The following is a 41,189-nucleotide window of genomic DNA, read 5'->3' as shown; positions in this document are numbered from 1 at the left end:
CGGTGTGCGCACCCGGCGGCCCGGCCCACGCCCCGCCGGGGCCCGGGCACGGCCCCGGCCGAGGGCTTCGGCGGCTCTCCGGACTCGGCGGTCACCCCCCGAGTAGCCGGACACGCATGTCCGGGGTGCCACGTACCGCGTACGCCGGCAGGCGGGCCTCCTTGAGGTAGACCGGAGGAAGTGAGAGTCCGAACCGCCGCTCGACGACGCCGAGGGTGCGCCGGTAGGTGACGGCGTAGTGCTCCCGTTCGGGTGCGACGCACGTCTTCCCGTCGGGCTGGAGCACGGACCCGCTCACGAGGTCGGCGAGCAGCAGGTCGGGCTCCCGTCCCCAGCGCCAGATCTCCTCGCCCAGCCCGAATCCACAGAGTTGCACGCCGTCCCGGGCGTAGTGGACCGTGGCCGGCGGGTGTTCCATCATCGGCACGTAGTGGACGGCTTCGGCGCCCTCACGGGAGATCTCGGCCAGCAGGTCCCCGCCCGTCGAGTCCCCGTACTCCAGGGCGAACGACCAGCCGCCATGCTCGCCGACCCGTACGACACCGTCGCCGTCCTCGCCCGGCCGGTACCACTCGCCGAGTTCCCAGGCTTCGGCGTCGGTGATCGGCTCCGTCCCGCCGTCCCGTTCGCCCCCCATCCGCACCGCCAGTTCCCGCGCCGATATCCCTCGCGCGAACACCACGCTGGACATCCAGTGCTCCAGATCGACCAGCCACCGAATCCCGTCGCCCACGCGTTCGCCCCTCACCCCTGAATGGATCGTCGGGTTCACCCTAAACAGCGGCACCGACAAGGCGATCCGTCGTCGCGCCGCTCGGTGACCACGTCCGGCGGCGATCCCGGTGGCCCCGCTCAGCCGCCCGCACCGGGCCCTGTCGCTTCGAGCGCCGCGGCGAGGGATCGCTGCCTGACGCCACCGAACAACTGGATCATGGTGGCGGCCAGGACGTCGTCCCTGCCGATGGTCCGTCCGTCTCCCGTACGGGTGGACGGGGCCGGGAGGGACTCCGGTACGGACGGGCGCGGCTCGGCCGGTTCGCCCGGCGGTATCAAGGTGACCGTGCCGAACCGTCTGAGCCCGCCCTCCCGGACGACCATGGCGGCGTCCCGCGCAAGGTCCGTCAGGAACACGCTCGCGAGCCCGTCCAGGTCACGGACCATCGCCGGAACGGCAGCGGTGCCCCGGTCGCGCAGCAGCCTCCTGATCGCGGCCTCGAACCTGTGGGCACCCACGACAGCGCTGTGCTTGCGCGACCTGCTGCGCCCGGAGGCGTTCACGACGGCACCCCTGGCATCGTGAACGACGCCGGTCAGCCCTTTGAACGTAGGACTGTGGTGGTACCAGGCACCTCCCACCTCCAGTTCGACGTCCCGGTCGATGGCTGTCACCAGGTCCTCGGGAAGCAGCTTCTTCCGGGCCTCCTCCCCCGCCGCTCGCAGCGCGCCGTCGACCAGGTCCGTCAGGACGGTCCGTGTCACCGCCGCGGCAGCGAGGGCGGCCGGCCGCGAGACGTGCAGCGGGGTGACGTCCCTGAACACCGCTTTGACGAGCGAGGACGTGAAAGGCGGCATGTTCGCGCCCACGGCGGACGCGGAGCCGGTGCGTTCGGAACGCAGGGTCCGTGCGGTCGGTACGGGCATCGGAAAGGTCTCTCCCTCGTCGGTATGCCTCAGGGCCCCGCTCGGCCGCGCGGCCCCGTCACTTGCGTGTCCACGGCCGGTTGCTCGACCGGGCTTCCTGGCCACGCGTCCGTCAGGCCGTCCGGGCCGGCTCCTTCGGGCCGTACACGGCCGAGGCCGCCCCCGTGATCAGTGCCCAGTACCGGTCGCCGAAGGACCAGTGCCACCACTTCCCTGATGATGAGATGTGTTCAAGCATCAAGGAGGGGGAGGTATGAGTGAGTGGCATGTGGTGTGGGTGCCCGCGGCGGTCGAGCGGATCGGTTTGATGCCGGGTAATCCTGTCTTCATCGCTCCAGATTTCACCATCGACTCCGACCTGTTGGAGTTCGTTCTCTCGAAGCACTTCCGCTTCCTTGCGCGGGAGACGAAGCGAAACTACGCCACGGACATTCGGATCCTCCTGACGTTGCTGTCGTCGCGCGGGATCGACTGGCGCCGGGCCTCCGAGCAGGACCTGCTGAACTACAGGACCTGGCGCTGTGATGCTCCGCAGAATCCGGAGCGAATGAGCGGGTCGAAATGGAACCGTGAGGCCGCCGCCTTAACCCGCCTGTCCAAGTGGGCAAGAGTGAGCCCGCGGCCAGTGGACGCGTCCCGGCGGGAGGACCGTGCGGCTGACTCGGTCAGTGCCCGGGTGTCGTGGCTGACACCGCGTACGTAGAGCTTGTGGTCGGACGTCGGCCTGCGCGGTCACGGCCGCGACGGGGTACCGACTTGGGGATGGGATGCGCGGACCGAGGCCCGCAACACCTCGTTCGTCCAGTTCACCTTGAGCTCGGGGCTCCGACGGCAGGAAGGCGGGTCGCTGTTGACGTTCGAGCTGCCCGCTCAGCGGTTGCAGCACGGGCGCTTCCAGCACGGCCAGCTCGCCGGGGCGGTGACCCGATCGAAGAACGGTCGTACCTTCTACACCTCGCTGGACGCCCTGGGGCAGGTCGAGACCTACGTGCAGTCGGAGCGCGCTTGGGCGGTGAAGCGCGCGCAGCAGATGGGCCGTTACGAGCGGGTCGCGCAGATGCGTCTGGTCACAAAGGTGACTCGCGGCCGAGCGCCACGGGTCTTCTGGGTCGATCGGGATGGTGTCGAGGGCCATCAGTACTTGACTCATCTGGGTTGGCGGGAGCGGCAGTTGCTGTTCATCGAGGGACCGGAGGGGCCGGAGCCTGCCTGGCTGTGGCTGACCGAGCAGGGCTTGCCGATGCTTCCGGACCGTTGGAACACGGTGTTCACCACGGCGAACCTGCGCTGTGAAGAGGCTCTGTTGACCCCCGCGGAGCGGGAAGTGGGCCGGAACCTGCGAGCCGCAGAAGTCCGGGGCCGGACCCCGTATGCGCCCCCGCATTCCACCCGACACTCCTTCGCGCTCTACATGCTCATCGTGCTGAACCAGCTGATGGAGGCCGCCCGCTTCGGATTGACCGCAGCGGATCGCCGGGATTTCGCGATGCTGTTCGGTGATCCTTGGTGGCTGGTCAAGACCCTCCTCGGGCACGCGGACGTCGAGACGACCAAGCGTCATTACCTGGCTCCGGTTGCACATCTACAGCTCGAATCGATCCTGGCGACGGCCGAGGCCGACGGGCCCGACCGCGAGGTCGAGAACATCGACGGCGTGTTCGCTCGGCTCGCGAAGGAGTCAGCCGGGATCCAGGACATTGACGTCATCGTCGACCGGCTGCCGGTGGCCGGCCGATGAGCCGCCGCGGGCGTCGGGCGGTCCTGCCGCCGACCGACTTCACGACGGAGCCACCGCTTGCCGCAAACGGCCTGGTGGTCGCCATCGTCAACAAAGCTGGCCACGGGAAGGACTTCGTCTTCTCCGGCCTGCCAGTCCCTGAGCCGATGAAGCGCTCCCTGGCAGTGGTATTCGCTGCCCAGCAGACGAAGTGGACCAGCCACTACAGCGCCACAGCCGCCTGGAACAGGCTAAAGGTGTTCGCCGATTTCATCTCCGGTGAGGCCCCGATCCTGATGCGGCACCTGTCCACCGCCGCGATGATCGTCTGCCTCTACCTGACCGGCATGCGGCCGCAGGAAGTACAAGGTCTGCGGTTCGGCTGCTGCCCCGACCCCGAAGACGGCGGCCGCCATCTCATCCGCAGTCACCACTACAAGAACGTCACCGACGCCGACGGCCGGCACGTCTCGGCCGGTGAAGAACGGGATGTCCCCTGGGTCGCCATCACCCCGGTCGTCCGTGCGATCCGAGTCCTTGAACGCACCGTCCCCGAGAGCGAGCTGCTCTTCAGTTCCGCCCATCACGACTTTGTCCGTGGCCGCCAGTTCAGCGGCGCCTTGAAGAACGCCGGTATGAACCAGCGGATCGAGAGCTTCGTCGCGTGGATCAACCGGGAAGCAGAATCCCAAGGGCTACCGGACCAGGGCGTTCCCGAAGATCCTCACGGCGCCATCGGGCTCGGGCGGTTCCGTCGGACCCTGGCATGGCACATCGCCCGCAGACCTGGCGGGCTCGTCGCGCTCGCGATCCAGTACGGCCACATGCGTACCGTCCTCGACGCCCGTACCTCCAGCGGCTATGGCAGCCGAAGCCGCCGCGGCATCCACAGCGTCCTCGACGTCGAGACCGCCCTGGCTGCCGCTGACACCGCCGCGCGGCTGCGGGACCGCCTCGCCGCCGGCGAGAAGATCTCCGGACCCGCCGCCCGACGGGCGCTCACCGCCGCCGTCCAGGCGCCACGGTTCGAGGGCCGTACCGTCACTCAGAAGTTCGCCAGACAGGCCGCCGACTACCTGGCCCGCGACGGCCTGGTCCTCTTCGACAACCCCGACGCTTCCCTGATCTGCGTCTTCAAGCGCGACAACGCGCTTTGCGAACCAGGCCCCGACGCAACCGCCCCGAACCAGTTCGACTGCCGCCCCGGCTGCGGCAACGCCGTCCGCCTCGACAGTCACGCGAACGAACTCGTGGAAGAGACCAACCGCCTCAACCAACTCGCGGCGCACGCCCCTCAGCCGCTGGCCGGGCGCCTCCGCGCCGCCGCGGAACAGCATCGCGATACCGCCGACACTCACCACGCCACCGCTCACCCCGCCGAGGCTCTGACATGACCGAGCAATCCACTGACGTGCGCGCACGTATTCGCGCTGCCATCAACCGGCTCCTCACTGGCCGGCCTACAGTCTCCGACGGCGCAATGACCGTCGTCGCTCTCGCGGCCGAGGCCGGTGTTCACCGCATGGCCATCCAAAAGCGCCATGCGGACCTGAAGCACGAGTTCTACGAACGCGTCCGCATTGAGACGAAGCAACCCCCGGAATCGGAAAAGCGGCTCCGCAAGACGGTGTCCGACCTGAAGGAAACCGTTGCCGCACAGAAGCCGAAATCACGGCGCTCCGGCACCAAGTCACTCAGCTCGCACTCGCCAACGCCGTCCTCACTCGCCAGGGCCACAATCTGATCGAGAGCTCGGCGGAGGCACCAGCCAATGTCGTACCCCTCCGTCCGAAGGGAGAATGACCAGACGGGCACCGCCGACCGCAGGTCCGGGCCACTTCTCTACCGGTAGCACCTGGGCATCGAAATCCAGGAGCCATTCGCTGGCGTTCCAGGCAGGATGCCTCTGTGAACCATGTTCTGTGCGGGCTTGCCGCCAACGTAAGCCTGCCGTCCGAGCTGGTCGACCGGCTGATCGCGGTCGCGGATGCCGAGATCGCTGCAGACCTCGCTCATCGGGCCGACCTCAGCCACGCGCAGGCGGTGGTGCTGGCCTCTCGTGTCGAGGAAAGTGCTGTGTCGCTTGCGTACGCAGGTCTGCTGACCGCCGCAGACGTTGATCCCGCGACGCAACCGGACGTCGCGCTCGCCCTGCTTGCCGAGTGTGCCGGACGCCCGGAGTGGGCGCGCCGCCTCGCAAAAGATCCAGTCGTCGAGCGCCGGGAGAAGCTGGCCGCCTGCTCCGGCCTTCCGCTCGATGTGGTGGAGATGCTGGCCACCGACTCGGACGTACAGGTCGTCGCGGAGCTCGCGTTGTGGGCGGCACCGGAGACGGCCACCAGACTTGCGGCGCATCCCCATGCCGAGGTCCGTCGCGCGGTGGCAGCCAACGAGGCGACGCCACCCGCCGTACTGGCGGCGCTACTCACCGGCGAGGGGTTGCCACCCGCACAGCGGTGCCTGGTCTGCGACCGTGAAGAGACGCCGTTCGTGCACGATCCTCAATGCTCGCGACTCGACTGCGATCTGCCGTCCGGCACCTCCTGCAACGGCTCCCACGAGTCCACCAGGCACGAGACGCAGCAGATGGCGATTCGGAATCCGGTCACACCTGTCGAAGCCGTTGTCGGCTTCGTCGGCCACCCTTCGCTGCTGTTGCGCCGGGCACTCGCCGGCCGCCCCGATCTGCCATCGGAGGTCTGCGCTCGGCTCGCCGTGGATTCGAATCCCGGAGTTCGAGCCGATCTCGCCGAGAATCCGGCGATCGACGACGCCCTGATCCGCGCGCTGGCAGCCGATCGTGACCACGAAGTGCGGCGTAGGCTCGCCCACAACCCACTCGTACCACTCGACGTGCTGACCTACCTGGCCAGCGCTACCAGGATCGGCGCCACTCTACTGCCGCGGATCGCCTCGGCATCCCCCGACGAGGTCGAGAAGCTGGCCGAATCACCGAACCCTGCCGCGCGGATGCTCATAGCCCAGCGCCGCGATCTGCCACTCGCTGTACGCGACGCGCTGGCCGCCGACGCCGACGCAAAAGTGGTCAAGTCCATCGCTCCACACCCGGGCCTCTCGGAAGGCCAACTGCGCACCATGCTCGACCGGCACGGAGTCCGGGTTGTCGCTAAGGTGGCCGCCAATCCGGACGCGACTCCGGCACTTCTGGAGGACCTTGCCCGGCGCGAACCATCGGTGCAGAAGGCGTTCCGCGAGATCGCCCGGCACCGCGATGCGTCGGCACCGGCCCTGCTCGCCTGCCTGGCAGACGCACAGGCGAGGCCTATAGCCGCCAGCCATGCGGCACTTCCGCCGCCGATCATCGAAGAACTACTCACCGACGCCGACTGGCGGGTGGTGGAGGCGGCGGCCGCCAATCCTTCGCTGCCGCTCGCTGTCATGTTGGATCTGATACCCCGGCTGTAAGCTCTGGCCGCCGATTGAACTCTCTGCTCCGCCAGTCACATCCTGGGGGCCCTTCGAAGGACCTCCTATTCTTGAACACAAGAACTTGACTGGGAACACCACTCGGTGGGGTAGTTCACCAGCCCGGCGGCGGTGAGCGCGGAACCCAGCAGGTCCCTGTGGGCGCGGGCCTCCGCGCCGATGCCGGGGGCATGGGTGTAGCAGGCGCCGTCGCTCTCCTCGGGGTCCGCGTTCATCCGGGTGCCCATGTCCAGTTCCCGGCCGTCGGCGTCGACCAGGGTCAGGTCGACGGCCGCGCCGGCGCTGTGCGGGGCGATGTCGGGCGGGGACACGTACCTGCTGGCGGCCGAATGGATCCGGTCGGCGCACCAGTCGGTGTGGACGGCCCTCAGCCTGTCGGCGTACCCCTCGAAGTACGCGCGCTGGAGGGCGGGTGGCCGGTATCCCTCGACGAACAGCAGCCGCAGGCCCCGCGGGAGCAGCGCCTGCGCCTCCGTCAGCCGCCGGAGCACCCCTGCGCGCAGGTGGGCGAAGGCGTCCGCCGGGTCCTGCTTGCGGGTGTCGACCAGCAGTCGGCCGTCCTCACGGACGTCCACGAGGGGCTCCCCGCACTCCGCGACGGGTATCGCGGTGACGGTCGGATCCGACATCAAGACGATCTCGCTCATGGGCCGATCATCCCGCACGGCGCGATCGGTGAAGGACCGCCGGGGGTGACACCGACATGAACCGGCTCACGGCCGGTGGCGTTCCAAGGGCTCGCCCGCAGAGCGCCACCGGTGTACGGAAGAAGGTCAGGCGCCTTGCTGGACCGGTCCGACGAGGGTGCCGTCGGCCACCGTGAACGCCCCTTCCGCGAAGGACGCGCCGGGGATCTCGCCGCCCGGAGCCTGGAGCGTGAACGACGCCTCGTCCACGGACGTGACCGGACCGGTGTTCGGGACCTGGAGGTCGAAGTGCACCGGGTGCCCGGGCCCGAAGGTCACCGCACCGGCCTGGTCGCCGTAGGTGCCCGCCGTGATGCCGCTGTCCGAACCGTGGTCCAGGAACCGCACGTCGGTGGGCGAACCGGCCAGCTCGCACGGCTCGTACCCGCGCGGCGCGGTCAGGGTGACGCGGTAGTGGCGGTGACCTGCGGAGCTGTCCGACGGGGCGATCGTCGCCGTGTGGTTGGCCGGGCGGCAGGCCGAGGGAGCGGCGGCGCGGCCCGTCGCCGCTGAGGCCTGCACGACTCCCGCGCCCACTGCCCCGCCCGTCAGCACGGTGACGGCGAGGACGACGCCGATCCTCTGGTCGGTACGCATCAAAGAACGCTCCTTGCCTTGTTCGATGGCCTGCGGCTGATCGCCGCCGGAACCATGGTCGACGTCATGCCTGCCCGCATTCGCCCGTGGTGGATGTCCCGGAATCGCCACAACTGGTTTCCCGTACACGGATTCGTCGGCGCCCCGCCCCGTGCGGGCATTCCCGAGTCCGCGGCGCGCCCCGGCGGACAGCCGCACCGGGGTCTGCCGCACCGGGGTCCGCAGCGCGGGCTTGGAGCGTCAGGTTCAGGAGGAGCCGTTCGAGCCGGCCGCGACCGTCTTGTCCACGGCCCCTTTCCGGGCGACACCGTCGACGGCCACACAGATGCCGAAGACGCGCGCGTAGCCGGTCCAGCCGTTGACGCGGCCCCGGTTGTTGCTGATCTGCACCCGCCTCTTCGCGGGGTCCACGGACGACACCACGTGCAGGTGGACCGTCCCGGCGACACGGGCGAGGACGATGTCCCCGGTCTCCAGTGCCGACGGGTCGACCGGAGCGACGATCACCTGCTGCCGGTGGCGTATCAGCGGCACCATGGAGGTGCCGCTGGGCCGGAACGTCACGGTGGCCCCGGCAGCGACCCGGTCCGCCACTGCGTCCAATGCGCCCATTCGGTGATCGTGGCAGATTCCCCCGCAGCGGCCCACCGATTTACCTCGCCGTGGTCCGCACCCGAGGGCGAACACGTCAGCAGGCCTTCCGCCACACCCCCAGTTCGAGCTTCTTCTCCATGGACGACAGGCCCAGTCGGCGGGAGTCCGCGCAGAAGTCGGAGGCGGGCACCTCGTACTCGACGTGGAAGACCGCCTTGCCCGCCTCGACGAACGGCGTCAGCTCGCCGCACTCGTCGTACTCGGCGCACTCCTCGTTGACCGCGAAGTCGAAGTCCTTCAGCAGCGCGGGGATCTGCGGCAGGTCGTTCTTCAGGCCCACGGCCATGCCACGCTCGTGGGCGAGTTTCGCGATCATCCTGTTGTACGCGAGCTGGTCGGCGGCGGTGATGTCGAAACCGCTGTCGTTGTTGTACGCCTCGACGAGGTCCGGTTCCACCGCGTCGAACCCCTTGGCACGGCACATGTCGAACCGCTTGGCCATGATCGGCCTCAGCACCTCGATCTGCCGGACGTCCAGCCAGCGTTCGCCGTCCCAGTCGTCGCCGGAGCCCAGGACCGAGGCGGGGAAGGCGGCCTTGTCGGGCCGGAAGTCCTCCCAGGCGCCGACGTTGATGTAGCAGATCGCCTTGCGGCCGCTCCGGTGCAGGCGGGCCACGTCGGCGGCGGAGTTCTCGAAACCGTCGATGTCGTAGACGGGCACGTCCACCGACTGGTCGGCCCGGCCGTCGAGCTGCCACTGCCAGTCCAGTCCCGGCTCGGGACGCCACCAGCCGGTGGAGCGGGTGGAGCCGCCCTTCGCTGACGCGGACGGGGTGGCCGGTCCGGTCGTCGGGGAGGCGGAGGACGCGGGCGCGGGTGACGGACGGTGGGTCGCGGAGGTCGTGGGCGTCCGCGAGGCGTGCGGGGCCCGCGTGTCCGCGCCCGGCGAGACGGACCGGTCGCCCTCCCCTCCCGCCCTGTCCTCGTCCGCCGCACCGGCGCACGCCGTGAGCGCCGCCGCAGTCAGCAGCGCCACGAGGGCCGCCCGCCAAGTCGTCATGGGGTTCCTCATCGTTCCTTCCCGGTGAGTGCGGGCGACAACGCGGCCCAGGGGTTGGGCAGTTCGCCCGTCACCGGCCCGCACACCGCCGCCCCCCGCTCGGCCGCGGTGCGCACCGCGAGGGGTACGAGCGCCTCCGGCACCCCGTAGACCAGGTGGCAGAGCCGGTCGGCCGGTTCCTTCCCCGGCTTCCCCGCCTTGGGCGGCCGGGTGAAGGCCGAGACGTACGTCGACCAAGGGCCCTCGAAGGTCACGGTGAGATCGGCCAGCCGGGTGTAGCCGGGGGCCGGCTGGACCCCCGGGTTCAGCACCACCGCCCGCGCCCCCGCCCGCCTGACCCGGCGCACCAGGCGGCGGCATGCCGGCAGGTCCACCGAGGTGGAGGTCACCTGGTCCAGGAAGCAGCCGTCCACTCCGTACCACTCGCGATGGAGCCTGAACTCGGCGAGGACCAGGTCCGGGTCGCGGGTGCCGTAGTCGGTGTCGACGTACCCGAGCAGCAGCGCGCCCGCCGCGCGCAGCGCCTCGGCGGCGGCCGCGAACGCGGGGTCCGGCGCGGTCCCGGGCCCGCTCGCCGGATTGAGCACCACGCCGTAGGTCAGGTCTGCGGCGGTGATCAGCCGGTGCCAGGCACCCGGGTCCTCGGCGGGGTGCACGTACAGCGGGACGAGGAGGCTCACGGCGCGCTGTCGCCCTCTTTGCCCTGCGTGCTCACGCCGTGCGGCGCGGTGGCCGCCCACAGGTCGGCCAGTGACGCGTCGAGCGAGTGGACGGGCCGCCAGCCGAGAGCCGAGCCGGCCAGGGAGATGTCGGAGCACTGCCAGGACACCGCCGCCGAGCGCGCGGAGCCGTCGGAGCTCTCCTCGATCCGCCCACGGAAACCGGCCAGTTCGGCCAGACGGTGCACCAGCCGCCGTACCGGCACGGCCTGTCCGCCACCGATGTTCAGCACCGGCGGCAGGGGCCCCTCGGCGGTCACCGCGAGTCCGGCGGCCCGTGCCACGTCCCGGGCGTCCACGAAGTCGCGGTACGCCGACAGGTCACCCAGCGGCAGCACCGCGCCGCGGTCGTCCGAGGCCGCCCGCAGCAGGGCGGCGATCCGGCCGGGGAGTCCGGCCAGCGGGGCACGGGCGCCCACCGGGTTTCCCACCCGGAGTACCACCGCGTCGAGTCCCGAGGCGATCACGGTGAGGGTGGCCGCGAGCTTGGTGGCACCGTACGGGGAGAGCGGGCAGGTGGGGGCGGACTCGGTCACGGGGGCGTCCGGAACGCCGGGGCCGTACTCCGCGGCCGACCCGAGGTGGATCAGCCGGGCGACCGGGGCGGCGAGCCCCATCGCCGCGCACAGGGCGGCGGCGCCCCGGGAGTTGACCTCCGCGAGGGTGACCGGATCACCGCCGGTGGCGCCCGCGCAGTTGATCACGACGTCCGGTGCCGCCGCTTCCAAGGTCTTCGCCAGCCGCTTGACGCTGTCGCCGGCCAGGTCGAGATCGAACTCCGCGGCTTCGGAGCGGCCCGCGCCGAACACCCGCACACCCGGGAGGGTGCGGAGGTGGTCGACGACATGGCCGCCCAGGAAACCGGTGGAGCCCAGGACGAGAATGCGCATGAGGGGGGTCAGGCTCCCTTGAGCAGAAGCTGCTTGCGGCTGGTGAACTCGGCGTTGGCCCGGTCGTAGTCGTCGGGGCGGCCGATGTCCAGCCAGTATCCGTCGAACTCGTAGGCGTGCGGCGGGTTCCCGGCCTTCAGCAGGTCGAGGACGAGCTCGTCGAAGCCCAGCGGCAGGCCGGCGGTGTAGCTGTCGAGCGTCGACAGGGACAGGCCGTACACGCCCATCGAGACCCGGTAGTCCATGCTGGGCTTCTCGGTGAAGGCGACGACCCTGCTGTCGTCCGTGGTGAGCACACCGAAGTCGATGTTCACCTTGCGGGCGTAGGTGGCGATGGTCAGCGGGGCGCCGGCGGAACGGTGGGTGGCGAGCACCTCCCCGAAGTCCAGGTCGGTCAGGACGTCGCCGTTCATCACCAGGAACGTCTCGGGCAGCCGGTCGCGCATGGTGAGCAGCGGGCCCATGGTGCCCAGCGGGCTCTCCTCGGTCGCGTAGTCGATCCGCAGGCCCCACTGGGAGCCGTCGCCGACGTAGGCGCGGATGATCTCGCCGAGATGGCCGATGGCGAGCGTGCAGGAGGTGAATCCGGAGTTGGCGAGCTGACGCAGCACGATCTCCAGGATCGTGTGCTGATCGCCTATGGGTACCAGCGGCTTGGGCAGGGCGGTCGTGTAGGGCCGCAGCCGGACGCCCTTGCCACCGGCCAGGATGACGACATGCATGGTGTTCCCCCTCATTGTCGGACGTGGGACGTGGGACGGGACAGCGGGTCAGATGTTGTAGATGCCGGTCTTGTAGCGGGCGAGGTTGGCCGGTTCGCGGAAGAACTCGACGGTCTGCGCGAGCCCTTCTTCCAGGGTGTGCGCGGGTGTCCAGCCGGTGGCCTCCGTGAGCCGGCTCGCGTCGGCGACCAGGCGCATCACCTCGGAGTTGACCGGCCGGATGCGGGCGGTGTCCTCCCGGACGTCGAGCGGGGCGTCCATCACCTTGCCGATCAGGCCGACCAGGTCGCCGACGGAGATCTCCCCGCCGGTACCGGCGTTCAGGGTGCGGCCGACGACCTTCTCCGCGGGCGCGGTGCCCACCGCGAGGAACGCCTGCGCGGTGTCCTTGACGAAGGTGAAGTCGCGGGTGGGACGCAGGTCGCCCAGCGTGATGGTGGTCTCGCCGGCGGCGACCTGGCCGATCACGGTGGGGATGACCGCGCGCATCGACTGGCGCGGGCCGAAGGTGTTGAACGGGCGCAGCGTCACCACGGGGGTGTCGAAGCTCGCGTGGTAGCTGTCCGCGAGCCGGTCGCCGCCCGCCTTGGAAGCGGCGTACGGGGACTGGGTGTTGATCGGGTGGTCCTCGCTGATCGGCACGGTCTGCGCGGTGCCGTACGTCTCGCTGGTGGAGGTGTGCACCAGCCGGGGCGTGCCGAGGGCGCGAACCGCCTCCAGCACGTTGAGTGTGCCGGTGACGTTGGTGTCCACGTAGCTGTGCGGCGCCTGGTAGGAGTACGGGATCGCGATCAGCGCCGCGAGGTGGAAGGCGAGGTCGGCGCCTTCCAGCAGGCCGCGCACCGAACCGGGGTCTCGGACGTCACCGAGAACGATCTCGACCTGGTCGAGCACGTCCGCGGAGAGGGTCTCCAGCCAGCCGAAGGAGGAGAAGGAGTTGTACTGGGCCATGGCCCTCACCCGGTACCCCCGGGCGACCAGGGCCTCGGTGAGGTGGGAGCCGATGAATCCTTCGGCCCCGGTGACGGCGGCGAGCGGTGCGGAGGTCAACTGGATGTTCCTTCCGGTGTCTGGGTCGGAGTGCGGTGGTGGCGGTGCACGGCGGGGACCGGTCGCCGGGGCGCGGGAGCGGGTGTGTCCATACCGTCGCCACCCGGGCCCGGCCCGGGCGGCGGTGCGGTGGTGGGCCGTCAGGCGTGGGGCGACGGGCGGCCTAGCATGCGCAGCGCGCACACGATCAGCAGGAGCGCGGCCGCACAACAGCTCAGCGGCAGGATCGCCGGGCCGGGTGGCAGTCCGAGGCGGTGGACGAGCGCCGAGGTGCCGGCCGCGAGGAGGCAGATCGTCGCGGCGGGCCAGGCCGCGCCGAACGCCTGGAGCAGGAGGGCGGTCCACAGCGTGGCCGCGAGGGTGAGCAGGGTGGCCGGATCCGCGTGGCTGAGGAGCGCGGCCGGGAAGAGCGGGCCCAGGTAGATGAGCAGGCACAGGGCGAGTACGCCGGTGGAACGCAGCAGGAACCCGGCGGGCGTGGCCGTGGCGCGCAGCGCCGCCACCGACATGCCCCGGTAGCGGTACAGCAGCCATTCCGCCGGACCCATGCTCAGCGTCAGCACGATCACCGCGTAGGCGTTGACCTTGCCCTCCAGCAGCACCAGCGTGCCCGCCGCGAGACCGAACAGGCCGTACGGCAGCGACCACACCAGTTTCGGGCGGCGCCCGGTGGCCGGCGGTGTGCGCAGGCAGGCGCCCAGGGCCACTGAGCAGACCACCAGGGTGGCCAGCAGCGCCAACAGCGGCAGCCCCGCCCGCAGTTCCTTCCCCGGCTCCCACCAGGGCAGTACGGCCGCACCCGCGATCAGCGGGCTCAGCGCGGCCAGCAGCAGCCGCTCCCGGCCCAGCACCAGCAGCACGCCGGCCGCGGCGAGGTACACCGACTGCGCCGCCGCCACCAGCGTCACCGGGCCGAAGCCGTCCGGAACTCCGGCCGCGGCCGTTGCCAGAGCGGCCCCCAGCGGTGCGCCGAGCAGGAGGGTGCGGCCCGCTTCCCGGCGGCCGACCGCCATCCGCAGATGCGCCCGGTGTCCCAGTGCCTGTCCCCAGGCCCAGGAGAACAGGCCCGCGACGACCAGGGCCCGGGTGTGACCCCCGGCGTTCCACAGCGGCGCGGTCAGCAGGAACGCCAGACCGGGCAGGGCGAACAACGCACCGCGCAGCAGACACCGCAGGGTGTCGGGACGCCACGGGTCGGCCGGCAGCGCCGGCTCCGGGAACGTGCGGGGCACCCGCTCGTACAGCGCGGTCGCCAGCGAGAACAGGTTGGGGTGGCCGTAGCGCTCCTGGATCAGCGAGGCGGTCAGCCCCTCGGACTCCAGCAGGGCCGCGACCTCGTAGGGGTGGACGGCGGGCCCGACCCGGTCCGCGAGGTCGGCGGCCAGCATGCTGACGGCCTCCTCGTCGGGGTGGAAGCGAGGGATCCGCAGAGCCATCGTGTGGTCCGCGGCCACGCGCCGGGCGATCCGGCGGGTGTCGAGGAGGACCGTGTGGTCGTCCGACACCTTGCGGACGCTCCGGCGGGTGTCGGCCAGCCGCATGGCCAGCGTCTCCTGCTCGGGGCCGCGGGGTTCGAGGGATATCGGCCCGCTCATCCGGCCATGCTCCTCGGTCCGGCGGAAACGGCGGAGCGGGTGCCCGTCGTGGTGCGGCGGTGGGCGCCCCCGGCGCCCTTCGGCCGGGGCGCGGCCTCGGCGGGTACGGCGGTCCCGTCGGCGCCCCGCGGGTCGGCCTGGTGACGCGGGCCGAGGGCCGGCAGTTCCAGGTAGATGGCGCGGAAGGTGTCGACGGTCTGCCGCAGGGTGAACTGTTCGACGACCCGCAGTCGGGCCGCTTCCCCCATCGTGCGGCGCCGGCCGGCGTCGCCGAGCAGTTCCAGGGCGGCGGCGGCCATCGCGCCAGGGTCGCGCGGCGGCACCACGAGTCCGGTGTCGCCGACCGCCTCCCGTACTCCGCCCACGTCCGTGGAGACGGTCGCCCGCCCGCAGGACATGGCCTCGATCAGGGTGAACGGGAAGCCCTCGCTGATGCTGGAGAGCATGACGACGTTCCCGGCCGCGTAGGCGTCCTTGATGTCGTCGACGCGGCCCTCGAACACCACCGCGTCTCCGTGGCCGAGTTCGGCGGCCAGTGCCTCGCACCGTTCCCGGTACGCCTCGCCGCCGCGCGGGGTGCCGCCGAACATCCGCAGGCGGGCGTCCGGCATCTTCTCGCGGACCAGCGCGAACGCCCGGATCAGCGTCTCCAGGTCCTTGATCGGGTCGACGCGCCCGGCCCAGCTCAGCGTGGGCCGCAGCGGTTCCGGTCCGGCCATCGGGAACGCGGCCGGGTCGACCCCGTTGTAGACGGTACGGATGGACTCGGGGGCGGCGCCGCCCTCCTCCTCCCACAGCCGGTTGTACCGGTTGCCGGGGGTGACGAGGGAGGCCTGCCGGTAGGTCTCCTCGGCGAGCAGCCGGAAGAAGCCCAGCACGACCGCCTTCACCGGCCAGCGGTAGGGGGCGGTGCGGTAGCCGAGGTAGCGCTCGCGCAGATAGACGCCGTGTTCGGTCAGCAGCAGCGGGACGCCGTGCCGTTCGAGGGCGGCGAGGCCGGGCAGGACCGCCACCCCGCCGCTGACCGCGTGGGCCACCCCGTGCTCGGGGGGCTTCGCGGACAGCGGGCGCAGCGCGTGTTCCAGGAGCGATACGGCGGTCAGGGCGTCGTGCAGGCTCGGTTCGGACTCTCGGATGGCGAGCCCGGGCCGGTTCCACACCGACGTCAGGACGCCGATGGCGGTGTCGCCGCGCAGGAACGGGCTGAGCATGCCGGCGGACGCGGCCCGCGCCATGGTGTAGAGGGCGGGCGCGAAGCCGCTTTCGGCGGACGGGTCGACGAGTGCGGTCAGGAACCGCTCCCACGCCTCGCCGAGCCGGGCCCGGGCGCGCCCGCGCGGGGCCCGCCCCTCCGGCGGGTCCCCCCACATCGGGACGGAGGTGACCCGCGACACCTGGGCGGGCAGGTCCCACACCGTCGGTTCGCGTCCGGTGCCGGTGACGGCTATGACGTCGAAGTCGATGTCGGGCATGCCCTGGACGAGTTGGTCGCACCAGACACTGACGCCGCCGTGACTGTGCGGATAGGTACCTTCGGTGAGCAGGGTGACGTGCGTCGCGCCGGTTCGGCGCCCGCCCTGTTGAACGTGCATCGATGGGGCTCCACGGCCGAGGTGTGGGGTGGGTTCGAGCCGGTCCTGGCCGACGGGCTCGGCCAGGACCGGTGGCGGGTCGCGCCGGTCGGTGTGCGGGGGACGTGCGCGACCAAGGACGTGTCTCGCACGAGGATGAGTGCGGACGTTCCGACAGTGCGGCGAGGTGCCGTGACCGTCGTCGCGCGCCCGCCAGGAATCGCGGGACAGCCCTCAGTCGGTGAGACCCGCGGGAATCCTGGTCCCTGGCGCGGTGGAGGTGGTTTCCACCGAGTCGGCCGAGGCGGGTGTTCCGGCCGGCGAGACGGCCGGGGCGGGCAGGGTCAGGGCGAGTGCCGAGCCCGTGGAGGCCGTCCAGCCGGACCGTTCGCCGGCGTAGGCCGTCCCGTACTCGGAGCCGCCGAGGGTGGTGCCGGCCGGCACGGTCGCGGTGACCTGAGTGCCCGCGGGCGCCTGGACGGTCACCTCGGAGCCGATGCGGTACGCGGTCACCGTGCCTGCGGAGAGGGCGCTCTTCCAGGCGGCGCGGCGCTGGAGTTCGGCGCCGATGTCCCTCTGTCGCAGGTTCACCACCGGGGCGGTGTCGGCGTAGAGCGCCCGGTACTGGGAGATCACGGAGGTCAGGACGGGGTAGAGCAAGCGGTCCTCGGCCAGGTTGGACTGGTGCACGTAGTGCGGCCGGGGGTCGTTGCCCAGGACGTGGCCGAGGGCCTGGCGGCTCTCCAGCGGCACGATGTAGTCGTCGAACCCGGTGGTGGTGGAGAGCGGGGCGGCCAGGCAGGTGGTGGTGGCGGGGTTGTCGTCGCAGATGCCGCTGCCGCCCTGGGCCCGGCTGCCGTAGATGTAGTTGTACTCGTCGACCTGGTCGGCCTTCGTGCCCGCGTTGTAGTAGATGTTCAGCGGGTAGCGGGGCACGGTGAGCGCGGAGCCGACCTGGCGCTGTTGCGGGTCGCGGGAGTTGTCGGAACCGGCCCACTGGATGCCGTTGGCCGTGAAGGCCGGGGCGAGGTTCGGGTTGTCGACGGGCTGCTGCGGGGTGACGAAGAACCCGGAGTGCTCACCGGTGATCAGCTCGGTGCTGTCGATGGGCAGGCCCTTCGCCTGGCCCCAGGCGGCGTTGGTCGAGATCTCGCTGGAGATCTGTGCCTGGGAGACCCATTGGGTGGAGCCGTCCGGGTTGGTCGCGCACACCCAGGGGACGACGGTGGTGTTCTGCACGCAGCCGAGGAACTCGTGCGAGTAGGTGTGGTTGATCCACCGGAAGTCGTCCTTGTCGGCGACCAGGGAGGTGAGCAGCGGATCGGAGCCGTCGTGTTCTTCCTTGAAGTCCTCGCTGCCGAGGGCGTTGTAGGCGAGGTCGAGGGTGAAGTCGTTGGTGTCCTGCCAGGACTTGGCGTAGGCCACGTCCGCGGAGGTCATGCGGATCGTCGACCCGGTGGCACCGGGGTCCGTGCAGTCGATGTCGCCGGGCGTGCAGTCGTACGTGCTGTTCCAGCGGTCGTCGGCGGCGAAGATGTCGTCGACGTGGACCGCGAGGTAGTTGCGGGACGCCCCGAGGTGGATGCCGTCCGTCATCCAGTCGACGATGCCACGGGCCAGCAGCTTGAACTGCTGCTGGTACTGGTTGTAGACGAAGCCGACGACCAGTTCGCGCCGTCCGTCGTGCCGGTACTCGCCCACCAGGGAGGCCCGGCCGGTCGTGCCGGGCACGGGAGCGTCGACGTACGTGGTGAAGTCCGCGCCCACGGCGGGAACCGCGAGGTAGCCGTAACTCTCGCTCACCGAGGCGTCGTTGTCCTCGAAGGGGACCGATCCGTCGAGGTAGCCGAACGGGCCGCCGCTGCCCGCGTCGGTCACACCGGCGGTGACACCGTCGAGGCTGCCGGCGTAGCCGCCGTAGACGTAGTACTGCAGACCGACCTCGGGGCGGGCGTAGGTGTAGGCGTCCACCTGGGGAATCGCGTAGGCCTGCTCGTAGGCGGCCAGCGCGGCCATCTCCGCCGAACCCGTGGCGAACGGGTTGTCGTTGGGCAGCACGACCGCCTGGAACTTGGCCCTGGGGCGGCCGTCCACCGTGTCCGAAAGGAACGAGGCGTCGATGGTCTGCCTGGACGCGGAATTCAGGTCGACCTCGGTGTAAGGGATTCCCTCGCCGTCGAGTTCGGCCTCGACGGCTCCGGTCGCCGGGCCCCCGTCGGTGACCACGAGCACCCTCAGGTCTATTCGGGGCGTGGCCGTGTCGGCTTGAGCCACTCCGGCCGGCAGGCCGAGCGCGGCAATGAGCGCACAGGCCGTGAGCGCGGCCGTGCGGATGGTCCGCTTCATGCGGTTGTTCCCCTCCCCGGGCAGGGGTGGGTACGGCTCCAGGCATACCTGTGGAGCAGACGCACCCCCTGGTGCGACGCCGGCGCCCCCTCAGAAGCCGGTCGTCACGCATCTGTCGCACCAATAGTGATGGCTCTGTGTAGCTTTCATGGTCATCCCGCGAAACCTGGCGGAAAAATGCAGGCACCCAATTGTTCGCGATCAGCCCTTTCCGGCCCTTCGGTGGCGGACCGGGAGGCCCTGACCGCCATGTGGAGAATGCACTGTCTCCCGTGTGCCGCCCGGACCAACAGCCATACGGACGGGGCCAGTCCGCCTTCGGCCACCTGCCGGCCGGGACCTCACACTCTGGACTCCCCACCGATCATTTTCGGACAGCGGGAAAATTCACCTCCATTGCCGGAGGTAGCGCCTCCGTATCTTGCGAGCGTCCTTCGGGAGAACGGAACCGTGCGCCCCAGCGGCGCACTCCCCGCACGGGGCGGACCGTCCCCGGGGCCCGGCACACCCGGAGCGGACGGCACCCATGAGACCGCCGGGGTGGCTGCCCCGCGTCGCCTCCGCGCAGGTACGGCTCCGCCGTGGCGCGGCGGAAGCCGCCACCCTCCACGACGACGGAACGGCGCGGTCGAAGCAGCCGTCCGCCGCGGTCCCACGACGAAAGTTCAGGAGCAACGGCACCTGGAACCACACCCGCCGGGCCGTCGCGGTCCACGACGCGTACACGGGCGTACGCCAGTTCAACGGATCAGGGCCCGCACGCCGTGAACCCGCGGTCTCCCCGCCCGGGCAGTGCGGCGACTCCGGCCCGGGACGCCTCGCCCGGGCAGTGCGGCGACTCCGGCCCGGGACGCCTCGCCCGGGCAGTGCGGCGATTCCGGCCCAGGACGCCTCGCCCGGACGACCGGCCCGCCGCGGTTCAGCCGACGGTGACGACGTAGGTGACGCGCTCGCCAACCGGGGAGGGAGAGGGGGACGCGGTCGCGGGGGGTGTGATCGCTGCGGGCGGCAGCGTGGCGGTGTTGCCCCGGCACGTGGCGAACGTGCAGTGCAGCAGCGTGAACCGGGTGGTCCCCTCGCCCTTGGCCTCGAAGGTGAAGGTGAGCCGGCCGCCCGAACCGGCCTCCGACCCGTCGCCGGAGGCCGACGCGTAGTCCTGGCCGCGACTGACCAGCACCGAGTTGTCGGGGGCAGGGCCGACCAGGTACCAGTACTCGCGGGTGGACGGGTTCTGGTCGACGGTGAGCGTGAATCGCTCGCCCGGCACGGCGGTGATGTCGGTGTCGTCGACCGGGCGGCTCGCGGCACTCGCAAAGGCACCGGCCGGTTCGTCGGCACCGGAGTCGCACCCCGTGGCCGGCACGAGGAGCGCTGCAACCGCGATCACCGCACCGGTCCCGCTGCCGCGGAGGATGGACGCCGTACGCGTTGAGGAGATCACAGTCAAAAGCCTTGCCGTGTGGCCGTCGATGAGGTCGTCCCGGCCGACTCCGAGGGGCCGAGCCCCAGGAGTCGTGCGCCGGAAGCCTGCCAGCCTACCGAGCGACGGCAGGCACCGCGCGAGCGCGCCCTGTGCCGTCCGCCGTGCGGACGGCCGCACGGCGGACGGCTCGGGTCATCGCGCTGCCAGGGTCCCCTCCGCCCGGACGCCGACGGTCAGCAGCAGGTTGGCGTACGTACGGGTGTCCGCGGTGACGATCGCCAGCGCCACGTCCGGGGAACGGGCCGCGTCGTAGAAGGCGAACCGGTCGAGCGACTCCACCGGCACCTCGCCGAGCCGGGCGCGGTAGTCGGCGATGGCAGCCGGCTCGGGTTCCCCCTTCGGCGGCACCATCACTTGGGCCGATTCGACGGGAATGGTCCGCAACAGCACGTCGAGCACCGGAGGTACGTCGAGGAGGCCGGGCGCGACGTTGAGGTGCACGATTCGGGCGCGCGGCCCGACGGCCGTGCTCGCCGGGTAGTGCCCGTCGGTGAGCAGCACGCGGGCACCGTGTCCGGCGCCGGCCAGGGCTTCCAGCATGCCGGGGTGCAGCAGTTCGGTCAGAAGCACGGATTCCTCCAGGACGGGAACAGTGGTGGGTTGATGGAGAACGACGGGGTGTCGGCGAGGGTCGCGGCGGCCTCCGCCGGAGAGCGGCCACCGAACGCGGACTCCGCCGTGGCGGCCCCGACGGGTCGGCCTGCCGTCGCCCGGTGCGCGAAGCCGGAACCCGTCGCGTCACTCGCCGTCAAGCTGCCGGTGCCGCAGACCCGGCTGCTGACCGGCAAGGGCGCGGAGCGGCCGACGGCGGCGGCCGCGCAGGCGGTTAGGAGCATCGTGCGGGTGTCCTCGCGCTCGTCCCGGAGCGGGAGAGTTCCTGGGCCAAGGCCGGGTGAGGCCACAACAGAGATGGGATGTATGTAAAGCCATGGGAGACATTTTGTCCACCTGCCCGAGAGTGTCCTATTGCATCGCAGGTCGACAGGAGAATTTACCTTCGAATTCATACCTAGATTCCACATTCATCCCATCAATTGCAGCTCGGTAGCTCAACTCGGCATCCACCGACCGCGCGTGCCGATGCGCGTCGCACCCACCGACATGTGGCGTGACCCGGTCGGCACACCGCACGCGATCCGTCGACCTCCTGGCGCCGCGCGCAACAACCGAACCGACCATGCCCACGCGGTGCGTATTTCAGGAGGTCGTAGTCCCCCGGGGCTCGCCCCAGGCCTCGGGCGCGGCGGCGAGTACCTCGTCGCGCGTCACGCCCAGCCGGATCGCCCGGCCATCAGCACCCGGGCGCCCCCGTAGCGGCGCTCGGCCCGGCCCTCGGTGCGCGCGGTGGCGTCCGGCAAGGCGGCGCTGGTCTCGTTTCCGGCTGTCGTACGCGTACGACTCCGACCAGTTCTCCGCCGTGACGCGCAGGGAGCGCGATCGCCGCCCGTGCCGGTACGGGTGTCCACCAGCGGCCTGGACAGCCCGGCCCCGTCCGCTTCACCGAGGTGAGGGGCCAGCCGCACCCATCACTGTTCGACGCCGAATACCTCATCATCGAACGGGCGAAAATCTGTCATGGCGAGAGTAGACATTGGACGGTGGTGTGGTTATGGTTTCTGTCGTAGCCCAGAGAGAAAGCAAGGCCCGGCAGACACGAACTGCCGTGAGCAGTACATGCAGTTGCAGTGCGCAGGACGGTCCGGCGGTGGAGTCGCGAAGCCAGAGCGGTGCAGGACGGCGACGTGGCTGACGACCGGACCGGGTGGCCCGCAGTGATCAGGGGCCGCCACGAGCAGTACCGCGGTTCACGCAAGGGCAGTACCCAGCAGCGAAGTGGAGTGAGCGGTACCTCGGTGAAGGCGTCGGCTGCGGACGCGCGCACCGGGTGGTTCGGCAGTGGGGTTTTGAGCCGGAGCAGACGCAGGACCGGCGACGGGGCCGGCTGCCGAAGGGCGGCGCCGGGTCCAGGCCGCCGAGCAATTCGCATCACCAGCAGTACGCATCACCAGCAGTACGCAGAAAGGCAGTACCAGCAGTTCCCAGTCCCCACTGGTAGGTAGTTGATCACCGAGGGAAGAACGGAGGAGCCGAGCGCCATCAGGATCGCCCGGACGCGACAACAGGGTCCGGGTACCGCAGGACATCGATAGTGAGGTGGTCTCCGGTCGAGCAACCGCGATCCCCGCACCCCCGACACGGCTCAGGTCGGGACGGCGGACACAGAAGGCCGGCGCAGAACCAGGGCCGGCAGATGGTGTAGTTCCTTCGGGGCCCTGGTGCCACAGGCACCAGGGCCCCTCCACGCGCTCCAGGAAGAGGTGCGAATGACCGCAGAGGACTCGTACGACCGTCTCCACGACGACGACTACCCCGCCTACACCATGGGCCGGGCCGCCGACATGCTCGGCACCACCCAGAGCTTCCTCCGCGCCCTCGGCGAAGCCCGCCTCATCACCCCACTGCGCTCCGCCGGCGGACACCGCCGCTACTCCCGTTACCAGCTGCGCATCGCCGCCCGAGCCCGCGAACTCGTCGACCACGGCACCCCCATCGACGCCGCCTGCCGCATCATCATCCTCGAAGACCAGCTCGAAGAAGCACAGCGCATCAACGCCGAACACCGGCGCACCCACCCCACCGCCGGCCCTGCCGGCGCCGGCTGATCTGCCGCGGGCAGCCGGGCACCAGCGGGCGCCGACCCTGCGCGAGCCGGTGACGGTCTCCACCGCTGGGCGCCCACGGATGGAGGACTGGCCGGCGCGCGTGAACTTGGGGGTCGGGGCCGCGCGCGGGTGCTGACACACGGTCCCTTCGGCTCACGTCCGGCCAGATCGATGACGCCACATCAGAAGTTTGTTCAAAGAAGCAGGAATGGCCTGCGGGCAGCGGGGCACAGGACCGCGCGAAGAAGTGCACGAGAAGGAGGGTGACACCATGACGGCTGTGTCGGCGCGAACCGCCGCGGAACGCAACGTGCTCACGGAGCCGTGCGACATGACTGGTGCGGGCACACGGTCCGCGGTGGAGGATCTGCCGTGGGTCGAGGATGCCGGGAAGATCGCTCCCCAGGATGCGCGGTCCCTGTCGAAGGCGTTCTTCGACCGCCTCCAGACGCTGGAGGAAGGCACCCCCACCCACCAGTACGCGCGCAACACGCTCATCGAGATGAACCTCTCCCTCGTCCGTTACGCCGCGCAGCGCTTCCGCAACCGGGCCGGGGACGATACCGAAGACATCATCCAGGTCGGCACGATCGGCCTGATCAAGGCCATCGACCGCTTCGACCTGTCACGCGAAGTCGAGTTCACCACCTTCGCGATCCCGTACATCGTGGGCGAGATCAAGCGGTTCTTCCGCGACACCAGCTGGTCCGTCCACGTGCCCCGGCGCCTGCAGGAGCTGCGGGTCGAGCTCGCCAAGGCCAAGGAGACGCTCTCCGTCAGGCTCGACCGGGACCCGACGGTCAAGGAGCTCGCCGCCCACCTCGACCTGAGCGAGGAAGAGGTCATCGAAGGGCTCGTTGCCTCCAACGGGTACTCGGCCGGCTCGCTCGACGTACCGCCCTCCGGCGGCGACGACGGGCGCCAACAGCGCGGCCATGCCGAGGTGCTCGGCGACTGGGACACGGCGATGGAGACCTTCGAGAACCTCCACGCCCTGGCCCCGCAGCTGGAGCAGCTCGACGAACGGGAGCGTCTCATCGTCCGGATGCGCTTCGGTGCCGAGATGACGCAGGCCCAGATCGGCGCGGAGCTCGGCATCTCCCAGATGCACGTCTCCCGGCTGCTGAACCGCATCCTGCGCAAGCTCCGCGAAGGCATGAGCGTCGTGGCCTGACCCTGCGCCCCTCCCTCAACGGCCCCCGGGTATGCGCAATCCAACCGGGGGCCGTTGACCATGCCCGCGGCTTCCAGCGGCAGAGCCAGGCGCTCGCCGCACACCACGGCACCCGCCAGGCAGAGACGATCCGGCCGCTCCGAGGTCCTGGCTGCTGACGAGCGAGAGATCCGCGACCTCAAGCCCACGAGCCCGAGGAGCTGTACGGCGACGGCCGGGCGATGCCGTGCTCCGTTCGTTCGGCCGGGTCGGCGGTCGATGGCGGGCGTGTTCGCCTCGCCGTGGCGCTCGCCCGCGGCGGGGGTGAGGCTGTTGGGCCGCTCCGGCTGTGCGGGGGTGAGTTCGACGCCGTCGGCGGAAGTGTTCTCCTCGACGCGTGCGACCCGCCGGGTTCCGGGGACGGGAGCGATGTCGTTGCCGCGGGTGAGGAGCCGGGCCAGCGCGGTCCGTGCGGGAGGCGCACCGGCCCGAACGGCGGTGCGGCACCACTCACTTCGCTCGCGTTCCGCCCTCAGGCGGCCGGCGGGACCGGCGGGACCAGTTCCGGCATGTCCTGTTCGTCCAGGACCACCAGCTGGGCCTCGACCGGGGAGGTCAGCTCGGTGATCCGCATGGCCTGCCGCTCGGTCATGGCCTGGAAGACCTGGCGGGCGGTGCGGCCGTTGCCGAAGCGGGCGTCGCGCGGCACGGCGTCGAAGTACCGGCCGAGCGCTCCGCGGACACCGTCGCTCAGCTCGTAGCGGTGGCGCTGCGCATGGTGCTCGACGATGCGGACCAGCTCGGTGGAGCTGTAGTCGGCGAAGACCAGGCTGCGGGTGAAGCGGGAGGCGAGCCCCGGGTTGGAGGAGACGAAGCGCTCCATGTCGCCGGGGTAGCCGGCGGCGATGACGACGACCTCGTCGCGGTGGTCCTCCATCAGCTTGACCAGGGTGGCCACCGCCTCCAGGCCGAAGTCGTTGGAGACCCCGGCCGGGACCAGCGCGTACGCCTCGTCGATGAAAAGGACGCCGCCGCGGGCCCGGTTGAAGGACTCGGTGGTCTTCGGGCCGGTGTGCCCCACGTACTCGCCGACCAGGGCGCTGCGGTCGACCTCCACCAAGTGCCCGCGCTCCAGCAGGCCGAGGGCCTTCAGCAGCCTGCCGTAGAGGCGGGCCACGGTGGTCTTGCCGGTGCCGGGGTTCCCGGCGAAGACCAGGTGGCGGCTGAGCGGCGGCGCGGGGAGCCCGGCCTGCTGGCGCAGCCGTACGGTCTGCATCAGCTTGACCATGCCGCCGACGTTCTGTTTGACCCCGTCGAGCCCGACCAGCTCGTCCAGTTCGGCGAGCAACTCCTCCAGGGTCTCCGGCTCCGGTTCGGGCTCGCCGAGTTCGGAGAGGTCGGACAGGGAGGCGAAGCCACCGCCGGCCGCTGCGGTGCCCCCGAGGGCGGTACGAGCGCCGCCCGCGGGGCCCGTACCCCCCGCGGCCCCGCCCGGGGCGGCGGGCTTCCTGGGCGGGGCGCCGGGCGCGGGTCCGGCGGCGGTGACTCCCGGCAGGAGCGGGTTCTTGACCCGGATCGAGACACAGTCCTCGAAGACGGGGGCGGCCTCGTCGGCCAGGGCGACGTCCTGGCCGCAGTCGAGGACCCGGCAGCCGGTGAACCGGGGCTCGGCGTTCGCGCCGATGTGCAGAGCGGGAAAGTTTCCGCCGGTCAGGTCGCAGTACGCGAACGTGCCGCCCGCACCGGGCCCGAACAGGATGCCGTTCTTCGCGGCCCGGTCGATCCGCAGGCCACTCACCGCCGGCTCGGCGCCGGTCGAGACGACCATCCCGCTGCCGCCGGGGGCCTCGATGGTGCACCCCTCCATGGCCAGCCGGGCTCCGGCGGCGAGGACCACACCGGCGCTGCCGGTCGATCCGATCCGTACGCCCTCCAGGGTGGTACGGGCGTGCGGTCCGAGTTCCACGCCCGCCTTGCTCGGGCCGCTCACGGTGGTGCCCCGTACCGATGCCTCGGCGGTGGAACGCAGCCGCAGCCCGGTCTCGCCCCGCTCGATGCGGCCGCCGGTAAGCGTGAGGCGGGCCCGGCCGTCGGTGTGCACCCCGGCCACGGCCGCGTCCGAGAGCGTGGTGTCGGCCAGTTCGGCGTGGGCGGCGTCGGTGACGGTCAGCCCGTGCTCCCCGCTGACGCCGATCCGGCAGCCGCTCAGGGAGGCCCGGGCCAGCTCGGAGACGCGTACGGCGGCCGCTCCGCTGCGCGCGATCAGGATGTCCACGGCCAGGGCCACGGCCTCGCCGGTCACCAGGATGCCGTGGCCGGCCGAATCCAGGAGCCAGCAGCCGTGGACGGTGAGCTGGGCCGATCCCCCCACGGCCAGCGCGTCGGTCCCGGCCCCGGAGACACGGCAGTCGGCCAGGCCCACGGTGGCCGAGCCACCGGCCTGAACGGCGGCCCGGGCGGGACCGCTGATCCGGCAGTCCTCCAGGAGGCCCTCGGCCTCGTCCTCGATGAGCAGGCCGTGGCGGCCTGGGCCGCTGAGGCGGGTGTCGCGCAGCAGCACCCGGGAGGAGCCGCGGGCGCGCAGCGAGGAGCCGGCGGTAGCGCTGACGCGCAGCCGCTCGGCGAGCAGCACGGCGCTGCCGCCGAGGGCCACGCCGAGCCCGTCGACGGTGTCGATGGCGGTGTCCACCAGCCGGGCCCGAGCGTCGCCTTCGAGGTGGACGGCGGCGTGCCGGGCGTCGTGCAGCCGGCCGCCGCGCACCAGCAGCACCCCGCCGCCGACCGGGTCGCGCAGCGCGCGGGCCAGGGTGTCGGCGGAGGTGAGGGCGGAGTTCGCGGCGGCCCCGGTGTCGTCCCGGGAGCCGAGCACGTCGATCCGGCCCCTGCCGAGGTCGCACTCGGCGAGGGTCAGCCCGGCGGCGTCGGCGACCCGCACGGCGGGCTCGGCGGGATCGCTGCCGCGCAGTTCGAGCCCGTGCACCTCGCAATCGGGGGCGGTGACGTCGAGCACGGGCCCACCGGGTGAGCGCAGGTGAACGGTCCCGGTGCCGTACTCCGGCTCCAGCAGCACCCGCCGCTCCAGGCGCAGGGACTCGGTGTAGACGCCGGGGGCGATGGTGATCACGGCCCCGGCGGGCGCGGCGGCGAGGGCGGAGGCGATGGTGCGGTGGCCGCCCCACCCCTTGGCCGCCACGCGCAGCGGTGGGGTGCCGGCGGTGGTGGTCGTCATGGGGTGCCTGCTCCTTGCGGAAGGTTGTCGGTGTTGGTGCCGCCGGCGCCGCCGTCCGTGTACCAGCTCGGGTTGAACCAGCCGCGGACGGCGCTGCCCATGAAGAAAGCGGAGAAGGACTTGTCGATGAGCTTTCCGAGGGCCGGCGCCACGTAGATGTCGACCATGCCGGCGCGGTGGTACCAGCGGCCGGCCAGGTTGAGGTGGATCATGCTGCGGGCCGCGCCGACGGTGAGCCCGCCGAGGGTGCCGCCGACCGAGCTCATCAGACCGGCGATGGCGGCGTCCGCCTTGGACAGGTGGATCAGCTCACCGCTCGCGGTCTTCACCCCGAAGACCGAGGCGGAGGCGGCTCCGGAGGCGAATCCGCCGAGGACGCCGGTGGCGATGCCGACGCCGAAGTCGTAGGTGCCGCCGCGCCAGCGGGTGACCTTGTCGTGGCCCGCCCATTCACCGCCCCAGTCGTCGTCGCTGGGGTGGCGCTGGTAGGCGTAGCCGTAGTCGACATGGCCCCAGCCGTTCTTCCACGGGGTGCCTCGGCCGGCGGCGTGGTGCAGGCCGGAGACGAAGCTCTTGACGACGGAGCCCATCATGGCGCCGAAGGCGGCCTTGGCGAGGTCGGTAGCGGTGAACTTCGCCCCGGTGACCAGGGCGACGATGCCGAGGACGGTCAGGCTGAGGGCGAAGTCCACGATGAACTCGTGTCCCGCGTCGAGGGCGATCTGCTGCATCGCCTTGGTGAGGTAGGGCCTGTAGACGGACTCGCCGCCGACGCTGGCGCCGAACTCCCAGCGGTTGGCGTCCTTCCACATGCGGTTGTAGCCGCGGTACTGGTTGGCCCAGTCGATGAAGTTGGTCTCCCGGCCGACCAGTTTCAGTTGGCCGAAGGCGTTGGTCTCGTAGATCCAGCCGGATATGGACCGTTCGGCGAGGAGGTTGGTGCCGCCCGGCCCGTAGAGACGCCAGTGTTTCTGCCAGCTCTCGCTCTCCAGGAAGTTCCCGTCGAGCAGTTCCTTCTTCTGGCGGACGACCGTGCCGCCGTCGAACTCCTTCCACGCGTGGGCGTTGAAGGTGTCGGCCGGGTTCGCGACGTACTCGCGGACGCGGAAGGGGGCGTCGCCGAAGGTGTTCTGGAAGGCGCCGACGCTGGGCCTGGCGGGGATCTCCTGGACCTTCATGTTGCCGAGGCTGGTGACGTGTTCGGACCAGCGGGCGCCCTCCGCCCAGCCGGGGAGGGCGTTGCCCCGCGCGTCGAACCAGTGGCGGACCTGGTCGCCGGCGCCGGTGCCGAAGACCTGGATGTTGCCGTGTGCGTCGATCTTGTTCCAGTGCCAGACCTCGTTGCCGGCGGCGTCGCGGCTGACGCGCCAGGAGTCGACGGTGGTGCCGTCGGCGAGGAGGCGGTGGTCGCGGACCATGCGTCCGTCGACGCCGAAGTCCTGGTACGACTCGCGGTCCCAGCCGTAGCGGTTGATGTCGCGGCCGTGGGCGGTCAGGCGGACGCCGCTGATGTGCGGGTTGTTGGCGTCGACCCAGGTCATGGTGGAGGTGGCGGGGCCGTGGGCGGTGATCCGCAGGTCGGGGCTGCCCTGGACGCCGGGCCAGGTGTCGGAGCGGCCCACGACGAAGCCGTGGTGGTCGTAGCGTGTCCAGTCGCCGTGGTTCATGTGGAAGTTCTGCCGGAAGGCGGCGCCGCCGTCGCCCGCCGCGGCGCCGGTGCGGACCGCCGGGATCGGCCGGTACTCGATCACCGTGCCGTCGTTCAGGCCGGTGCGCGTGATCTGCCACTGCTTGGCGGCGTTGGGGCTGAACCAGTCGCCGTCGCCCAGGTTGGTGGTGAACCGGTCGTGCCAGATGACCTGGTTGACGTGGACACCGCCCCCGGGCGGGGCCTGGAGGTCGGCGGGGTTGAAGGTGCGGTGCCCCTGCAACGTGCCCACCCCCTCCGACCAGGGCAGGTACTGGGCGGGAATGTTCACCGGAGCGCCCGTGGGGTCGTCGGGCACCTTGACGTTGCCGACGGTCAGGTCGTTGCCGTGGAACAGCTTGCGGGTCTCGCGCACGAGTTGCCCGGTGCTGGAGATGTCGGTGATGGCGGCGTTCTGGGTGAGCAGCCGGATGCCGTGGGCGCCGACGGCCCCGCCGGGCGTGGGCCGGACCCGCCATTCGTTGAGCTGCGGCAGGTTGTCGGCCTTCAGCCAGGGGAACGGGCCGAGGTCCGTCGTGCGGTACTCGCTGCTGATGAGGTAGCGGAACCAGTTCGGCGGGCGCTGTTCGGCCACCCTCCGGACCTCCAGGAGGCCGCCGTTGTTCTCCAGCTGCCTGAGGCTGTCGATCTCCTTGCCCGGTGCGGAGAGCGACACCGAGGTGGTCTTGGGTACCCCGTCGGCGCCCATCTCCCGTTGGAACAGCCGGCGTACGTCGTGGGGGTCGGTCTGGAAGCGGCCGAACTTCTCGTGGACGACGAAGCTCTGGCCGGTGAGCGGGTGATCCATCGTGTCGGTGAAGCCGCGGCCGAGGCCCGGCCCGTAGGCACGGGTGCCCTGGGCGATCATCTTGAAGTCGGCGTCGAAGCGGAACCAGGTTCCGGTGCCCGCGCTCTGGTGGAACACGTTGCGGTCGAGGGTGCCCAGGACGTGCCCGCCGTCGGGGAGTTGCTGGAAGTGCAGGACCCGGTCGACCCCGCTGGTGCCGGTGGAGTCCCACCAGCTGCGGCCGCTCTCTCCCCAGTGCCGGTCGCCGTTGCGCACGAGCGCGCCCTGGGGGTCGATCTCGTGCCATTCGCCGCGCTGGTTGCCCAACGAGAAGGTGGAGACCTCGGCGCTGGCGCTGGACTGGAAGGAGTGGAGGGTGTTGCCGCCGGGCAGCGGCCGCGACTCGAAGACGGTGACGCCGGAGTGGGTGGTGAGGTGGACCCGGCCCTGGGGGATGCCCTTGGCGGTGATCAGCCCGTTGTGGAACCACTTGCCGCCCACCCCGGGGAGCGGGAGGCCGGCGCCGTCGGTACGGATCAGCTTCCAGGTGCCGGCCGGGTTCCCGCCGGCACCGCCGGTGGCCACGTGGTGGAGCTCCAGGTGGTTGTTGGCCTTGATCCGCCCCTTGGTGACGATGTTGATCCGCTGGAGGGTGAGCGTGCCGTCGGCGGCGTACTCCGTGAACTCGCCCAGCCGGAGGTTGCCCGGCGGGTCGACGCGCCAGCCGCCGGCCGCCGTGGGGACGACGGTGTGGCCCGGCACGACGGCGAGGTGGCCGTCGAGGACCCGCGGACCGCCCGGGGTGATGTCGACGAACCGGGACAGGCTCGCGTCGGAGAGCTTCACGGCGTCGCCGAGCGGGACGACGGTGAAGGCGGTGCCCGCCGTCGGGGTGACGGTGAGGGCGTTGGGGGCGCCGCCCGCGACCGGGACGGCCCGGAAGTCCACGCGGCCGGCCGCGTTGTACAGGGAGAACTCGCCGGTCGCTTTCTCGACCCGGAACCCGCCGCCCGGCCGGACGGTGACCACGGACCCGTCGACCACGTCCTGGCGCTGGTCCAGGAGGCGGATTCCGCCCGCGCCGTACACCCGTACGGTCTCCGGCAGGTGGGCGCCGGCCGCGTCGACGAGGCGTACGAGGCTGAAGCGGAAGGCCCCGTCGGTGGCGTCGTGGACGCGGATCGTCCCGGCGCCGGTGACCTGGAGGCTGCCGTCCGGGCGGACGGTGACGGTGTCCGGCAGGTCGGCGCCCGTGCCGTCCTTGACCTGTGGGTGCGGGCCCGCGCCGCCGGGCGCCGCGGGGTGGAAGACGTACTGCCCGGTGCCGCCCGCGGTGCCGGGGGCCCGGAGCTCGACGGCGGTGTGGGTGTGGACGCCCCGGGGGTCGACCACCAGATGCGTGCTGCCCTGGTCGAGGCGGAAGCCGCCGCCCGCCGTGCCCGGCTGCGGGGTGGCCCGCAGGCTGGGGGCGGCGCTGAGGTCGGCGCGTACGACGGTGACGGTCCCGGCCGCGTCGGTCCGGACGAAGTGGCCGTCGAGTGCCGTGCCGCCGCTGACGGGGACGTCGGTGCGGAGGTGGGCGCCGGTCGCGGGGTCGAACACGTTCACGGTGCCATGGCCGTCGGTGAGGCGGAACTCGCCGCCGGTCCGCTGGACGGTGACGGTGGTGTCGACGGCCCCGTTGCCGGCCCGCGGGTGCCCGACGGGCACGTTCGGGGTGGCGACCGGAGTGAAGACGTACTGGCCGGCCCCCGGACCCTGGAGGGTGACGGTGTCGTGGGTGTGGGCACCGGTGGGGCTGACGGTGATCTGCTGGTTGTTGTGGGTGATGCGGAAGTCTCCGCCCACCTGTGGGTGGACCTGGGCGCCGGGGACGGGTGTGCCGTCGCCCCGCGTCAGCAGGGAACCGCCCGGGTTGGCCGGGTCGGCCCGCAGGAAGGTGCCGCCGGGTGGGGCGACGGTCAGCCCGCCCACGGCGAGGGCCTGGTGCGCGTAGGCGCCGTTCGGGGTGTGGACGGAGAACTGGTTGCCGCCCAGGGCCACGTGGTAGGTGCCGTCCACCCACGCCACCGGGGCGCCGGGGGTGCCGCTCTGGTCGTGCAGCCGCGCGAGGGGCGTGTGGGGGGTGCCGGGAGGGCTGAACACGAACTGGCCGCCGGCCGGGACGCCCGGGCCCCGGAGGGAGACCACGCTGTGGGTGTGCACACCGGCCGGGCTGACGACGAGGTGTTGTCCGTTCTGGTCGATCCGGAAGCCCAGCGAGCCGTTGACCCCCTGCGGGTGCACGGTGGCCCCGGCGACGCCCGTACCGTCCGGGTGGACGAGCGAGGGCAGTCCGCCGGCGCTGTCCGGGAGGCGGACGAAGGCCGGCCCCGCTCCCCCGGCCAGGGTGACGGCCGGGACCGGCAGGGCGTGGTGCGTGAAGGTGCCGTCGGCCCGGTGGACGCTGAGGTGCGGGACGGCAGCGGCGCCGGGGGCCGGTGTGGGCCGTACGTGGAACACGCCGCCCCCGTGGGCGGGGACGGTGACCGTGCCGAGCGGGGTCACCCCGTCGGCGCCCGTGAGCTGGAGCGGCGGTACGGCCCCGCCGCCGGGCATGGTGTGCGGGGTGAGCACGTGCAGGGGGGTCGGGGCGCCGTGGGCGTCGACCAGGGTGAGACCGGTGTGGGTCTGCAGGCCGGTGGTGGGGTCGTAGAGGTGGAAGCCGTGGGCGGAGGGGATGTTGAGGGAGGTCGGGCTGATCAGGATGGGCCGCCCTCCCGTGGCCCGCACGGCGCCGGCGGCGTCCAGGTGGCGGACGGTGGGGACGCCGGCGGCGAGGTCGACGGTGATGACGCCGCCGCCCAGGGCGCCGCCGTTGAGCGGGAAGACCCGCTCGTCGGCGACGAGCCGGTTGCCGGTCAGGTCGGCGGTGAACTCCCAGCGGCGGATCTCGGCGCCCGCGGTGACGGTCTGCTCGACGCGGACGATGTCGACGCCGCCGGGGCCGCTCCCGGCGAGGTGCTGGACGGTGACCGGCGCGCCCCCGGCCACCGGATGGGCATGCGTGATCTGGCCGGTGGCATCGGTCCGGATGGTGACGTTGGTGCCCGTCAGACCCGGTAGCGACACCACGTGCACGACGGGGGTGGGCAGCGGAACCGTGCTGCCGGCGCCCCCGAGGCCCCCGCCCCCGACACCCCCGGCCCTCGAGGAGCCGGCGACGGTGTCCGGCCGGAAGGTCTCCATCTCGATGTCCTCGCCGGTGACGCGGGCGGGGGTGATGGTCCGGCTGTCCAGCAACTGGTGGTCGTTGGCGGCGCTCAGCTCGAAGTCGAGGCGCTGGATCGTCCCGTCCAGCTGGGTGTGCTCGACGCGCAGCACGTCCTGGCCGTTCACGGGAACGTGGGTGGCGGTCACCGACCCCGGTGTGCCGGCCGGGGTCGTCACGTGGACGTCCACCAGTTGCCCGGCCGTGCCGGGGGTGACCTGCACCTGGACACCGGCGGGCATCTGGGGGAGGTGGGTGAAGGTGTGATGGAAGTCGTAGGTGATGTGCGGGGCCATGAAGACGGTGAGGGGTTCGCGGTTCATCGCCGCGATCAGGCCGGCGAAGAACTGGCTGCTCGGCGGGGTCAGTGCCGAGCTGTTGAGCAGGGGGGCGGTGTTCGGCGTGGTGATCAGCGAGCCGTTGCCGGGCAGTACGGTCGGGATGTCCGCGAGCCTGCCGTTGATGCCCGGGGCGGAGAGGGCGCCGGGAGCCAGGTGCGCGGTGGGCGGCGGTACGGAGAGCGCCAGGTCGTTCCGGCCGAGCCCCGGCAGCTGAACGGCCCCGGTGTGGCTGGTGGGCAGGTCGGTGTCGGTCAGGCCGGTGTGCGCGTCCGGGGTGTCCACGTGTCCCGTGGCCAGGTTCACGTTCGGCAGGTCGGTGTGGCCCAGGACCGTGCCGGTGCCGGGCAGCTCGATCTGGCCGAGGTGGGTGTCGGCGTGCGGGGCGGCGACGTCGCCGAGGGCGGGGCTCAGGTTCGGGGAGGCGAAGTCGCCGCCCAGCGCGGTGTTGATCTGCGTCGCGGAGAAGTGGGGCGTACTCAGGCCGAGCGAAGCCACGTTCACGCTGCCGAGCTGGACCTGCCCGATGGGGCCACCCGTGCTGCCCACCGACGGAAGGTCCACGATCTGCGCGTGGACCGAGGGCATGTCGGTGCGGATGAGGCCGAGGTGGCCCGCACCGGCCGTGCCCAGGGAGGGCACGTTGATGTGTCCGAGCGCGGGCAGCGAGGGGGCGTTCACGGTGACCTGGCCGAGCCCGGCGAGGTTGCCGTCGACGGAGGGGGTGCCCAGCGTCGTCGACGGCACGGGGGAAGGGGAGAAGCCGAGTTGGGGGATGTTGACCTGGCCGAGGGCGGGCATCGTCTGCGGGAGGCTTTCGAGGCTCGGGAGGCCCGCGAGGTTGCCGTCGACGGACGGGGTGTCGAGCGTCATCGACGGCATGTGGGTCGGCGAGAAGCCGAGTTGGGGCAGGCTGACCTGGCCGAGGGCGGGCATCGTCTGCGGGAGGTTCTCGAGGCTGGGGAGGCCCGCGAGGCCGCCGGGCAGGTCGATCCGGGTGACGGCGCCGAGGGTGGGCAGCGCCTGGTCGCCGGTCATTCCGAGGGAGGGCAGATCCGCGAGACGGGCGTCGATGGAGGGCAGGTTGATCTGGCCGAGGTTGGCGAAGCCGCCCTGTTCGCCGAGGTGGATCGAGAGATCGGTAGGCATCGACAGCGAGATGCCGGGAGGCGGTGCGGCGAACCGGCCGGGCGGTACCGGGCCGCCGGGGGCAGAGAGCCCGCCGGGGCCGCCGATGTTGCCGAAGGTGCCGGGCGCGAAGTGGAAGTCACCGGCCTTGACCAGGCCCATGCCGGCGCCGTTGCCGGCATCGAAGAAGTTGGAGACGCCCGCGCCGACTCCGGAGGCCTTGCTGCCCGCGCCGATGAAGGAACCGTTGACGAACGCCCCGTACTTGTACATGCCGAAGACGCCGCGGTCGATGAAGCCGATCTTGAAGGCCAGGAAGAGGCCCTGGCCCATCTCGTCGGCGGCCACCGGCAGGAAGAGCCGTAGTCCCTTGACACCGGAGAGGCCGTTGGCGATCGCTCCGGCGCCCATTTTGATGCCGTTCAGGCCGACGATCACGCTGTGCAGCCCGAAGAAGCCCTTGGCGCCGATGGTGTTGATGACCCCGAGCTGCACGCCGAGCGGGAAGAACTGGAAACCCTTGCCGGAGCCACCGCCCAGGAGGGTGACGCCCTCCAGCCCTTTGATCTTGTTGAACTTGATCGCGTCGCCCAGACCGCCCTTGAGCCAGGAGCTCGTGGCACTGAACGTGTCGTCGATGCCCAGGCCCAGCCGCCCGAAGAGACCGAAGGAGTTCGGGCCTCCCAGGACCAGGTTCTTGGTGCCCTTGATGCCCTGTGCGCCGAATCCCTTGATGGATTTCCACGCCTGGCCCACGTTCAGGCCTTTGGTGGTCGGCGCGAGCACTCCCACGATCGACAGCAGCAGTTCGGTCAGGCTGGCGTCGCCGCGGGAGAAGTCGATCGCCGTCTTGATCATGATGGCGAGGTTCAGGCCGAACGCCAGCAGGGCGATCGGGCCGCCGACGAGGATCGCGGGAATGATCAGGATGATCGCGATCCAGGTCAGGGCCTTCCACAGGTCCTCGCACTCGTCCACCGGCGAGGAGATCGATTCCGCGGCCGTCGCGATCGCGGTCGCCGCGGTGTCGGCCGCGGTCTCCATGGTGTCCCCGGCCGACTTCGCCGTCGCCTTGTGGGCTTCGCGGCCCTCGGTGTCGTCCTCCGGCAGGGCCGCCGCCGCGGTCAGCGCGTCGTCGGCGACCCGCTGTTGGGCGCGCATCACTCCGACGTAGGTGAGCAGGGCGGTGCGGACGTCTTCGTGGGCGGTCTTGAAGGTGGTGACGAAGCCCCGGATCCTGCCGTCGATCTTGCCGCGCAGCGCGTCGGCGGTCTTGCCCTTGAAGGCCTCGGACGCCTTGTTGGAGACCTCCGCCAGCCCGCCGTCGATGGTCCGTGCCAGCTCGATCAGCGTGTACTGCGAGACGATGACCCGGTCGAGCTCGTCGGGATCACCCGGAGTCGGGTCTTCGGACAGTCCCAGCGCACTCCAGTCAGTGGGACGGGCCATGCCCGGCCACCCCCTCCGTCGTCCGGCGTCGTGTCCTCATCCCGACCACGCACGGGCCACCCGTCAGGTTCAAGGCCGCCGCCGTCCAATCCGCGGCCCGGTTGAACCGAAGTGGGGTCCGGAGCGTGGTCGAAGCAAGGTACGAGCAGGAAGGAGGTGGCCGTGGCCGACATCACCTCGGACTTCGCCATCGACTACGGGTTGCTCCACGAGGTCCAGTCGAAGCTCCGTGATCTGGCGTCCCAGGCGGGAGCGGGCGCCGGCGAGGGCTCCTACCAGAGCCTGGGCGACGCGAAATCCAGTGAGCGCCGCAGGATCCTCGGGAACACGAATCTCTCGGCGGAGTTCAACTACTTCTACTCCTTCTCGAAGAGGCGCCAGGGAAAGGCCAAGGACGGCCTGAACGAACTGGCCGAACTCTTCAAGAGCGTCTCCGACGTGTTCTTCGACGCCGACTCCCAGATCAGCGGCAGCGCCGGAGTCATGGGCAAGTCGATCGGGCTGGAGGACTGGAAGAACAAGAAGGAGGCCTACGACGACTGGGTGCAGGACAAGAAGGAGTGGGACGACTTCCTGAAGAGCATCGGTGCCTCCGACTACTTCGAGAAGAACCCGGACGCGAGCATCCGCATGGTCTGCAACGCCGATGACGCACCCGGCTGGTGCCAGGCGTGGCGCGATGCGGACGACCCGCCGCTGAAGCCCGGCGACGCGCCGCCCAAGCCGCCGGACACTCCGCCGACCCACTACCACTCCGAGACGACGACCGGTTCCGTCGACGTCGATCTGGTCCTCGACAAGGACAACAACGTCATCACGGAGACGTCCACCGTCAAGACCAACGGGCAGACGTTCACCACGTCCACCACCTACGAACAGGGCGCGCCGAAGATGGTCGACCCGCCCGGCGACGGCAAGCCGTACGACACCCGCGACTACACGGTGACCACCACCGGCGGCGACGGCAAGACCAGCACCTCGACAGTGGTGATCAACGACGACGGCTCCGGGACGATGAAGGTCGTCCAGGACGACGAGACCACCCAGTACACCCGCTCGGGTCCCACCGCCGAGTGGGAGGAGGTCGTCGAGGAGGAGGACGACTACTCGTACACCTACGCCTGACGCGCACCGCGGCTCTGCCCGCGATTCTGACCCGCAGCACCTAGCGAAGCTCCGCCCGACAGAGGGAGAACCACTCGTGGTAGCCAACATCCGCCTTTCCTACTCCGAGATCGACCGGGTCGCCGGCATGCTCAACACCAGCGTCGACGTCACCCTGGTGCCCCGGATGACGGAGGCCAAGAAGGAGGTGGACAGTCTGCTGTCCACCTTCCTCGTCCTGGAGAAGAGCAGCCCCGCCCTCCAGCAGCAGTACGAGAAGTTCAACACCGCCCTGACGCAGGCGACGGAGTCCATCAAGGGCTACGCCAAGCAGTTCCAGGCGATCAAGGAGTCGGTCCAGGGCATGGACGCCGACCTCGCCGAAAAGGTCAACAGCAGCGGCAACTGACCGGCCCTGGGCCGTGTCTGACCATTCTCGTCGGATCAGCGAGCGGTGTCCGGCGCGGTGCATCGCAAGGCGGAGGCAATCCGACAACGCCGCGAGGTGCCGTGCCGGGCGCCGCCCGCCCGGCGGGAACGGTCGGACACGGCCTGGCGCCTCGTACGACGCAGGGACACTCAACAGAAGGGGCTGTCAGGATGCCTGTCGGCAATGACGACGTCGTATTCGACTACGACGAGATCTTCAACGGCTGTACCACCATGGGCAACAAGCTCACGGACATATCGAACGAGCTGACCTCGCTGGAGGGCACCGTCAGCGGTCTGCTCCAGAACGGCCTGGTCTTCGAGAAGGCGAGCCCCGTCATGCGGGACGCCTACAACGAGTTCAGCAAGCAGATGAAGACCTCCGCGGCCAACATCGCCTCGTACGCGGACAACTTCAAGAAGATCGCCGAGTCGATGGGACAGTCCGACTCGCAGATCGTCGAGGAGATCAAGAAGGCGCAGGCCGAGGCCGCCGCGCAGAAGTGACGCTCCCCGGGTGAGCTGTACGGCGGAGGGCCGGGCCAGGCGGCCCGGCCCTTCGCGGTCGACGCGGCGGACGCGGTCAGGAGTGCCGGGCTTTCAGGCGTCCAGGACCGTCAGCGGCACCTGCACGGCGATGGCGCTGCCGTTCTCGCCCGCCGTCCAGCCGCGTCCCGCCCCCAGCTGTGTACGGATCTGGTCGCCGGAGATGCGGGACCCGATGAGGTCGCCCTCGCCGGGGCTCTTGGGGCCGAGGAGCAGCCCGCGCCGGGCCCGGCGGGCCGTACCCACCCAGCCCAGCGAGTGCATCGACTCCGGCAGACCGGCCAGCAGCAGGCCCTGCATGTGGTCCCGACCGGACGTGGCCACCTGCCGCAGGGTGCGGTCGGCGTCCGCTGCCAGCAGCAGGTCCGCGTCGTCCACGACCACGACCACCGGCTGTCCCGCGACGGCGTTCAGGGCTTCGGTGAGCGCCTCGTTGGAGGGGTCCGGCTCGCGGAACACGTGGGCCAGGTCGTGCGCGGCGAGCCGGCGCAGCTGTGACTCGCGCGGGGTGATCACGATCAGCCGGGTGCCGCCGAGCAGCAGGGAGACGGACATCGCGGCGAGCGCGGTGCTGCGGCCGGTCCGGGGCGGTCCCGCGACGACGAAGGAGCCGCCGCCCTCCTGGAAGTCGTAGCCGATCGGGCCGACCGCGTCGCCGCCGACGCCCATCAGCGCCCAGAGCGGGCGCAGTTGGGCCTTGGGGACCTGGTCGACGGCTTCCTGGAAGCCGATCAGCGTGGGCATCTCGCCGATCTTGAACGGCCGCTTCTGCGAGGGCACCTCACTCTCCCGCGCCCAGGCCTGCTTGCCGATGGCGCGCAGGGCGTCACCCTGGTCGGGCCTCTCGGGCGAGATGGTCGGCAGCAGCGCGATCTGCGCCTCGATCCCGCCCGGCGCGTGCCAGCCTCGGCCCGGTGCCACGTGGGCGGGGACCCGGTCCCGGCCCATGCCGACGACGTTGTAGTCGCTGGGGTCGGTCTGCCGGAGCACGAGTCGCTTGTCGTTGTGCGCGGCCAGACGGCCCCCGAGCAGGACGCGTTCGGAGGTGGCGATGACGTGGATGCCCGCCGCGACGCCCTCGCGGAGCAACCGCACCACGTCGGAGTAGACCCGGCCGCCGTCGTAGTCGTCGAGGAGCTGGCTCAGCGCGTCCCAGCCGTCGATGAAGAGGACCAGATGGGCGGGGCGTCGGGCCGCGGACAGTTTGGCGCGCAGTTCGTTGATGCCCGCGCAGTCGTGCTGGGACAGCAGACGCTGACGGATCGTCAACTCCGCGACCAGGCGGTTGATCAGCCGCTCCATCCGCTCGGTGTCGTGGCGGGAGACCACGCCCCCGCAGTGCGGCAGGGCCTCCAGTGCCGCGAGGCCGCCGCCGGCCGCGTCGATCGCGTACATGTGCAGGTCGCCGCTGTCGATGCACAGGGCGGTGGATCCGGCGATGGTGCGCAGCACCTGGGTGCGGCCGGAGCGCGGGGCGCCGATGACGTAGAGGTGCCCGAAGGCCGACCACTGGATGGCGCCGAGGCGCCGCTGCTGGAGTGAGGGGATGTCGAGGAGCGCGTACGGGACCGCCGGGAGCTCGCCCTCAGCGGGCTCCGGGGGCGCGGGCAGCTCCTCCAGGGCGATCCGCTCGTCCAGGGGAGGCAGCCAGGGCCTGGGCTGCTGGGTGAAGTCCTCCAACCGCCCGGTGGCCTCGATCAGGGTGTCGACCAGGGCCTTCAGGTCGGTGGGGAGCTCCTCCGGGGCGGGTCCCGGCATCGCCTCGGGGTCGTCGTCGGAGTGTTCGGGCAGGGCCGGGGGCCGGCCCAGGCGCTGCCAGGTCAGTTCGGAGCTCCGGATCGGCCGGAGTGGACGGTCGGGGACCGCCGCCGGGTCGGGGGCGGCGCCTCCGCGCTCGGCGCCCACGTAGGCCGTCTGGAAGGGCACCGGGGCGGCCGAGCCGCGCCGGACCAGGGCCCGGCCGGGATGGTCCGCCGAGATGCCGGCGGCGTCCGGGGCGTCGATGATGTCCTGGCTCTCGGAGCGGTCGGTGACCCGCAGGGAGATCCGCAGGTTGGTGTTGGCACGGATCTCGTTGCTCACCGATCCGCCGGGCCGCTGGGTGGCGAGGACCAGGTGCAGGCCCAGCGAACGGCCGCGTTGGGCGAGGCTGATCAAGCCGGGTACGAACTCGGGAAGTTCGCGCACCACGGTGGCGAACTCGTCGATGATGATGAGCAGTCGGGGCAGTGCGGGGAGCCTCGGGTCACGGGACCGCTTGGCCCGGTACTCGGTGTGGTCCTTGGCCTCCACCTCGTTGAGCAGGATCTCCCGGCGCCGCAGCTCGGCGTCGAGCGAGGCCAGGGCCCGGCGGACCAGGTGCCCGTCCAGGTCGGTGATCATGCCGAGGGTGTGCGGCAGCCGGTCGCATTCGCGGAAGGCGCTGCCGCCCTTGTAGTCGACCAGGACGAAGGCGAGTTCGTCGGGCCGGTTGCCGGCGGCCAGTGAGGCGATCATGGTCTGGAGCAGCTCGGACTTGCCGGAGCCGGTGGTGCCGCCGATCAGGCCGTGCGGCCCGTCGCGGACCAGGTCGATGGTGAGCGGGCCGTCGTATCCGGAGCCCACGACGAAGGAGCTGGTGGCGGGCCGGCGGGCCCACTCCCGGACGAAGGCGGCCGGGTCCGGCGGCTCGTGGCCGATCAGCGGCAGCAACTGGACGTCTTCCGGCAGTCCGGAGTCGCTGTCGACGGTGACGTCGCGCAGCGGGGCGAGGGCCCGTCCCACCTCCTCGCACCACTGCGCGTCGACCTGGTCGGCCCGGACGTCCTCCACGGCCGGCATGCCGGAGGTACGGACGGTCAGCCGGTTGCCGGTGGTGGTGACGACGGCCGTGCACTCCTCGGGCAGCAGCCGCTCACGCTCGTCGATGCAGAGGCTGAACACCCGGGCGGCGGGCCCGGCGGTGAGCAGGTGGACCACGCCCGGGACGTCGCGGAGCCTGCGTGCACCGTCCAGGACGACCATGATGTCGGGTTCCCGCTGGAGCGAGCGGCTCAGGGCGGAGGTGTTGTTGTCCGAGCGGTTCTGGATCTCGCCGATCAACTCGTTCACCCGGTGCGCGGTGCTTTCCGGGTCGTTGCCGAGGCTGACGACGGCCGCGCCGGCGCGGGTGGAGCGCAGGTGCGGCAGCCAGCGCACCCAGTTCCAGGCCTCCGCGTGCTCGCGGTCGGTGAGGACGACGATCCGCAGGTCGCGGGGGCTGTGCAGGACGGCCGCCTGGGCGACGGCCCAGGCGGCCAGGGGGGGCGGGGCGGCGCCCGCACCCCGGA

Annotated in this window: 28 protein-coding genes and 2 pseudogenes; 10 read left to right on the top strand and 20 right to left on the bottom strand. The window is 71.2% G+C overall.

Annotation, left to right across the window (positions count from 1 at the left end):
• Positions 1 to 91: 91 nt before the first annotated feature.
• The 3 genes and pseudogenes from ACFWEP_RS05390 to ACFWEP_RS05380 all read right to left on the bottom strand — a co-directional run.
• Positions 92 to 733 (bottom strand): DUF6461 domain-containing protein, encoded by a 642-nt coding sequence (locus tag ACFWEP_RS05390; RefSeq protein ID WP_387365898.1) that lies wholly within the window; start codon positions 731 to 733, stop codon positions 92 to 94.
• A 119-nt stretch (positions 734 to 852) separates the two neighbouring features.
• Complete coding sequence (locus tag ACFWEP_RS05385) at positions 853 to 1,641, bottom strand: hypothetical protein (RefSeq protein ID WP_387365895.1); 789 nt, start codon at positions 1,639 to 1,641, stop codon at positions 853 to 855.
• Positions 1,642 to 1,753: 112 nt separating this feature from the next.
• Positions 1,754 to 1,852: pseudogene (locus ACFWEP_RS05380) on the bottom strand (dipeptidase); the annotation flags it as partial.
• Between the two features lie 42 nt (positions 1,853 to 1,894).
• On the opposite strand from ACFWEP_RS05380, the gene ACFWEP_RS05375 reads away from it, so the two are divergent.
• The 5 genes and pseudogenes from ACFWEP_RS05375 (at position 1,895) to ACFWEP_RS05355 (ending at position 6,784) form a co-directional block, all read left to right on the top strand.
• Positions 1,895 to 2,344, top strand: a complete 450-nt coding sequence (locus ACFWEP_RS05375) for a site-specific integrase (protein ID WP_387365892.1) — start codon at positions 1,895 to 1,897, stop codon at positions 2,342 to 2,344.
• Between the two features lie 147 nt (positions 2,345 to 2,491).
• Positions 2,492 to 3,379, top strand: coding sequence for a hypothetical protein (locus ACFWEP_RS05370; RefSeq protein WP_387365889.1), 888 nt, complete (start codon positions 2,492 to 2,494; stop codon positions 3,377 to 3,379).
• 260 nt (positions 3,380 to 3,639) lie between these two features.
• A pseudogene (locus tag ACFWEP_RS05365) lies at positions 3,640 to 4,752 on the top strand (integrase); the annotation flags it as partial.
• Positions 4,749 to 5,102 carry a hypothetical protein gene (locus ACFWEP_RS05360; RefSeq protein WP_387365886.1) on the top strand — a complete coding sequence of 118 codons (354 nt, stop codon included), beginning with the start codon at positions 4,749 to 4,751 and terminating at the stop codon, positions 5,100 to 5,102. The pseudogene ACFWEP_RS05365 and the gene ACFWEP_RS05360, both read left to right, overlap by 4 nt.
• Before the next feature lie 164 nt (positions 5,103 to 5,266).
• Positions 5,267 to 6,784, top strand: a complete 1,518-nt coding sequence (locus ACFWEP_RS05355) for a hypothetical protein (protein ID WP_387365883.1) — start codon at positions 5,267 to 5,269, stop codon at positions 6,782 to 6,784.
• 65 nt (positions 6,785 to 6,849) lie between these two features.
• On the opposite strand, the gene ACFWEP_RS05350 is transcribed toward ACFWEP_RS05355, so the two are convergent.
• The 14 genes from ACFWEP_RS05350 to ACFWEP_RS05285 form a co-directional block, all read right to left on the bottom strand.
• The gene (locus ACFWEP_RS05350) at positions 6,850 to 7,452 is read right to left on the bottom strand and encodes a M15 family metallopeptidase (RefSeq protein ID WP_387365881.1); all 603 of its coding nucleotides are present in this window, start codon (positions 7,450 to 7,452) and stop codon (positions 6,850 to 6,852) included.
• Positions 7,453 to 7,578: 126 nt separating this feature from the next.
• Entirely contained in the window at positions 7,579 to 8,088 is a 510-nt protein-coding gene (locus tag ACFWEP_RS05345; protein WP_387365878.1) for a DUF4232 domain-containing protein, read from the bottom strand.
• A 246-nt stretch (positions 8,089 to 8,334) separates the two neighbouring features.
• A complete protein-coding gene (locus ACFWEP_RS05340; protein WP_387365875.1) occupies positions 8,335 to 8,700 on the bottom strand; it encodes a S26 family signal peptidase in 366 nt (121 codons plus the stop codon).
• Positions 8,701 to 8,776: 76 nt separating this feature from the next.
• A complete protein-coding gene (locus tag ACFWEP_RS05335; RefSeq protein WP_387365872.1) occupies positions 8,777 to 9,742 on the bottom strand; it encodes an endo alpha-1,4 polygalactosaminidase in 966 nt (321 codons plus the stop codon).
• A gap of 8 nt (positions 9,743 to 9,750) precedes the next feature.
• On the bottom strand, positions 9,751 to 10,422 hold the full coding sequence (locus ACFWEP_RS05330; RefSeq protein WP_387365869.1) for a spherulation-specific family 4 protein: 672 nt from the start codon (positions 10,420 to 10,422) through the stop codon (positions 9,751 to 9,753).
• Positions 10,419 to 11,351: an NAD-dependent epimerase/dehydratase family protein gene (locus ACFWEP_RS05325; protein ID WP_387365866.1), complete on the bottom strand. Its 933-nt coding sequence runs from the start codon at positions 11,349 to 11,351 to the stop codon at positions 10,419 to 10,421. The genes ACFWEP_RS05330 and ACFWEP_RS05325 overlap by 4 nt, the downstream gene beginning before the upstream one ends.
• A gap of 8 nt (positions 11,352 to 11,359) precedes the next feature.
• Positions 11,360 to 12,073, bottom strand: a complete 714-nt coding sequence (locus tag ACFWEP_RS05320; protein WP_387365863.1) for an NDP-sugar synthase — start codon at positions 12,071 to 12,073, stop codon at positions 11,360 to 11,362.
• 48 nt (positions 12,074 to 12,121) lie between these two features.
• Positions 12,122 to 13,123 (bottom strand): GDP-mannose 4,6-dehydratase, encoded by a 1,002-nt coding sequence (locus ACFWEP_RS05315; protein WP_387365860.1) that lies wholly within the window; start codon positions 13,121 to 13,123, stop codon positions 12,122 to 12,124.
• A gap of 140 nt (positions 13,124 to 13,263) precedes the next feature.
• A complete protein-coding gene (locus ACFWEP_RS05310) occupies positions 13,264 to 14,718 on the bottom strand; it encodes a hypothetical protein (RefSeq protein WP_387365857.1) in 1,455 nt (484 codons plus the stop codon).
• Positions 14,715 to 16,310 (bottom strand): GT4 family glycosyltransferase PelF, encoded by a 1,596-nt coding sequence (gene pelF / locus ACFWEP_RS05305; RefSeq protein WP_387365854.1) that lies wholly within the window; start codon positions 16,308 to 16,310, stop codon positions 14,715 to 14,717. Before pelF ends, ACFWEP_RS05310 begins: the two co-directional genes overlap by 4 nt.
• 213 nt (positions 16,311 to 16,523) lie before the next feature.
• Positions 16,524 to 18,635 (bottom strand): hypothetical protein, encoded by a 2,112-nt coding sequence (locus tag ACFWEP_RS05300; RefSeq protein ID WP_387365851.1) that lies wholly within the window; start codon positions 18,633 to 18,635, stop codon positions 16,524 to 16,526.
• Between the two features lie 919 nt (positions 18,636 to 19,554).
• Positions 19,555 to 20,076, bottom strand: coding sequence for a protease inhibitor I42 family protein (locus tag ACFWEP_RS05295; protein ID WP_387365848.1), 522 nt, complete (start codon positions 20,074 to 20,076; stop codon positions 19,555 to 19,557).
• Positions 20,077 to 20,250: 174 nt separating this feature from the next.
• The gene (locus ACFWEP_RS05290; RefSeq protein WP_387365845.1) at positions 20,251 to 20,688 is read right to left on the bottom strand and encodes an RbsD/FucU domain-containing protein; all 438 of its coding nucleotides are present in this window, start codon (positions 20,686 to 20,688) and stop codon (positions 20,251 to 20,253) included.
• On the bottom strand, positions 20,679 to 20,954 hold the full coding sequence (locus ACFWEP_RS05285) for a hypothetical protein (RefSeq protein WP_387365842.1): 276 nt from the start codon (positions 20,952 to 20,954) through the stop codon (positions 20,679 to 20,681). The genes ACFWEP_RS05290 and ACFWEP_RS05285 overlap by 10 nt, the downstream gene beginning before the upstream one ends.
• 1,488 nt (positions 20,955 to 22,442) lie before the next feature.
• On the opposite strand from ACFWEP_RS05285, the gene ACFWEP_RS05280 reads away from it, so the two are divergent.
• A complete protein-coding gene (locus ACFWEP_RS05280; RefSeq protein WP_387365839.1) occupies positions 22,443 to 22,781 on the top strand; it encodes a MerR family transcriptional regulator in 339 nt (112 codons plus the stop codon).
• 331 nt (positions 22,782 to 23,112) lie between these two features.
• Positions 23,113 to 23,955, top strand: coding sequence for an RNA polymerase sigma factor SigF (locus ACFWEP_RS05275; RefSeq protein WP_387365901.1), 843 nt, complete (start codon positions 23,113 to 23,115; stop codon positions 23,953 to 23,955).
• Positions 23,956 to 24,466: 511 nt separating this feature from the next.
• Here ACFWEP_RS05275 and ACFWEP_RS05270 read toward each other — a convergent pair.
• Entirely contained in the window at positions 24,467 to 27,163 is a 2,697-nt protein-coding gene (locus ACFWEP_RS05270; RefSeq protein WP_387365837.1) for a right-handed parallel beta-helix repeat-containing protein, read from the bottom strand.
• Entirely contained in the window at positions 27,160 to 35,802 is an 8,643-nt protein-coding gene (locus tag ACFWEP_RS05265; RefSeq protein ID WP_387365834.1) for a hypothetical protein, read from the bottom strand. Before ACFWEP_RS05265 ends, ACFWEP_RS05270 begins: the two co-directional genes overlap by 4 nt.
• 162 nt (positions 35,803 to 35,964) lie before the next feature.
• On the opposite strand from ACFWEP_RS05265, the gene ACFWEP_RS05260 reads away from it, so the two are divergent.
• From ACFWEP_RS05260 to ACFWEP_RS05250, 3 genes are all read left to right on the top strand, one after another.
• Positions 35,965 to 36,927 (top strand): serine/arginine repetitive matrix protein 2, encoded by a 963-nt coding sequence (locus ACFWEP_RS05260; protein WP_387365831.1) that lies wholly within the window; start codon positions 35,965 to 35,967, stop codon positions 36,925 to 36,927.
• 76 nt (positions 36,928 to 37,003) lie between these two features.
• Positions 37,004 to 37,315 carry a hypothetical protein gene (locus tag ACFWEP_RS05255; RefSeq protein ID WP_266712148.1) on the top strand — a complete coding sequence of 104 codons (312 nt, stop codon included), beginning with the start codon at positions 37,004 to 37,006 and terminating at the stop codon, positions 37,313 to 37,315.
• Between the two features lie 191 nt (positions 37,316 to 37,506).
• Positions 37,507 to 37,842: a hypothetical protein gene (locus ACFWEP_RS05250; RefSeq protein WP_275493665.1), complete on the top strand. Its 336-nt coding sequence runs from the start codon at positions 37,507 to 37,509 to the stop codon at positions 37,840 to 37,842.
• Between the two features lie 93 nt (positions 37,843 to 37,935).
• Here the strand turns inward: ACFWEP_RS05250 and ACFWEP_RS05245 are convergent.
• The coding region (locus ACFWEP_RS05245) for an FtsK/SpoIIIE domain-containing protein (RefSeq protein WP_387365827.1) at positions 37,936 to 41,189 on the bottom strand (3,254 nt) is incomplete at its 5' end.

Origin of the sequence: Streptomyces sp. NPDC060198 (genome assembly GCF_042728415.1) — a bacterium.
Taxonomy (GTDB): domain Bacteria; phylum Actinomycetota; class Actinomycetes; order Streptomycetales; family Streptomycetaceae; genus Streptomyces.
The sequence above is the reverse complement of the archived record's forward strand: the minus strand, read 5'-3'. Positions and strand labels throughout refer to the sequence as shown.

What these genes read in the sequence shown, in the direction of transcription:
- ACFWEP_RS05325 (WP_387365866.1), bottom strand. Translation starts at nt 11,351, where the DNA reads ATGCGCATTCTCGTCCTGGGCTCCACCGGTTTCCTGGGCGGCCATGTC.
- ACFWEP_RS05250 (WP_275493665.1), top strand. Translation starts at nt 37,507, where the DNA reads ATGCCTGTCGGCAATGACGACGTCGTATTCGACTACGACGAGATCTTC.
- ACFWEP_RS05385 (WP_387365895.1), bottom strand. Translation starts at nt 1,641, where the DNA reads ATGCCCGTACCGACCGCACGGACCCTGCGTTCCGAACGCACCGGCTCC.
- ACFWEP_RS05310 (WP_387365857.1), bottom strand. Translation starts at nt 14,718, where the DNA reads ATGAGCGGGCCGATATCCCTCGAACCCCGCGGCCCCGAGCAGGAGACG.
- ACFWEP_RS05360 (WP_387365886.1), top strand. Translation starts at nt 4,749, where the DNA reads ATGACCGAGCAATCCACTGACGTGCGCGCACGTATTCGCGCTGCCATC.
- ACFWEP_RS05265 (WP_387365834.1), bottom strand. Translation starts at nt 35,802, where the DNA reads ATGGCCCGTCCCACTGACTGGAGTGCGCTGGGACTGTCCGAAGACCCG.
- ACFWEP_RS05275 (WP_387365901.1), top strand. Translation starts at nt 23,113, where the DNA reads ATGACTGGTGCGGGCACACGGTCCGCGGTGGAGGATCTGCCGTGGGTC.
- ACFWEP_RS05345 (WP_387365878.1), bottom strand. Translation starts at nt 8,088, where the DNA reads ATGCGTACCGACCAGAGGATCGGCGTCGTCCTCGCCGTCACCGTGCTG.
- ACFWEP_RS05300 (WP_387365851.1), bottom strand. Translation starts at nt 18,635, where the DNA reads ATGAAGCGGACCATCCGCACGGCCGCGCTCACGGCCTGTGCGCTCATT.
- ACFWEP_RS05375 (WP_387365892.1), top strand. Translation starts at nt 1,895, where the DNA reads ATGAGTGAGTGGCATGTGGTGTGGGTGCCCGCGGCGGTCGAGCGGATC.
- ACFWEP_RS05350 (WP_387365881.1), bottom strand. Translation starts at nt 7,452, where the DNA reads ATGAGCGAGATCGTCTTGATGTCGGATCCGACCGTCACCGCGATACCC.
- ACFWEP_RS05285 (WP_387365842.1), bottom strand. Translation starts at nt 20,954, where the DNA reads ATGCTCCTAACCGCCTGCGCGGCCGCCGCCGTCGGCCGCTCCGCGCCC.
- ACFWEP_RS05280 (WP_387365839.1), top strand. Translation starts at nt 22,443, where the DNA reads ATGACCGCAGAGGACTCGTACGACCGTCTCCACGACGACGACTACCCC.
- ACFWEP_RS05335 (WP_387365872.1), bottom strand. Translation starts at nt 9,742, where the DNA reads ATGACGACTTGGCGGGCGGCCCTCGTGGCGCTGCTGACTGCGGCGGCG.
- ACFWEP_RS05320 (WP_387365863.1), bottom strand. Translation starts at nt 12,073, where the DNA reads ATGCATGTCGTCATCCTGGCCGGTGGCAAGGGCGTCCGGCTGCGGCCC.
- ACFWEP_RS05340 (WP_387365875.1), bottom strand. Translation starts at nt 8,700, where the DNA reads ATGGGCGCATTGGACGCAGTGGCGGACCGGGTCGCTGCCGGGGCCACC.
- pelF (WP_387365854.1), bottom strand. Translation starts at nt 16,310, where the DNA reads ATGCACGTTCAACAGGGCGGGCGCCGAACCGGCGCGACGCACGTCACC.
- ACFWEP_RS05270 (WP_387365837.1), bottom strand. Translation starts at nt 27,163, where the DNA reads ATGACGACCACCACCGCCGGCACCCCACCGCTGCGCGTGGCGGCCAAG.